General features: G+C 45.9%; 46 protein-coding genes. 34 read left to right on the plus strand and 12 right to left on the minus strand.

Annotated features, from left to right (window positions below; translation table 11 throughout):
* Positions 1-696: 696 nt before the first annotated feature.
* Entirely contained in the window at positions 697-1824 is a 1128-nt protein-coding gene (gene queG / locus R7Q39_RS26620) for a tRNA epoxyqueuosine(34) reductase QueG (RefSeq protein ID WP_005381370.1), read from the minus strand.
* Positions 1825-2100: 276 nt separating this feature from the next.
* On the opposite strand from queG, the gene tsaE reads away from it, so the two are divergent.
* The 8 genes from tsaE to hflC all read left to right on the plus strand — a co-directional run bounded on the left by tsaE (position 2101) and on the right by hflC (position 11248).
* Positions 2101-2565, plus strand: coding sequence for a tRNA (adenosine(37)-N6)-threonylcarbamoyltransferase complex ATPase subunit type 1 TsaE (gene tsaE, locus R7Q39_RS26625; protein WP_005381372.1), 465 nt, complete (start codon positions 2101-2103; stop codon positions 2563-2565).
* Positions 2559-4268: an N-acetylmuramoyl-L-alanine amidase gene (locus R7Q39_RS26630; protein ID WP_005381374.1), complete on the plus strand. Its 1710-nt coding sequence runs from the start codon at positions 2559-2561 to the stop codon at positions 4266-4268. The genes tsaE and R7Q39_RS26630 overlap by 7 nt, the downstream gene beginning before the upstream one ends.
* 18 nt (positions 4269-4286) lie before the next feature.
* Positions 4287-6299 (plus strand): DNA mismatch repair endonuclease MutL, encoded by a 2013-nt coding sequence (gene mutL / locus R7Q39_RS26635; RefSeq protein ID WP_318077067.1) that lies wholly within the window; start codon positions 4287-4289, stop codon positions 6297-6299.
* Positions 6296-7228 (plus strand): tRNA (adenosine(37)-N6)-dimethylallyltransferase MiaA, encoded by a 933-nt coding sequence (miaA, locus tag R7Q39_RS26640; RefSeq protein WP_053303035.1) that lies wholly within the window; start codon positions 6296-6298, stop codon positions 7226-7228. Before mutL ends, miaA begins: the two co-directional genes overlap by 4 nt.
* A 194-nt stretch (positions 7229-7422) precedes the next feature.
* Positions 7423-7686 (plus strand): RNA chaperone Hfq, encoded by a 264-nt coding sequence (gene hfq / locus R7Q39_RS26645; protein ID WP_005381379.1) that lies wholly within the window; start codon positions 7423-7425, stop codon positions 7684-7686.
* Between the two features lie 38 nt (positions 7687-7724).
* Entirely contained in the window at positions 7725-9014 is a 1290-nt protein-coding gene (hflX, locus tag R7Q39_RS26650; RefSeq protein ID WP_005381380.1) for a ribosome rescue GTPase HflX, read from the plus strand.
* A 45-nt stretch (positions 9015-9059) separates the two neighbouring features.
* Positions 9060-10265 carry an FtsH protease activity modulator HflK gene (gene hflK, locus R7Q39_RS26655; RefSeq protein WP_005381381.1) on the plus strand — a complete coding sequence of 402 codons (1206 nt, stop codon included), beginning with the start codon at positions 9060-9062 and terminating at the stop codon, positions 10263-10265.
* 2 nt (positions 10266-10267) lie between these two features.
* The gene (gene hflC / locus R7Q39_RS26660) at positions 10268-11248 is read left to right on the plus strand and encodes a protease modulator HflC (RefSeq protein WP_005381382.1); all 981 of its coding nucleotides are present in this window, start codon (positions 10268-10270) and stop codon (positions 11246-11248) included.
* Positions 11249-11311: 63 nt separating this feature from the next.
* On the opposite strand, the gene R7Q39_RS26665 is transcribed toward hflC, so the two are convergent.
* Positions 11312-11497: a DUF2065 domain-containing protein gene (locus R7Q39_RS26665; protein ID WP_005381383.1), complete on the minus strand. Its 186-nt coding sequence runs from the start codon at positions 11495-11497 to the stop codon at positions 11312-11314.
* 172 nt (positions 11498-11669) lie between these two features.
* Between R7Q39_RS26665 and R7Q39_RS26670 the strand changes: the two genes are divergently transcribed.
* Together R7Q39_RS26670 and motX are read left to right on the plus strand one after the other, a co-directional pair.
* Complete coding sequence (locus tag R7Q39_RS26670; RefSeq protein WP_005381385.1) at positions 11670-12986, plus strand: adenylosuccinate synthase; 1317 nt, start codon at positions 11670-11672, stop codon at positions 12984-12986.
* 216 nt (positions 12987-13202) lie between these two features.
* Positions 13203-13838 carry a flagellar protein MotX gene (motX, locus tag R7Q39_RS26675; RefSeq protein ID WP_005381388.1) on the plus strand — a complete coding sequence of 212 codons (636 nt, stop codon included), beginning with the start codon at positions 13203-13205 and terminating at the stop codon, positions 13836-13838.
* Between the two features lie 80 nt (positions 13839-13918).
* On the opposite strand, the gene hmpA is transcribed toward motX, so the two are convergent.
* Positions 13919-15103, minus strand: coding sequence for an NO-inducible flavohemoprotein (gene hmpA, locus R7Q39_RS26680; protein ID WP_262636186.1), 1185 nt, complete (start codon positions 15101-15103; stop codon positions 13919-13921).
* 157 nt (positions 15104-15260) lie between these two features.
* Here hmpA and nsrR point away from each other — a divergent pair, with 157 nt between their 5' ends.
* The 5 genes from nsrR to trpS all read left to right on the plus strand — a co-directional run bounded on the left by nsrR (position 15261) and on the right by trpS (position 21050).
* Positions 15261-15686 carry a nitric oxide-sensing transcriptional repressor NsrR gene (nsrR, locus tag R7Q39_RS26685; RefSeq protein WP_005381392.1) on the plus strand — a complete coding sequence of 142 codons (426 nt, stop codon included), beginning with the start codon at positions 15261-15263 and terminating at the stop codon, positions 15684-15686.
* 115 nt (positions 15687-15801) lie between these two features.
* Positions 15802-18309 (plus strand): ribonuclease R, encoded by a 2508-nt coding sequence (rnr, locus tag R7Q39_RS26690; protein WP_064368822.1) that lies wholly within the window; start codon positions 15802-15804, stop codon positions 18307-18309.
* A gap of 67 nt (positions 18310-18376) precedes the next feature.
* Positions 18377-19120 (plus strand): 23S rRNA (guanosine(2251)-2'-O)-methyltransferase RlmB, encoded by a 744-nt coding sequence (gene rlmB, locus R7Q39_RS26695; protein WP_170897535.1) that lies wholly within the window; start codon positions 18377-18379, stop codon positions 19118-19120.
* 110 nt (positions 19121-19230) lie between these two features.
* Positions 19231-19917, plus strand: coding sequence for a phosphoglycolate phosphatase (locus R7Q39_RS26700; protein WP_005382834.1), 687 nt, complete (start codon positions 19231-19233; stop codon positions 19915-19917).
* Positions 19918-20033: 116 nt separating this feature from the next.
* A complete protein-coding gene (gene trpS, locus R7Q39_RS26705) occupies positions 20034-21050 on the plus strand; it encodes a tryptophan--tRNA ligase (protein WP_005381398.1) in 1017 nt (338 codons plus the stop codon).
* Between the two features lie 56 nt (positions 21051-21106).
* On the opposite strand, the gene R7Q39_RS26710 is transcribed toward trpS, so the two are convergent.
* The gene (locus R7Q39_RS26710; RefSeq protein ID WP_005381401.1) at positions 21107-21481 is read right to left on the minus strand and encodes a hypothetical protein; all 375 of its coding nucleotides are present in this window, start codon (positions 21479-21481) and stop codon (positions 21107-21109) included.
* Between the two features lie 543 nt (positions 21482-22024).
* Between R7Q39_RS26710 and R7Q39_RS26715 the strand changes: the two genes are divergently transcribed.
* The 6 genes from R7Q39_RS26715 (at position 22025) to R7Q39_RS26740 (ending at position 30984) form a co-directional block, all read left to right on the plus strand.
* Positions 22025-24979: an ExeM/NucH family extracellular endonuclease gene (locus R7Q39_RS26715; RefSeq protein WP_318077068.1), complete on the plus strand. Its 2955-nt coding sequence runs from the start codon at positions 22025-22027 to the stop codon at positions 24977-24979.
* 189 nt (positions 24980-25168) lie between these two features.
* Entirely contained in the window at positions 25169-25756 is a 588-nt protein-coding gene (locus R7Q39_RS26720) for an aminodeoxychorismate/anthranilate synthase component II (RefSeq protein WP_033907164.1), read from the plus strand.
* Positions 25757-26117: 361 nt separating this feature from the next.
* Positions 26118-27329 (plus strand): aspartate aminotransferase family protein, encoded by a 1212-nt coding sequence (locus R7Q39_RS26725; RefSeq protein ID WP_005381420.1) that lies wholly within the window; start codon positions 26118-26120, stop codon positions 27327-27329.
* A gap of 109 nt (positions 27330-27438) precedes the next feature.
* Complete coding sequence (gene astA, locus R7Q39_RS26730; protein WP_005381422.1) at positions 27439-28458, plus strand: arginine N-succinyltransferase; 1020 nt, start codon at positions 27439-27441, stop codon at positions 28456-28458.
* Between the two features lie 28 nt (positions 28459-28486).
* On the plus strand, positions 28487-29944 hold the full coding sequence (astD, locus tag R7Q39_RS26735) for a succinylglutamate-semialdehyde dehydrogenase (RefSeq protein ID WP_318077069.1): 1458 nt from the start codon (positions 28487-28489) through the stop codon (positions 29942-29944).
* 248 nt (positions 29945-30192) lie between these two features.
* Positions 30193-30984, plus strand: a complete 792-nt coding sequence (locus tag R7Q39_RS26740; RefSeq protein ID WP_318077070.1) for a DUF1338 domain-containing protein — start codon at positions 30193-30195, stop codon at positions 30982-30984.
* Positions 30985-31120: 136 nt separating this feature from the next.
* Here the strand turns inward: R7Q39_RS26740 and crp are convergent, their stop codons facing one another.
* The 6 genes from crp to R7Q39_RS26770 form a co-directional block, all read right to left on the minus strand.
* Positions 31121-31753 carry a cAMP-activated global transcriptional regulator CRP gene (crp, locus tag R7Q39_RS26745; protein ID WP_005381432.1) on the minus strand — a complete coding sequence of 211 codons (633 nt, stop codon included), beginning with the start codon at positions 31751-31753 and terminating at the stop codon, positions 31121-31123.
* Positions 31754-31993: 240 nt separating this feature from the next.
* Positions 31994-32863, minus strand: coding sequence for a phosphoribulokinase (locus R7Q39_RS26750; protein ID WP_005381434.1), 870 nt, complete (start codon positions 32861-32863; stop codon positions 31994-31996).
* A 125-nt stretch (positions 32864-32988) separates the two neighbouring features.
* Positions 32989-33201 (minus strand): YheU family protein, encoded by a 213-nt coding sequence (locus tag R7Q39_RS26755; RefSeq protein ID WP_005381436.1) that lies wholly within the window; start codon positions 33199-33201, stop codon positions 32989-32991.
* Positions 33202-33234: 33 nt separating this feature from the next.
* Positions 33235-34242, minus strand: coding sequence for a hydrolase (locus R7Q39_RS26760; RefSeq protein ID WP_005381438.1), 1008 nt, complete (start codon positions 34240-34242; stop codon positions 33235-33237).
* A gap of 87 nt (positions 34243-34329) precedes the next feature.
* Positions 34330-34818: a TIGR02444 family protein gene (locus tag R7Q39_RS26765; protein ID WP_005381440.1), complete on the minus strand. Its 489-nt coding sequence runs from the start codon at positions 34816-34818 to the stop codon at positions 34330-34332.
* Positions 34815-36725, minus strand: coding sequence for an ABC transporter ATP-binding protein (locus tag R7Q39_RS26770; RefSeq protein ID WP_318077071.1), 1911 nt, complete (start codon positions 36723-36725; stop codon positions 34815-34817). The genes R7Q39_RS26765 and R7Q39_RS26770 overlap by 4 nt, the downstream gene beginning before the upstream one ends.
* A gap of 209 nt (positions 36726-36934) precedes the next feature.
* On the opposite strand from R7Q39_RS26770, the gene kefG reads away from it, so the two are divergent.
* The 5 genes from kefG to R7Q39_RS26795 all read left to right on the plus strand — a co-directional run bounded on the left by kefG (position 36935) and on the right by R7Q39_RS26795 (position 41259).
* Positions 36935-37528 carry a glutathione-regulated potassium-efflux system ancillary protein KefG gene (gene kefG, locus R7Q39_RS26775; protein ID WP_017821749.1) on the plus strand — a complete coding sequence of 198 codons (594 nt, stop codon included), beginning with the start codon at positions 36935-36937 and terminating at the stop codon, positions 37526-37528.
* Positions 37512-39308, plus strand: a complete 1797-nt coding sequence (gene kefB, locus R7Q39_RS26780; RefSeq protein WP_017633740.1) for a glutathione-regulated potassium-efflux system protein KefB — start codon at positions 37512-37514, stop codon at positions 39306-39308. Before kefG ends, kefB begins: the two co-directional genes overlap by 17 nt.
* Positions 39309-39341: 33 nt before the next feature.
* Positions 39342-39542, plus strand: coding sequence for a YheV family putative zinc ribbon protein (locus R7Q39_RS26785; protein ID WP_005381449.1), 201 nt, complete (start codon positions 39342-39344; stop codon positions 39540-39542).
* A 92-nt stretch (positions 39543-39634) separates the two neighbouring features.
* Positions 39635-40186, plus strand: a complete 552-nt coding sequence (gene slyD / locus R7Q39_RS26790) for a peptidylprolyl isomerase (RefSeq protein WP_005381451.1) — start codon at positions 39635-39637, stop codon at positions 40184-40186.
* 131 nt (positions 40187-40317) lie between these two features.
* A complete protein-coding gene (locus tag R7Q39_RS26795; protein ID WP_031777285.1) occupies positions 40318-41259 on the plus strand; it encodes an isoaspartyl peptidase/L-asparaginase family protein in 942 nt (313 codons plus the stop codon).
* A gap of 83 nt (positions 41260-41342) precedes the next feature.
* Here the strand turns inward: R7Q39_RS26795 and R7Q39_RS26800 are convergent, their stop codons facing one another.
* Positions 41343-41570, minus strand: coding sequence for a SlyX family protein (locus R7Q39_RS26800; RefSeq protein WP_005381455.1), 228 nt, complete (start codon positions 41568-41570; stop codon positions 41343-41345).
* Positions 41567-42553 (minus strand): WD40 repeat domain-containing protein, encoded by a 987-nt coding sequence (locus tag R7Q39_RS26805; RefSeq protein ID WP_017633742.1) that lies wholly within the window; start codon positions 42551-42553, stop codon positions 41567-41569. The genes R7Q39_RS26800 and R7Q39_RS26805 overlap by 4 nt, the downstream gene beginning before the upstream one ends.
* 128 nt (positions 42554-42681) lie before the next feature.
* Here R7Q39_RS26805 and fkpA point away from each other — a divergent pair, with 128 nt between their 5' ends.
* The 8 genes from fkpA to fusA all read left to right on the plus strand — a co-directional run bounded on the left by fkpA (position 42682) and on the right by fusA (position 48656).
* Entirely contained in the window at positions 42682-43464 is a 783-nt protein-coding gene (fkpA, locus tag R7Q39_RS26810; RefSeq protein WP_017821751.1) for an FKBP-type peptidyl-prolyl cis-trans isomerase, read from the plus strand.
* A gap of 143 nt (positions 43465-43607) precedes the next feature.
* Entirely contained in the window at positions 43608-44330 is a 723-nt protein-coding gene (locus R7Q39_RS26815; RefSeq protein WP_005382804.1) for a transcriptional regulator, read from the plus strand.
* Complete coding sequence (tusD, locus tag R7Q39_RS26820) at positions 44327-44722, plus strand: sulfurtransferase complex subunit TusD (RefSeq protein WP_053350707.1); 396 nt, start codon at positions 44327-44329, stop codon at positions 44720-44722. Before R7Q39_RS26815 ends, tusD begins: the two co-directional genes overlap by 4 nt.
* Positions 44719-45075, plus strand: coding sequence for a sulfurtransferase complex subunit TusC (gene tusC / locus R7Q39_RS26825; protein ID WP_053350706.1), 357 nt, complete (start codon positions 44719-44721; stop codon positions 45073-45075). The genes tusD and tusC overlap by 4 nt, the downstream gene beginning before the upstream one ends.
* 7 nt (positions 45076-45082) lie before the next feature.
* The gene (gene tusB, locus R7Q39_RS26830) at positions 45083-45358 is read left to right on the plus strand and encodes a sulfurtransferase complex subunit TusB (RefSeq protein ID WP_053350705.1); all 276 of its coding nucleotides are present in this window, start codon (positions 45083-45085) and stop codon (positions 45356-45358) included.
* 177 nt (positions 45359-45535) lie between these two features.
* Positions 45536-45910: a 30S ribosomal protein S12 gene (rpsL, locus tag R7Q39_RS26835; protein ID WP_004399892.1), complete on the plus strand. Its 375-nt coding sequence runs from the start codon at positions 45536-45538 to the stop codon at positions 45908-45910.
* A 101-nt stretch (positions 45911-46011) separates the two neighbouring features.
* Entirely contained in the window at positions 46012-46482 is a 471-nt protein-coding gene (rpsG, locus tag R7Q39_RS26840) for a 30S ribosomal protein S7 (protein WP_005382796.1), read from the plus strand.
* A 74-nt stretch (positions 46483-46556) separates the two neighbouring features.
* Positions 46557-48656, plus strand: a complete 2100-nt coding sequence (fusA, locus tag R7Q39_RS26845) for an elongation factor G (RefSeq protein ID WP_005382794.1) — start codon at positions 46557-46559, stop codon at positions 48654-48656.
* The last annotated feature ends 231 nt before the right edge of the window (positions 48657-48887 follow it).

Consider the following 48887-nt stretch of genomic DNA (forward strand, 5'->3'; position numbering starts at 1 on the left):
GCGGGGTGGAGCAGCTTGGTAGCTCGTCGGGCTCATAACCCGAAGGTCGTCGGTTCAAATCCGGCCCCCGCAACCAAATACAAGACGATAGATTGAGTACTTATTTAGTATACAATTGTTAAGTCGTCTACGGATGCGCCGCTTGATTCAACGCCTGCTTCTCGCAACCAATCACATCGCTCTTTTCATAATGCTGCGAAGCATGAATCCCCAAAAGCTAAACTTTTATCCGCATCATATGATGTCGGACGATTTCGTTTGTGTTTAAAACACGATATGAATCGGCTGACGTACAAGTATGATGAGGCTTCGCGTGTTTTATCTACTTTAATTAACAGAGTTATCCACACACGTCGTTCTGTGGATAAGTTGGTTGATAAAGTGTTTTTAGCTTGACTTTTTATGATGGGGAAGAAAGATCTTTTCTCTAAAGTGAAGTGGAAACAACAAAGAAATATCAATTAAATCTTTGTTATATAAAGAAAAAATAAGTTTTTTGTCGGATCGGGTACGTTAAAATACGATCATTAACTGGTATTTTTTTGATCCTAGTCATTTCTCCGAGCTGTGTTTAACTTTTTTCTGCTAGCTTGTTTTTCTTGAATCTCAAATTTTTTTCCACATTACAAAATTGAGAACAAGGTCATGAATTGAACATGCAAAAGTACTTTCAATCTCTTGCATATAGACTACGCTCTATGCGTCTCTCGGCAGTCCCTTCTCGACTATCCTTATTAAGCGTTGCTTTTTCGTCTCTATAGATGAATTACTCTCAGTGGGGAGTTGATTCAGTTGCTCTGTCAAAGCCCATTTAATGTGCTCATCAAGTAATTTATTTTCACCTTGCCGACTTTCCAGCGCATCTATGATTCGCTGACTATATTCCGCATTACCAAGTGCGACAGCGATGTTACGTAGCCACTGTATATGACCAATACGACGGATAGCGGAGCCTTCCATATTTTTTAGAAAAGTCGCTTCATCCCAGTTAAACATGTCGACGAGGTCAGGGTTTTTGAAACTGTCACGACGGTGGAAATCATCTTGCTCCGTTATGTCGGCGTAGCGGTTCCATGGGCAAACCAATTGACAGTCGTCACAACCATAAATGCGGTTACCCATTGGCTTTCGAAACTCTTCAGGAATCACGCCATCGAACTCGATGGTGAGATAAGAGATACAACGCCTGGCATCGACAACTTTGTCTTCAACGATGGCTTGTGTTGGGCATGATGTAATGCATGCTTTGCATTTACCGCACTGATCAACGCTTGGCTCATCTACGGGTAGTGGTAAGTCGATAAGTAGTTCACCTAAAAAGAACCACGATCCACAGTCTTGATCTAAAATCAGGGAATGTTTCCCGGTCCAACCTAAGCCCGCTTTTTGGGCGAGAGGTCGCTCTAATATTGGTGCGGAATCAACGAAAGGTCGGTAACCATATTGACCAACCTCTTGTTCAATAAGTTTGCCGAGCTTATTTAGCTGCTTTCTGACGAGCTTGTGATAATCGCGCCCTAGTGCGTAGCGGCTAATATAGGCATGACTTTTATTCGCGAGGTTCGAAGCGAATTGAGCCTCTGGTGGCAGATAGTCCATCCGGACGCTGATAACACGAACGGTTCCCGGGAGTAGCTCATGGGGTCTAGCACGCATCATACCGTGACGAGCCATCCAATCCATTGAGCCGTGATAGCCTGCATCAAGCCATTTTTGTAGTGCTGCTTCATGTTCACTCAGATCAACGTCGCAGATCCCAACTTTTTGGAAGCCGAGTTCTTTTCCCCAAACTTTGATTTGTTGTGCGAGTTGTTCGTAGTTCATGTTAACCACCGGAATAAAGGGGGGCGGATCTTAACGGATCTCTGGCTTTGGTGCTACCCAGTTAGGTACGTTTTTGATGTTGTGAATACTGCTTATTGAAGTCATTTGCATATATTCTAAATCTAGGTCGATACTAAGATGATTAAGATACCGTTTATTGGATACTTTTTTCGCACATATGACATTTGAAAGCTTGTCTCTCAAAACCAACACGGTTTACTATTCCTGTTCTTTTGATTTTTATATAGTCAACGATCATTAGTTAGAGAAGCATCAATGAGCACGAAACAATTCAATTTAAAAGATGAGCATGAAACGGTTGCACTAGGCACCGCTTTGGCTCAGCTTTGTTCCCAGCAAACCACAATTTATCTGCATGGTGATTTGGGTGCAGGTAAAACAACCTTTAGTCGTGGTTTTGTCCGTGCTCTTGGTCATCAAGGTAACGTGAAAAGTCCAACTTATACTCTAGTCGAACCGTACCAGTTGGATCAGTGGCAAGTATATCACTTCGACCTTTATCGTCTTGCGGATCCTGAAGAGCTTGAGTTTATGGGGATTCGAGACTATTTCACAGACGATGCGATTTGCTTGGTTGAATGGCCTGAAAAAGGGCATGGCTTACTGCCACAACCGGATCTTGATGTAAACATTCGCTACCAAGGTGAGCAACGTGTAGCCGAACTAACAGCTAATAATGATTATGGTGTGCAGTTACTCAGTCGATTGGAACTATGTTGAGTTTTTCAAATTTTAGAGTAGTGGCGACGTTTGTCGCCACTTTTCTCCTTCTCATCCCCAATTTAGCATTTGCTAACGTCGTTAAGAGTTTTCGAGTTTGGCCTTCACCTGATGAAACGCGTGTTGTCATCGATTTAGGCTCGGAAGCTGACTATTCCTATTTCTCTTTATCAGGGCCGGATCGCCTTGTCGTGGATTTAAAAAGCACGACGATGCAGGCCAAACTGCCTGTTACTGTTACGGATAGCCCTGTTTTAAAACTGGTACGAAAAAGCTCGCCTCCAGAGAAGGGCACTTATCGTTTGGTGTTTGAACTAAAGAAGAGCGTTCAAGCGGAATTATTTAAATTAAGCCCAACACCAGGTGGGCAGTATGGTCACCGCTTGGTGATTGATTTACCGCACGGTAAGAAGGCATCGACCTCTAAACCGAGTAAGCCAGCGGCGGCCAGCAAAGACATGAGTTCAGTTCAACGAGCTCAAGAAGTATTAATTGTTATCGACCCTGGTCACGGTGGGGAAGACCCTGGCTCTATTGGCCCTTCACGTCGTAAGTACGAGAAAGATGCGGTATTGAGTATTTCAAGAAAAATTGCTGCTCAGCTCGATGCGACTCCTGGTATTAAAACGCGCATGACTCGTACGGGAGATTATTTTGTAAACTTAAACCGTCGTGTCGCGATTGCTCGTGAAAATGATGCGCACTTGCTGATTTCCATTCACGCAGATGCGTTTACTTCACCGAAGCCTCGCGGTGGATCGGTCTTCGTACTAAATACTCGTCGTGCAAATACCGAAATTGCTCGTTGGGTCGAGAACCATGAGAAACAGTCTGAGTTATTGGGCGGCTCGGGTAATGCGTTCTTCACGAAGACAAAAGATCGTAACGTGAACCAAACTTTGTTGGACTTGCAGTTTAGTCATTCACAAAAAGAAGGCTATAAGCTGGCAACAGAAATCCTAGGTGAGATGGGACGTGTTGCGCACCTGCATAACACCAAACCGATCAACACCAGCCTTGCGGTTTTACGCTCTCCACAGATTCCGTCTGTGCTAGTGGAAACGGGCTTTATTTCTAACCCAACAGAAGAGCGTTTACTGTTTCAACGAGCGCACCAAGATAAGTTAGCTCAGGCTATCACTAAGGCGGTCGTCAAGTACTTAAAAGATAACCCACCAGAGGGTACGGTGTTCTCGCCTTCAGCGAAGCCAATGGTACATATTGTAAAGCGTGGCGAGTCATTATCGGTGATCGCGAACAAATATGGGCTTAGCTCTAAAGCGCTGATGTCGGCAAACAACTTGAAGTCGACAGGCTTGGCAATTGGTCAGAAGCTCAACATTCCTTCTGCTGGTACGATTAAAGTGCCAAGTAAACCGATTACTGTTGAGACAGAAACCATTACGCACAAGGTTAAGTCTGGTGAGTTCTTAGGTAAGATTGCGAATCACTATAAAGTGAAGGTTTCAGATATCCGCCGAGAGAATAACTTGAAGTCAGATACCTTGTGGGTAGGGCAAAAGTTGAAGATAACGGTCGCGGTAAAAGATAAACCAATTCGTAAGCACAAGGTTTCTCGGGGTGAGTTCCTTGGCAAAATAGCGTCCAAATACGGCGTTAGCGTATCGAGCATTCGTAAAGCGAATAACTTACGCTCTGATCAGCTAGCGGTTGGGCAAGTCCTGATCATTCCAAACAAGTAGGTGAGCTTCTAACTCATTATGACGATTAAAATTTTGCCAGCCAGACTTGCAAACCAAATCGCCGCAGGGGAAGTGGTCGAAAGACCTGCTTCTGTGATTAAAGAGCTGGTTGAAAATAGTCTTGATTCTGGCGCAACTCGAATCGATATCGATATCGAGAAAGGAGGCGCAAAGCTGATTCGTGTTCGTGATAACGGAAAAGGTATCGCGAAAGATGAACTCGGCTTAGCGCTCAGTCGTCATGCGACATCTAAGATACATACCTTAGATGATCTCGAAGCCATTATGAGTCTAGGTTTTCGCGGTGAAGCGTTAGCCAGTATTAGCTCAGTTTCGCGTTTGACGCTCACGTCGCGTCCAGCGGCACAAGAAGAAGCCTGGAGTGCCTACTCCGAAGGGCGTGATATGCAGGTGAAGCTTAAGCCAGCAGCGCACCCGATTGGCACTACCGTTGAGGTGTTGGACTTATTTTTTAATACTCCAGCGCGTCGCAAGTTTCTTCGTACGGAGAAAACCGAATTTGCTCATATTGATGAGTTATTGAAACGCATTGCGTTAAGCCGCTTTGATGTCACCATCAATGTGCGTCATAACGGCAAGATCATCCGTCAATATCGCGCGGCGAAAAATCAGCTTCAAACCGAAAAGCGTATTGCTGCTGTCTGCGGTAATGCGTTTGTGCAGCATATGCTCAGAATCGAGCTTGAGCATCAAGGGTTTAAGCTACATGGGTGGATTACCACGCCAGAGGGAGCAAGGCAGCAAAGCGATTTACAATATTGCTATGTGAATGGCCGAATGATGCGTGACAAATTAATCAATCACGCGATTCGTCAAAGCTATGAAATGAGCTTAAAGCCAGATCAGTTTGCTGCGTATGTGCTCTTTATTGAGCTAGATCCGCACCAAGTAGATGTGAATGTTCACCCTGCTAAGCATGAAGTGCGTTTCCACCAAGCTCGTTTGGTGCATGATTTCATCTATCAAGCTTTGACGGATGCACTTTCACAAAGCGCCGTGATTGATAAACCACAGGTGAATGAATCGGCATTTCATCGCGTGGAACCGACTGAGTCTGAAGAGATTGAGCATTCGCCAGAGCCTGAAAAAGTACAAGAGCCAGCATCTTCACCAGTACCAGAACGGGTTTATCAAGCGATAGAGAGTACACCGGCTTATCCTGGACGCAGTGATTATGAAGTGAAGCCTCGTAATAGCGGTCCTAGTGAAACCTCCGTGCGAGAGGCGCGCGTAGTGGAGTCATTCAAACGTAATGATTGGGTGGAATCCAAACCCGCACCAAAGCCAAGTCACAGTAAAGAGCGCCACGTAGAACCAGCGCCAACTAAACAAGAAGTACGCGCTTATCACGAGCTGTTGAAAACGCCAGAGTTTGAGGCTCAGGCAGTCACTCCAATAGCGCCCCAAACGATAACTTCGCACACATCAATGCCATCGATTACTGCATTAGGCAAAGCGCTGATGGTGGTCGATGAACAATTTGTTTTGATGGACAGTGACAGTGGGGCGGCGTTAGTCTCGTTACCTAGAGCAGAATTTTATCGTGTAAAAGGCCAGCTCACTCCAAGCGATGGTGCACTTAAGGCACAACCTCTGCTTGTTCCTCTATCTATTAAGTTAGAGGCCGAATTAGTGAGACTGGCCCAAGATTATCAACAAGATTTGGCATTGCTTGGTATTCAATTGAAAGCGAGAAACGAGCACGCCTTAATGGTGATGGGCGTTCCAGCTCCGCTGCGTCAACAAAACTTACAAAATTTAGTACCAGATCTGTTATCTTACGCGCAATCTTGTGTGAACGAAGGTATAGCAGCGGCTCAGATGCTGTCTGAGTTGATAGATTGGCTCGCATTACAGGTCACGACAGTGAAGAGTCACTATACTTTTTCTGAAGCCATTCAAATTATTGCGGAACTTGAACAGCTAAGACATGGTCAATTGCCATTAGAAGATACAAAATTCGTATCCGCTGTTGATTTCTCTGCCACGATAGCCAAATTAAAACCATGACAGATAAACTACCTTTGGCGCTATTTTTAATGGGGCCAACTGCATCAGGCAAAACTGAGCTGGCGATTAGTCTTCGTCAAAAATTTCCGATTGAGATCATCAGTGTTGATTCTGCTTTGATCTACAAAGGGATGGATATCGGTACGGCGAAACCGGATGAAAAAGAGTTAAGTTTGGCGCCTCATCGCTTGATAGATATTTTGGATCCAAGTGAATCTTACTCTGTCGCCGACTTTCGTCGAGATGCATTGAAAGCGATGGATGATATTGTTGCAGAAGGAAAAATTCCACTTCTTGTGGGTGGAACAATGCTGTATTACAAGGCGTTACTTGAAGGTTTATCACCACTTCCTGCTGCAAATCCTGAAATTCGTCAGCAAATTGAACAAGAGGCATTGACTAAAGGTTGGTCAGTGTTGCACGATGAACTCAAAGAGGTTGATCCTGTGTCAGCCGCGAGAATCCATCCCAATGATCCCCAACGTTTATCTCGGGCATTGGAAGTTTTTCGCATTTCAGGTAAAACTTTGACTGAATTGACTCAAACGAAAGGTGAAAGCCTACCATACCGAGTCAAGCAGTTTGCAATAGCTCCCAAGGATAGGGCAGAACTTCACCGTCGGATTGAACTCCGTTTCGAGAAGATGATGGAAGCGGGCTTTGAAGAAGAAATGAAAGCGTTACATTCGCGAAAAGATCTTCACCCCGATCTTCCTTCCATACGATGCGTCGGTTACCGACAGATGTGGGAGTATTTAGATGGGGAGTGTACACGTGACGAAGCGGTATTTCGTGGCGTATGCGCGACTCGTCAATTGGCCAAGCGTCAAATCACCTGGTTACGCAGCTGGGATGATTTAACTTGGTTGGATAGCGAGAACATTGAACAGGCATTAGAAACGATGTCGGAAGCAATAGCATCTGATTGACATAGCTGTGTATAATGTGATCGTTTTTGCGTGAACGCACTCTCAAAGGATCTGTTGTTGGCGGTTTTTATACTATGCTGCTAATTACTTAGAGTGCATTTTTGATTCGTTTAGCTCAGATGCAAAAGCCGTATCTTTTGCATTGCACCACTAGCTAAATAATTACAACTACAAATTAAATAAGGAAAATAAAAATGGCTAAGGGGCAATCTCTACAAGACCCATTTCTAAACGCGCTACGTCGTGAGCGTATCCCGGTATCTATCTACCTTGTGAATGGTATTAAACTACAAGGTCAGATCGAATCATTCGATCAATTTGTGATCCTGCTGAAGAATACTGTTAACCAAATGGTGTACAAGCACGCGATCTCAACAGTTGTGCCGGCTCGTCCAGTGAGCCATCACAGCGGTGAACGTCCACAAGGTGAGCGTCCACAAGAGAAATCAGAAGATTAATTCTTCATCGAGTATTTTTAAAATAAGGAGTTGATTGCTTGTTTGACCGTTATGAATCCGGTGAGCGAGCCGTACTTGTTCATATCAACTTCACGCAAGAAGGTGAATGGGAAGATCTGGCTGAGTTCGAAATGCTGGTTTCTTCTGCTGGGGTAGAGGCGCTACAAGTGGTAACTGGTAGTCGTCAATCCCCACACCCGAAATACTATGTCGGAGAGGGTAAGGCCCAAGAGATTGCTACAGCGGTACAATCAACGGGTGCCGAAATTGTGATTTTTAATCACGCCCTCTCTCCTGCCCAAGAACGTAACCTCGAAGCACTGTGCCAATGTCGAGTTCTCGACCGCACTGGTCTTATTCTCGATATCTTTGCTCAACGAGCTCGAACACACGAAGGTAAGCTACAGGTAGAGCTGGCTCAACTTCGTCATATCTCTACTCGTTTGATTCGTGGTTGGACGCACCTTGAAAGGCAGAAAGGTGGTATCGGTTTACGTGGCCCGGGTGAAACCCAGCTGGAAACCGACCGTCGCTTATTGCGTGACAGAATCAAAGCCATCCTGCGACGCTTAGACAAAGTAGCGAAGCAGCGTGAACAAGGGCGCCGCGCCCGAAATCGAGCTGAAATCCCAACGGTTTCACTTGTGGGTTACACCAACGCGGGTAAGTCGACACTCTTCAACCGTATTACAGAAGCTGGCGTGTACGCGGCTGATCAATTATTTGCTACTTTGGACCCGACTTTACGTAAGATAGAGTTAGCAGATGTTGGCCCTGCCATCTTGGCAGACACGGTTGGTTTTATTCGACATTTGCCACACGACTTGGTTGCGGCCTTCAAGGCAACCTTGCAGGAAACGCAAGAAGCTGACATTTTGTTACATGTTGTTGATGCCAGTGATGAGCGTTTTCGTGAGAATATTCAAGCTGTTCATGAAGTACTAGAAGAGATCGACGCGCATGAAGTGCCGACTCTGGTTGTCATGAACAAAATCGACAATCTAGATTCGCAGAAACCACGTATAGAACGAGACGAGGAAGGCGTACCTCGCGCAGTTTGGGTTTCAGCAATGGATGGGTTGGGCATTGATGTCCTGTTTGAGGCTCTGACGGAACGTCTGGCGTCACAAATGGTCGAGCATCAGTTGCGAATTCCTCCACAGTATCAAGGACGATTCCGTAGTACCTTCTTCCAAATGAAGTGTATTCAACGTGAGGAATATGACCAGGATGGTAACTTGTTGATCGATATTCGAATGCAGCAAGTAGATTGGTCTAGACTTGAAAAAAGAGAAGGGGCAGTTTTGACTGGCTTTATAGTCACTTAAAGGACTGCTACAGTATAACGTCATATCAAATGATGGAGCTTTCTAATGGCGTGGAATGAGCCTGGAAATAACAACGGCAACAATGGCCGCGATAATGACCCTTGGGGTAATAATAATCGTGGTGGCCAGCGTCCTGGTGGCCGAGATCAAGGTCCGCCAGATTTAGATGAAGTGTTCAACAAACTGAGTCAAAAGCTGGGCGGCAAGTTTGGTAAAAAAGGCGGCGGTGGTTCTCCAATCGGCGGCGGTGGTGGTAGTGCAATTGGCTTTGGCGTGATTGCTCTGATTGCTGTTGCAGTTTGGTTCTTCGCTGGTTTTTACACCATCGGCGAAGCAGAGCGTGGTGTTGTACTGCGTTTAGGTAAATACGATCGTATCGTAGACCCAGGTCTTAACTGGCGTCCTCGCTTTATTGATGAGTACGAAGCGGTAAACGTACAAGCGATTCGTTCACTACGTGCATCTGGTCTAATGCTGACTAAAGATGAAAACGTTGTAACAGTTGCGATGGATGTTCAGTACCGAGTGACTGACCCATACAAATACTTGTACCGTGTAACCAATGCAGACGACAGCTTGCGTCAAGCAACGGATTCTGCACTACGTGCAGTAATTGGTGACTCATTGATGGATAGCATTCTAACCAGTGGTCGTCAGCAAATTCGTCAAACTACGCAAGAAACACTGAACCAAATCATTGATAGCTATGATATGGGTCTGGTACTTGTTGATGTGAACTTCCAGTCTGCTCGTCCACCAGAGCAAGTGAAAGATGCGTTTGATGATGCAATCGCAGCACGTGAGGATGAAGAGCGTTTCATTCGTGAAGCTGAAGCATACAAGAACGAAATCTTGCCTAAGGCAACGGGTCGTGCAGAGCGTTTGAAGAAAGAAGCACAAGGTTACAATGAGCGTGTCACTAACGAGGCTCTTGGTCAGGTAGCACAGTTCGAAAAACTATTACCAGAATACCAAGCAGCGCCTGGTGTAACGCGTGATCGTCTGTACATTGACGCAATGGAAGAGGTGTACTCAAGTACTTCGAAAGTGTTGATTGACTCGGAATCAAGCGGCAATCTTCTTTACCTTCCAATCGATAAGTTGGCGGGACAAGAGGGCAAAGCAGATACCAAACGTAAATCGAAGTCATCTTCAACCTATGATCAAATTCAACTTGAGTCTGATCGTACACAAGAAGACACTTCGAACTCGCAGTCTCGTTCAACAGGTTCACGTCAAGGGAGATACTAAGAATGCGTAAGTTAATGATCCCTGTACTGGTAATCGCACTGGCATTAATGTTGATGTCTTTGTTTGTGATTCCTGAAGGTGAGCGCGGTATCGTGGTTCGATTTGGTCGTGTCTTGAAAGACAATAACGACATCACTCGAATTTACGAGCCTGGTCTGCATTTCAAGATGCCTTTGTTTGACCGTGTGAAACAACTTGATGCACGTATCCAAACAATGGATGGTCGTGCAGACCGTTTCGTAACGTCTGAGAAAAAAGACGTTATCATTGATACCTACGTGAAGTGGCGTATTGAAGATTTTGGTCGCTACTACCTCGCGACAGGCGGTGGTAACTCGCTAACAGCAGAGGCACTACTTGAGCGTAAAGTGACGGACGTGCTTCGTTCTGAAATCGGTGCTCGTGAAATCAAACAGATCGTATCTGGTCCACGTAACGATGATGTGCTACCAGAAGACGCAAGTGCCGATGTTGTCGCAACTGAAGCGGCTCGTGAGGCGCTTGAGATTGATGGTGAACGCGACCTAATCATGTCTGAAGTATTGAAAGACACGCGTGAAAGCGCAATGAAAGACTTGGGTGTTCGTGTCGTTGATTTCCGAATGAAGAAAATCAACCTGCCTGATGAAATCAGTGAGTCTATCTACCGTCGTATGCGTGCGGAGCGTGAGTCAGTTGCTCGTAAGCACCGTTCTCAAGGTCGTGAAAAAGCGGAAGTTATTCGTGCTCAAGCAGAACTAGAAGTAGCAACTATTCTAGCTGAAGCTGATAAAACTGCGCGTGTGACACGAGGTGAGGCGGATGCTGAAGCTGCGAAGATTTATGCTGAAGCATACAACAAAGACCCTGAGTTCTTTAGCTTCCTACGTTCGCTACGTGCGTATGAGAAGTCCTTCAGCTCTAAGAGCGATATTCTGGTGCTTGATCCGAAGAGTGAGTTCTTCCAATACATGAACCAGTCGAAGGGCAGCATGGAGAAATAATCTCCGCGTCTCATTGAAATAAAAGGCTCCTTAGGGAGCCTTTTTTGTATCTGATGCTAAGTGCTAGCTCATCATGATGGCGATGACGGCTCCAGCAACTACTAGGCAGCCACCGATGCGTCGTAGCTGATTGTTGGGTTGTTCACTTAATTGAGCCACCATATTCCGCCAACCGTTAGGAGCAATCAGTGGCCCAATGCCTTCCACGATCAACACGAGCCCAATCGCCAACCATATGGATTCAGACATAGCGCTTTCCAGTCGAATAGAGAAAGCTAAATACTATCAGTGATATGCTGATTTCAAAATGAACAAAGCGGCAAGATGACATTCTGGTAGCAACTCTGTGAACAAAAAATGACTGCAAGAAGCGTGATTCGGTGCTAGAATCCATTTTTAACTAGCAATCAGACTTGGAAAGATGGGAAATAACGTAGTCGTTCTAGGCACCCAATGGGGTGACGAAGGTAAAGGTAAAATCGTAGACCTTTTAACTGAAGATGCAAAATACGTGGTACGCTACCAAGGCGGTCACAACGCAGGTCACACTCTCGTAATTGACGGTGAAAAAACCGTTCTTCACTTAATTCCATCAGGTATCCTTCGCGATAACGTAAAATGTGTTATCGGTAACGGTGTTGTACTATCACCTGAAGCTCTACTTAAAGAAATGAAGCCTCTTGAAGAGCGCGGTATTCCAGTACGCGAGCGTCTTTTCATTTCTGAAGCATGTCCGCTAATTCTTCCTTACCACGTTGCAATGGACCAAGCTCGCGAAATCGCTCGCGGTAAAAAAGCTATCGGTACTACTGGTCGTGGTATCGGTCCAGCATACGAAGATAAAGTTGCTCGTCGCGGTCTACGCGTTGGCGACCTATTCGATATGGCGACTTTCGCAGAGAAGCTAAAAGAAGTCATGGAGTTCCATAACTTCCAACTAGTTAACTTCTACAAAGCGGAGCCAGTAAGCTACGAAGAAGTACTTGAGCAAGCGAAAGGCTACGCTGAGCTACTAACTTCAATGGTTATCGACGTAACTGACGAACTAGACGCAGCACGTAAGCGCGGCGACAAGATCATGTTCGAAGGTGCACAAGGTACACTACTTGATATCGACCACGGTACTTACCCGTACGTAACGTCTTCTAACACGACTGCTGGTGGTGTTGCTGCAGGTTCTGGTTTTGGTCCTCGTCACATCGGTTACATCTTGGGTATCGCAAAAGCGTACTGTACTCGCGTTGGTGCTGGTCCATTCCCGACTGAACTATACGACGGTTTAGATAAGCAAGATCCAATTGGTAAGCACTTAGGTGAAGTTGGCCACGAGTTCGGTGCGACAACTGGTCGTCTACGTCGTACAGGTTGGTTCGATGCTGTTGCTATGCGTCGTGCAATCCAAATCAACTCTGTATCTGGTTTCTGTCTAACTAAACTAGACGTACTAGATGGTCTAGAAGAGCTAAAAATCTGTACTGGTTACAAGATGGAAGATGGCTCTGTGCTAGAAGTTTCTCCGATGGCTGCTGAAGCATTCGAAAAAGCAACGCCAATCTACGAAACAATGCCTGGTTGGTCTGAGAATACATTTGGTGCTAAGTCACTAGATGCTCTACCACAAGCAGCTCTTGACTACATCAAGCGTATTGAAGAGCTAACTGGCGTTCCAGTAGACATCATCTCTACAGGTCCTGACCGTAACGAAACTATCATCAAAGTTCACCCATTCGAAGCTTAATTGATAGCCGTTAAAGATTGCAAAAGCCGACCTTATGGTCGGCTTTTTTGTATCTGAACAAAAACAGCGTGACTCTCATATGGCAAGCTTTTGCCGCTGAGCCTAAATCAGAGGCAAAAATTGTCTAAAGCTTAGCTGTTTTTTGCCGATAAGGTTATCAAGCAGAGGAGATCCTTCACCGATCTTTGGTTTCTTAGATACCTTAAGGGTACGTTTATGAAGTTACGAACAGTGGCTGCTTCACTGTTGTTGACCTTGGTTGCTACCACAGTGAAAGCCAATGTTGCTGATGTGGGGGCACCAGTTCCGATCTATACCGAAGCAGAGCTGATAAAGCTTATTGAGCAAAATAAGCACTTACAACGTGTGCGCGCTGATAACTGCCAGCTGGTGGAGGATATCGTAGCTCGTGCGACTCGAATTAACTTACCCGCTTATGAGTTTCTATACGGAGATATGTTAGCTTGGGGTGTGTGTGTCGAGCAAGATGTCGAACTGGGTCTTTACTACATCGAAAATGCAGCGCATCAGGGGTTACCTGCTGCACTAGAGCAGATTGGCCGATACTATTCGCGTGGCACTTTAGTACAGCAAGATAAAGAACGTGCAATTCCATATTTGCGAGAAGCTGCGTCAATGGGAAACCTAAACGCGCGTATTCATCTGGCCGAGTTGCTTTTACGTGATTATGGCAGTCCACTCGATTACGAAGATGCGTATCGTTGGTTATATAACTCTGTCACAGCAGATAAGCGGCAGCATAAGCGCATAACTGTATTGAGAAACGGCCTTGAACAGCGCATGCCACAAAACGTTATTGCTCGAGCTAAACGGCGAGACACCTTTTGGTAACACTTCAATATTGCAAACAACTTCATACAACAAAGCCCACGTCACGTGGGCTTTGTTGTTTTCCCGATAGCTGATAGCGCTTAAACCACTTTGTGTGGACCGAAGCATTCGTAATGGAATTGCTCTTCTGGTACGCCAAGTTCTAATAGCTGTTTCGCTACGTGCTGCATAAATCCTACAGGACCACAGAAGTACACCTGCACGTTATCTTGCTTTAATGCAGCTTCAATTTCATACAGATTGACAAAGCCCGTGAAGTGGAAGTCTTCACCTAGCTTGTCTTCTGCCGTTGGTTGGTTATACCAAACGAGCGCGTTCATATTTTCTTTTTCTGCAACGAGTTGGTTTACGTGTTGCTTGAAAGCATGCTGTTGGCCATTTTCTGTTGCATGAACCCAAGTTACAGGTGCTTGATGTTCTGAGAGACTTTCTAGCATTGACAGCGTTGGAGTAAGTCCCACACCAGCAGAAATTAGAACAACGGGTGTTTGTGGTTCGGCATCCATAAAGAAGTCACCGGCAGGGGCCGCAAGCTGCACTTTTTCGCCAATGTTCAGGCTATCGTGCAGGTAGTTCGACACTTTTCCGCCTTCTTCACGTTTTACCGAGATACGGTAAGTGTTCTCTTGGACCGCAGAAGACAGACTATATTGGCGAATTTCTTGGTTTTCTAACTGGTCACTGTTGATGTAGATGCCAAGGTATTGTCCCGGTTTATACGGCGCCACTTTTTGACCATCGGTTGGCTTGAATACAAAGCTGCAAATGTGTTCGCTCTCAATCTTTTTATCGACTAATTCAAATTCGCGTAGACCGCGCCAGCCGCCTTCCAAAGCTTCATTTTGTTGGTAAATTTGTTCTTCGCGCTGAATAAATACATTCGCAAGTACGCCGTAAGCCTCAGCCCAAGCATCCAACACTTCTTGACCTGGATTAAAAAGCTCATCGATTGTCGCAAGTAAATGCTTACCAACGATTTGGTACTGATCTTCTGTGATCAAAAAGCTCGTGTGCTTATGCGCAATTTTCTCTACTGCGCCAAGCAGAGCTGGCAAATTTTCAATATTGGCAGCATAGGCACAGATAGCGTTGAATAATGCTTCACGCTGATCGCCGTTACGCTGGTTACTCATGTTAAAAATATCTTTCAACTCAGGGTTATGAGTAAACATACGCTCGTAAAAGTGCGCGGTCAGTTTTGGTCCTGTTTCGGCGATGAGTGGTGCGGTCGCTTTGACGATCTCGATAGTTTGATTGCTGAGCATAAGGGCTTCCTACTTTAAGTTGTATTTATAATGCATGTTTAAAGTTGTATCTCAAATGTATCTTTCGATCAAGAAAAGATTTACACTTTTATCGATAGCTCAAGTTTGGGGTTTTAGCACCACCAGCGGGTTATTGAGTCGCACTTTGGGAGAGAATATGCAGTTAACTAGTTTCACTGATTATGCGTTGAGAACCTTAATTTTCTTGGCTTCGTTGCCGGAAGATGAGTTAACCAGCATTACCGAAGTGACGGATTTATTTGGTGTGTCACGTAACCATATGGTTAAAGTTATCAATCGGTTAGGGCAGTTGGGTTATGTCCATACCGTGCGCGGAAAAAACGGTGGTATCCGGCTGATGAAGCCAGCGTCTGAAATCACAGTCGGTGGTGTTGTGCGCGATTTAGAGCCGTTAGATTTAGTCAACTGTGGTGTGGATTTTTGCCATATTACCCCTGCTTGCCGCCTCAAAGATAAATTGGCGAAAGCAAAAAGTGCCTTCCTGGCGGAGTTGGATGATTGCACGATTGAATCCTTGCTCAGTGACAATTCTGAACTTTTGATCTTGCTGGCTCGTCCTTAACTCATTTGCATGCCTAGAGTCGATCTCGATCATTCTTTTTTCAAAGCAATTCTGTAGCTTATCGAGAGACTCAGATATACTAGCCATATACCTTCCTTGCTAGATAGGCGTGCCTATGTCAGACAATATTCCAAACGATCCTTTTGCAGATCGTGAATCCAAAAATTACGAAAATCCAATTCCAAGCCGAGAGTTTATCATCGAGTTTCTAGAGCAAGCGGGCGTTCCAATGAATCGTAACGACTTGTTTGAGGCACTAAAGCTTGAGGGCGAAGAGCAATACGAAGGGTTGCGTCGTCGGCTACGTGCGATGGAGCGAGATGGCCAACTGGTGTTTACCCGCCGTCAGTGCTATGCATTGCCTGAAAAACTTGAAATGGTGAAAGGTTACGTGATTGGTCATCGTGATGGCCATGGTTGGGTACGTCCAGAAGGCAGCGTCGGCAAGGATGATGATATTCTGTTACCGCACCATCAGATGAAGAACATCATCCACGGTGATTTTGTCTTAGTGCAACCGACAGACAACAGCAAGCGCGGCCGCCGTGAAGGACGTTTGGTGCGTGTGCTAGAGGAGCGCAATGATCAAATCGTTGGTCGTTTCTTCCTTGAATATGGATACTCCTATGTTGTCCCAGATGACTCGCGTATCAGCCAAGATATCCTGATCCCAAATGAGCACAAAGCGGGTGCACGCATGGGTAACGTAGTCGTAATTGAAATTACTGATCGTGGCTCACGCTCACGCGGCATGATGGGTAAAGTGGTTGAAGTCCTTGGTGAAAACATGGCACCAGGTATGGAAACACAAATTGCGATTCGTACACACCAAATCCCTCACGAATGGCCAGAAGCCGTCGATAAACAAATCGAAAACTTAGGCGAAGAAGTACCAGAAGAAGCGAAAGTTGGTCGTGTGGATCTACGTGATTTGCCACTAGTGACCATTGACGGCGAAGACGCACGAGACTTTGATGATGCCGTTTACTGTGAAAAGAACAAAGAAGGTGGTTGGCGTTTATGGGTAGCGATTGCTGACGTCAGTTACTACGTTCGTCCTGACTCTGCGTTGGACAAAGAAGCGATCAATCGTGGTAACTCAGTATATTTCCCTTCGCAAGTTGTGCCAATGTTGCCAGAAGTACTGTCGAACGGTCTATGTTCGCTTAACCCGCAAGTAGATCGCTTGTGTATGGTGTGCGAAATGACCATTTCCGATACAGGTAAGCTGTCTGGTTACAAGCATTACGAGGCGGTGATGAACTCGCACGCTCGTCTCACATATAGCAAAGTGAGCGCGATTCTAGAAGGGGATGAAGAACTACGTGAGCGCTACCAGCCGCTTGTTTCTCATCTAGAAGAGTTGCACAAGATGTACAAAGTGCTGAAAGAAGCACGAGATCAACGCGGTGCAATCGAATTTGAAACCGTTGAAACCAAATTTATTTTCAATGCGGAACGTAAAATCGAAAGCATTGAGCCAGTAATTCGTAATGACGCGCATAAGATCATCGAAGAATGTATGATTTTAGCCAACATTGCTTCGGCATCGCTGGTAGAAAAAGCGAAAGAGCCCGCGCTTTATCGTATCCACGAATCTCCAGGTGAATTACGCCTGCAAGGTTTCCGTGACTTCTTAAGTGAACTTGGTCTTGAGCTAAAAGGTGGTTTAGAGCCTTCACCAACGGACTATGCTGATCTCGCACGTCAAATCTCCGGGCGTCAAGATCAAGAGTTGATTCAGACCATGCTGCTACGCTCAATGAAGCAAGCGGTATACAACGCAGATAACGCGGGGCACTTTGGGTTGGCATTGAAACGCTATGCGCACTTTACGTCGCCAATTCGTCGTTACCCTGACTTGTTACTTCACCGTGCAATCAAGTATCTGATTGCTAAAGAAGAAGGTCGTAATCAAGATCGCTGGACACCAACAGGTGGCTATCATTACTCGTTTGACGACATGGATTTTTACGGCGAACAATGTTCGATGACAGAGCGCCGTGCTGATGATGCAACACGTGATGTTGCGGATTGGCTGAAGTGTGAATATATGCAAGACCACGTCGGTGACGAACTAGACGGTGTTATCGCTAATGTCACTAGCTTTGGCTTCTTTGTACGTTTAACGGATTTGCACATCGATGGTTTGGTACATATTTCTACCCTTGCGAACGACTACTATCAATTTGACCCGATTGGTCAACGACTTATTGGTGAAAGTTTCGGTAACATCTACCGCTTAGGTGATGCAGTAAAAGTAAAAGTACTGGCTGTTAACCTCGATGACAAGCAAATTGACTTTGAATTGGTCGAAACAAGTCGTAAGCTACGCGGCGAAGGTAAGACTGCGAAGAAACGCGCAGCGGAAGCAAAACGCAAAGCGAAAGATAAAAAACGCGCTGCGACTCGCTCTTCATCGAAAGAAGGTGGCGCGGCTCGTGCAATTCCTGCGATAGAGCCAACTAAACGCCCAGAAGAAACGGGCGCAACGAGTAAGCGTAATGGCCCAAAACGTGGTGACGCCGAAGGCAACGAGAAGCCTAAAGTGAAAAAAGCACGTAAAAAGAAGCCGCACAGTAAGCCGAAGAAAACCAAGCGCACTAAAAAAGAAGCGCAGTAGGTTGAAGCGCCAACTTAGTTCAAACTCGGTTGGCGCAGGCAATACGACCAGAACAACAGGTTAAACAATGAGTAACGAATTTATCTACGGCATTCACGCAGTGAAGGCGGTATTGGAGCGCGAACCAGAGCGTTTTATCGAGGCGTACGTTTTAAAAGGTCGTCAAGATGATCGCCTAATGCCAATCCTAAATGATCTTCAGGTTTGTGGTATTTCTATTCAGCAGATGACACGTAAAACCTTGGATGACAAAGCACGCGGTGCAAATCACCAAGGCATCATCGCTCGTGTGAAACCAGCGAAGCAGCTGAATGAGAACGATATTGATGACATCCTTGCAAAGCACGAATCACCACTGCTCTTAGTGTTAGACGGCGTGACCGATCCACACAATCTTGGTGCGTGTTTACGTAACGCAGATGCGGCAGGTGCTGCGGCGATCATCGTACCGAAAGATCGTTCTGCGCCAATGAGTGCGACGGTAAGTAAAGTCGCTTGTGGTGCAGCTGAAGTTGTACCATTGATCCGAGTGACTAACTTGGCTCGTACTATGCGTACATTGCAAGAGAAAGGCATCTGGTTTGTTGGTACTGCGGGTGAAGCAACGCACGACATCTACCAAGCCAAACTGACTGGACCTCTTGCTATCGTAATGGGGGCTGAAGGTGACGGTATGCGTCGTCTGACTCGTGAAACCTGCGACGATTTGATTAAGATCCCAATGGCTGGTAGCGTTTCAAGCTTGAACGTATCTGTGGCATCCGGCATCTGTTTGTTTGAGGCAGTTCGTCAGCGTATTGCTGCAAAGTAACGACGAAACAAACAGTTACTGTAGAATCAGACATAATGATAAAAACAAAGGATGGGGTGCCATCCTTTGTCGTTTTCACCGATTTATAAATAAAAATCCTCAGGGAAGTTATGACTCAACAAGACATTAAATTCATCGCCTTCGATCTAGATGGTACTTTGCTTGATAGCGTGCCAGATCTAGCTGTCGCGGCAGACCAAGCAGTACAGGCGCTTGGCTTTCCATCGGTTTCAGAAGAACAAGTTCGTGATTATGTGGGTAACGGCGCAGACGTGCTTATTGGTCGCTCATTAAGCCAAAGCCTGACCATCAACCCAGAGCTGAGTGAAGAGCTTCGTGCTAAAGCGCGTGTATTGTTTGATGACTACTACGAGCAAAGCGGTCACAAGCTAAGTCATCTTTACCCAACGGTAAAAGAGACACTAGCAGAGCTGCACAAAGCGGGCTTTGTTATGGCGTTGGTGACTAACAAACCTTCAAAGTTTGTGCCTGACGTTTTGGAAAAGCACGACATCGCAAAATACTTCGTTGATGTCCTTGGCGGTGATGCATTCCCAGAGAAAAAACCAAACCCAGTAGCATTGAACTGGTTGATGGAAAAGCACCAAATCCAACCAAGTGAAATGCTGATGGTTGGCGACTCGAAAAACGACATTCTCGCAGCAAAGAATGCAGGCTGTGCCTCATTTGGTCTGACATATGGTTACAACCACGGTGAACCTATTTCAGCATCAAATCCAGATTTCGTCGCTGACAGTTTGGCAGAATTATTGGACGTTGTAGCGGTTTCTGCATAACGGCTACAAAAGAGCTTCCAAAATACTCGTTAATGAGTACACTGAGTAAACCGTGCACCTATTACTGCACGGTTTTTTTCATTTAATTAGATTAAGAAGTCAAAGGAATCATTCTAATGAGCAAACCCATTGTATTGAGTGGTGTTCAACCTTCAGGTGAACTAAGTATCGGTAACTACTTGGGTGCTCTACGTCAATGGCAGCAGATGCAAGACGATTATGATTGCCAATATTGTGTGGTAGACCTTCACGCGATTACGGTTCGTCAGGACCCTAAAGCGCTGCATGAAGCAACTCTAGACGCACTGGCAATTTGTCTGGCAGTTGGTGTTGACCCGAAGAAGAGCACGCTATTTGTTCAGTCACATGTACCAGAGCATGCTCAATTAGGTTGGCTTCTTAACTGTTACACTCAAATGGGTGAGCTGAGCCGTATGACTCAGTTTAAAGACAAATCGGCACGTTACGCGAATGACGTAAACGTCGGTCTATTTGACTACCCGGTGTTGATGGCTGCTGACATTTTGCTTTACGGTGCGCACCAAGTACCTGTAGGCAGTGACCAGAAGCAACATCTAGAATTAGCGCGTGATATCGCAACGCGTTTCAACAATATTTACTCGCCAGAGCAGCCAATCTTCCAAGTTCCAGAGCCTTACATTCCGACAGTAAATGCGCGTGTAATGAGCCTTCAAGACGCAACGAAGAAGATGTCTAAATCTGATGACAACCGTAAGAACGTTATCACGCTGCTGGAAGAGCCTAAGTCGATCCTTAAGAAGATCAACAAAGCGCAAACCGATACCGAAACGCCACCAAGTATCCGTCATGATATCGAGAACAAGGCGGGCATTGCTAACCTAATGGGTCTGTACTCTGCGGCGACAGGCATGAGCTTCGAAGAGATTGAAGCGAAGTACCAAGGCGTAGAAATGTATGGCCCATTTAAGAAAGATGTTGGTGAGGCAGTTGTAGCAATGCTTGAGCCAATTCAAGCAGAATATCACCGTATTCGCGCTGATCGTGCTTACATGGACGAGGTAATGCAGCAAGGCGCTGAGAAAGCCTCGGCACGAGCGGCTGAAACGCTTAAGAAAGCATACGAAGCAGTAGGTTTTGTAGCTCGCCCATAGTCGCTAAGAACGAATACGAAAAAGCTCCACTTTGGTGGAGCTTTTTTATGCCTGTATTACTGAAATGGCGTGTCTTTCATACAGCGTTCCATGTCGTAATATTCAACACGTCCTCGAGCCCCTAGAAAGGCAGACTTCACAACCATGCCTCTATCAATGAAGTAACTAAGCTGTACGCATGATATATCGTAGCTGAGTTCTTTAATTCTCGCTGGAATCCAGTAGGTTCCTGGCGTTCTTAGACGCTGAGTAAAGGTAATAACACCCTCGTCACTGACTTCTAGCTCTTCAATACCATCCAGTTCATTTTTGGCTGATTCGATGATGTCTTGATTCGCCGTAGGTTGAAGTGGCTCACTGGCGGTCAACTGACACCCCGCTATCAAGCCAAGTAGGGAGAGAGCTAGCACACTGCGTTGAATTTTTTTCATTTGTCGTTCCTGGGTTTACAGCTAATGAGATCTTATTGTCTCGCGCAGGTGTTATATCTTTTGTGTATGTTTTTGGCTAGTGAGTAATGAAAAGTTATTGAATAAATCATGAAAACTTTGAAGTATGAGGGGCCTGTATAAGAGAGAACGAAGCGAGTAATAGATTCTTGGGCTTGAACAGTGATGCAAGTGAAAATTAAAGCATTCTAAATTAGTGACTAATTATATTTTTTATTTGTAACGGAACGGTTGGGTTAATAAGCAACTCAACAAGTGATGTATTTTCTACTCCTTAACATGAAGTGAAAAAGTAAACTGAGTAATCAATCTAAATTCTGACTTGTTTATCAATAGCGCTCTGTATTTATTACAAAAAATGTTTGAATGGGATGCTCTGGCATATTTTCTTATATTCACATGTGATTCATTTCACGGCTTTAATTACTCATTCTTATTTATTTCATAAATAAACCTGATAGTAGACGCAAATGGCAGGCTCTAACCAGAGCTAAGTTTGCATTTACATAAATATCAGGTATGACAATGGACACGTTAATCAAACCCTCAATACTCGCATTAACCATCGCCAGTGCACTTAGTGCAAACGCGAACGCAGAGATTATTATTTCCCAATACGTAGAAGGCGGCGCTTATAATAAAGCGGTAGAGATCGCTAATACGGGTGATACTGCGGTGACACTCACTGGCTACGAGTTGGCGAAATCATCAAACGGTGGTGGTACTTGGGGCAGCACATTCGACCTTAGCCAAGTGACGATACAAGCTAACCAAGTGTATGTACTGGCGCATGGTGACGCGAGCGATGCCATCAAAGCTGTCGCCGATATCACAGATAAAAGCGTTGCGAACTTTAACGGTGACGACCCGATCGCACTGCTTAAAGATGGTGAAGTGCACGACATCATCGGTATGATGGGTGACGTAGATTTTGGTAAAGACACCACATTAGTTCGTAACAGTGATGCACTAACCCCTTCTGCTACTTATGATGCATCTCAGTGGACGGCATTTGAGAAAGACAACATTGACGGCCTTGGTGAGCTAAATGCGACTGAGCCACCAGCACCATTCGCTTGTGAAGCCGACGGTCAGCAACCTAACTTCACTGCCATCCAAGATATTCAAGGTGAAGGCGATACGTCTCCATTCATTGATGGTTACCCATACATTACTGACGAAGATTATTTCGTAACTGGTGTCGTGACTGCTGTTACCACTGGCCTAACCAAAGGTTTCTACCTACAAGCATTAGAAAGCGACAACAACGACAAGACCTCAGAAGGCTTGTTCATTCATACCGACGCGGCGGACACGGCGCTGAAAGCTGGTGATGTTGTTTGTGTGAAAGGTAAAGTTCAAGAGTATTACAGCAATACTCAGCTTGCTTCTGATGCTAACAGCTATGTGAAAACAGGCACCTCTGAAACCCCTCGAGTTACCGATCTTGTTATCAAAGAAGGTGAGACACTACGTGATGCGCTTGAGCGTCATGAAGGGATGCAAGTTGAGTTAACCTCGGCAAGTGACTTGTTTGTAACTCGAAACTTCTCTTACGACTACGATTCACGTCGTAACAATATGATGCTCTCTCATGAAGCGCCATTGTTAAAGCCGACTCAATTACACGCGGCAGAGAGCGATGCAGCCGTTGAGCTAGCAAAAGACAACGCAGCGAACCGCGTATACTTAGAATCAGATGGCAAAGCACCAAACGGACAAATCCCATACTACCCAGATTTTGCTAAAGATGCAGACCAAGATGGCTCTTCAGAGCAGCACATTCGCCTTGGTTCTCGAGTAGAAGGTCTTCAGGGTGTCGTGGCTTACAGCTACAACGAATACCGCCTGATTGCGACCAATGAAGTCGATAACACCAACTTTGTGACTTCAGGTGAAGGCTTCGATGTGGCTCGTAAAGATGCCCCAGCGATTGCGGACTCAGATTTGCGTATTGCAAGCTTCAACGTACTGAACTACTTCAACTCCGTGGCTGACAGTGGTCATGAAAACCCAACCGGACAAAACCGCGGTGCGACTAATCTAGACGAATTCCTGATCCAGCAAGCGAAAATCGTTGCGGCGATGAACAAGATGGACGCAGACGTTATTGGTTTGATGGAAGTGGAAAACAACGGCTTTGGTGATGGCAGTGCTATCCAAAACTTAGTTGATGCCCTAAATGCTGAGATTGATGACGCTGAAGATCATTACACGTATGTCGAAATCGAAGAGCAAGACAAATACCAAGACGAATACTTTGGCAGTGATGCGATCATGGTGGCGATTTTATATCGTGCTAACGCAGTAACGCCAAAAGACGCTGCAAAAGTGATCATCACGCCAGAGCAGCACATTGCAGAAAACACAATTACTCGTAAAGAGGGCACAGAAAGTAACCCTGCTTACGATAAGTACCAACGCCACAGTCTACTTCAGACCTTCACGGTGAAAGAGACGGGTGAAGATTTGTCTATTGTCGTAAACCACTTTAAGTCGAAAGGCTCTGAGTGTATTGAAGAGTGGATTGCCGGTGTAGAAGATTCTGAGCCAGCGGATCTGCAAGGCAACTGTAACAACTTCCGCGTTTCTGCTGCGCACGCAGTGGGTGAAGCGTTGAAAGAGGTGAAAGGCGATGTATTGCTCATGGGCGACCTCAATGCTTATGGCATGGAAGACCCACTTCTGACACTGACTGATTACTCGAAAGAGAAATACGGCCGTGACATTTATACTGCTGCTTACACAACCATTGGTGATGGTGAACTTCAAGTAGAGAAGACCAAAATTGAAAAAGGTTACGGTCTGCACAATTTAAACACGTTGCTGCACGGCACTGATACGTTTTCTTACACCTATTCGGGCGAGCTGGGTAATTTGGACCACGCATTGGCAAGCAGCAGCCTAGCGCAAAAAGTGGTAGCAATTGAAGATTGGCACATCAACTCACTAGAGAGTAACTTGTTCGAATACAGCAGCAAGTACACCGGTGATATGCCGAAGTACAAAGATGCGTTCTCTGCCTCTGATCACGATCCAGTGATCATCGCGATTGATTTACCAGATGATGACATCGATTTACCGAAAGCAGGTGACAACTTAGCCGTCGATGTCCGTTTACCACCAACGGCGGTTGTGGGCGATATTGTTACGGTGAACTTAACGCCATCCACACAAGCGGCTGCGGCAAGCAGCGATACGAAAGCTTACTCGGCTAGCCAAACCTTAGTTCAAGCTGATATTGATGCGCGTAGCGTGAATATTGAGTTTGAACAAACGCCAGATCAAGGTAATTATCAGCTAGAAGAGAAAGTGACTGACTCGACAGGTAATATCGTAAAGTTTAGCTCTGTTCGTGATGTTTCAATGACGCAAACTGAAACTGGAACAAAAGGGGCGAAGGATTCAGATGGTGGTTCGTTTGGCTTTGGCGCGCTATTTGCGCTGCTAGGTCTTGGCTTATTCCGTCGTCGCCGCTAAGCGAATTTACTTCCTGACAAACAGTTCCTAAATAGCTGTAAAGACCAAAGGCCAGCCTATGCTGGCCTTTTTATTCAGCAAAAACTTGCCTTTCTTGCTTGGTATAGCAAAATACCGCCCTTGATTGTCATGAACGTGGCGATTCACTACGTAAGCATTGCCAAAACGGATTGGAGCAACCGACCCTTTATGTTGTTGATCATCGATAACTACGACTCTTTTACCTACAACCTTTACCAATACTTCTGCGAGCTTGGTGCAGACGTAAAGGTGGTGCGTAACGATGAAATCGATATCCAAGGCATTGAGGCGATCAACCCAACTCATTTGGTGATCTCGCCAGGGCCATGTACGCCGAACGAAGCAGGTATTTCACTGAAAGCGATAGAACACTTCGCTGGTAAGCTTCCAATATTGGGTGTTTGCCTTGGCCATCAAGCGATAGCGCAAGTGTTTGGGGGCGAAGTGGTACGTGCACGACAAGTGATGCACGGTAAGACCTCACCGATTCGTCATAACGGTCGTAGTGTGTTTAAAAATCTGAATAACCCACTCACGGTAACTCGTTATCACTCTCTTGTGGTGAAAAACGGTACTTTACCCGACGTGTTTGAACTGACTGCATGGACAGAACTGCCTGACGGAAGCATGGATGAAATAATGGGTTACCAACATAAAACCTTGCCAATTGATGCGGTGCAGTTCCACCCAGAATCAATCAAAACTGAGCAAGGTCACGAGTTGCTTGCGAACTTTTTAGCGCGCAAAGCGATCTGATCGCGATCACTTTTTTTAACAAATCATTCATCTTTTTGCTGAGGTGAGCGGATTGCAAAACTATGCGGTTCTCTCGAGTCTCTTTGTCTATTCATGTCTTTTTAAACCTTCTATCCCCTGTATTACATAACATTTATAAAAAATCACTTCTCTATTTTACTTTCTTGATGCATAAATAGTCATAAGCAGTGATTAATGGAAGTTGCTTTCGAGAACGAAAAGAATAAATCACTATTGAAATGGTTAATTAAATGTAAATACAATGCCGCAATAGCTTAAATGCAAAACATTATTTGCTGGCAAAGAGAGCCGGTTAAATTCGCTTATCTGCTACGCATGCGGTATCAAGAAGGAATGTGCAATGACAACGGAAATTAAAGTAGAGCGCGGTTTATTCGATGAGGTAATGGTACCTTGCTATAACCCGATGGAAATGATCCCTGTTAAAGGTGAAGGTTCACGTGTTTGGGATCAGGAAGGTAATGAATACATCGACTTTGCTGGTGGTATTGCAGTGAGCTGTCTTGGCCATTGTCATCCAGTAATGGTAAACGCACTAACAGAGCAAGCTAACAAGCTTTGGCACTTAAGTAACGTTATGACGAACGAACCAGCCCTTCGTCTGGCGAAAAAGCTAACAGAAGTGAGTTTTGCTGAGCGAGTGTTCTTTGCTAACTCTGGCGCAGAAGCAAACGAAGCCGCTTTGAAGCTGGCACGTCGTTATGCAGCAGACGTTCATGGCACTGAGAAATCTGAAATCATTGCATTCAAACAAGGTTTCCACGGTCGTACATTCTTTACCGTAACGGTTGGTGGCCAAGCGGCATACTCTGACGGCTTCGGTCCTAAGCCAGGCGACGTGACACACCTTCCTTACAACGATATCGAAGCTTTACAAGCACACATGTCTGATCGTACTTGTGCGGTCATGATGGAGCCACTACAAGGTGAAGGCGGCATCGTGCCACCAACGCCTGAGTTCGCTCAAGCGGTTCGCGAGCTGTGTGACAAACACAACGCCTTACTGATCTTCGATGAAGTGCAAACTGGTAATGGCCGTACAGGTAACTTCTACGCTTACCAAGGTTTAGGTATCACGCCAGATATTCTAAGTACTGCGAAATCACTTGGTGGCGGTTTCCCGATCGGTGCAATGCTAACGACAGCAAAATTGGCAGAGCACATGAAAGTGGGCACTCACGGTTCTACATATGGCGGTAACCCACTAGCGTGTGCGGTTGCAGAAGCGGTTGTAAATGAAGTTACTAAGCCAGAGGTGTTGGCTGGTGTGCTAGAACGCGAAGCAATGTTCCGTGAAGGTCTAGAGAAGATCAACGCGAAGTACAACATCTTCTCAGAAGTGCGCGGTCAAGGCCTATTACTTGGCGCTGCACTAAATGAAGAATGGCAAGGCCGTGCGCGTGACGTGCTGGTTGCTGCAGGTAAACAAGGTCTCATGGTATTGGTTGCGGGTGCCAATGTCGTACGTTTCACACCATCACTCGTTATCACACAACAAGAAATTGAAGAAGGCTTGGCGAAACTGGATAAAGCGATCGCGACTTTAGTTTAAGCGCGATATCAGTTTAAACGTCAACGCAGACACCCCCGTCAAGGATCTCTGATGGGGGAATTGTTCCTACAATATAGTTAGGATCTTCTTGCATCTGGAGGGAGTATTGATGCTAGTAGTTCGCCCTATCGCGATGTCGGATTACGACGCACTGCACACTTGTGCGGTGGAGTCTGGTCACGGATTTACATCTCTACCGGTTAACGAAGAACTGTTAACCAATCGAATCAAACATTCAGAGTACAGCTTTGGTAAGCCAGATGTGGCAGAACCAGGCGATGAAGGCTACCTGATGGTTGGCTTTGACTCTGAAACGGGTGAGGTTGCGGGTACCACCGGAATCGAAGCATCTATCGGCTGGGATGTCCCATTTTACTCATATCACATTAGTAAAGTCGTGCACTCGTCGCCAAAGCTTGGCGTTAACAACGTCGTTAAACTGCTTACTTTTGGTAATAACTACACGGGTAACAGCGAAATTTGTACCTTGTTCTTGCGTGAGAAATTCCGCCAAGGTCTGAATGGTCGTCTAATGTCGAAGTGTCGTTTCCTAATGATGGCAGAGCACCCAGAGCGCTTCTCTGAAACGATCTTTGCGGAGATGCGTGGCGTTTCAGACGACGAGGGTAATTCACCATTCTGGCAATGGCTTCAAGAGCATTTCTTCTCTATCGATTTCACGCTTGCAGATTACCTGACAGGTATCGGCAAGAAAGGCTTTATCGCCGACTTGATGCCGAAACTGCCTATTTACATCAACCTGCTCAGCCCAGAAGCGCAAGCCGTGATTGGTCAAGTACATGACAACACGCGTCCAGCGCTGAAGCTGCTTGAGCGTGAAGGTTTTACCAACCGAGGCTACGTCGACATCTTCGATGGTGGCCCAACGGTTGAGTGTGATCTGCGTAATATTGAGTCGGTACGTCATTCATTCCGTGCGCAAGTCAAAATCTCTGAACATTCCAGCACACAAGACTTCTTGATGTGTAATTCATCTTTCGAGAACTTCCGTGCGACAGTCACTAAAGCGGCGTATGACGCAGAAACACAGAGCGTAATGATCGCACCAGACGTTGCGGATGCACTTTCGGTTGAAGAAGGGGATTTCGTTCGCCTTCTTCCGCAGTAACAGACGACAGAATTTAAGGATAGAAACAATGACACATTGGATTGCAGGTGAATGGGTACAAGGTCAGGGTGAAGCATTTACGTCTCTGTCGCCGTACAACCAAGAAGTGATCTGGCAAGGCAAAGGTGCAACGGCAGAGCAGGTGAACCAGGCGGTATCTGCAGCGCGTGAAGCGTTTATTGACTGGAAAAAGCGCCCATTTTCAGAGCGTGAGGCAATCGTGTTGGCTTTTGCGGAGAAAGTAAAAGAGAACAGCGAAAAAATCGCCGAAGTCATTGCCAAAGAAACTGGTAAGCCAATTTGGGAAACGCGCACTGAAGCAGCGGCAATGGCAGGTAAAATTGCCATTTCGATTCGCGCTTATCATGACCGCACTGGTGAGGCGAGCCGTGAAGCAGGAGGCAACCAAATCGTATTGCGCCACCGCCCATTGGGCGTGATGGCGGTGTTTGGTCCTTACAACTTCCCAGGCCACCTACCAAATGGTCACATTGTGCCTGCGCTACTGGCTGGTAACACGGTAGTCTTCAAACCGTCTGAGCAAACGCCATGGACGGGTGAATTGGCAATGAAGCTATGGGAAGAAGCCGGTCTGCCGAAAGGCGTGATTAACCTTGTTCAGGGCGCGAAAGAAACTGGTATCGCGCTCGCTGACGCAAAAGGCATCGATGGCGTACTGTTTACGGGTAGCGCAAATACGGGGCATGTATTACACCGTCAATTTGCGGGTCAACCGGGCAAGATGCTCGCACTAGAAATGGGTGGTAATAACCCGATGGTGATCTCTGATAAATATGGTGATTTGGATGCCACGGTTTACACCATCATCCAGTCAGCGTTTATCAGTGCTGGGCAGCGTTGTACGTGTGCTCGTCGTTTGTATGTGCCATTGGGTGAAAAAGGCGATGCGCTTATCACCAAACTCGTTGAAGCGACACGCAATATTCGCGTAGACCAACCATTTGCAGAACCTGCGCCATTTATGGGACCGCAAATTTCGGTCGCGGCAGCCAAGTTTATTCTTAATGCACAAGCTAATCTACAGTCTCTTGGCGGTGAAAGCTTGATTGAAGCGAAAGCAGGAGAGGCGGCGTTTGTTTCTCCTGGCATCATTGATGTAACGAACATTGCTGAGTTACCAGATGAAGAATACTTCGGCCCACTTCTGCAAGTGGTGCGTTACGAAGGGTTAGACAAAGCCGTGGCGCTAGCAAACGATACGCGCTTTGGCTTATCTGCTGGTTTGGTCTCAACCGACGACCAAGAATGGGAATACTTCGTTGACCACATTCGTGCAGGTATCGTGAACCGTAACCGCCAGCTCACTGGTGCAAGCGGTGATGCGCCATTTGGTGGTCCGGGGGCGTCGGGTAACTTGCGCCCAAGCGCTTACTACGCAGCAGATTACTGTGCGTACCCAATGGCATCAATGGAAGGTCAAGAGACTGTCTTGCCTGCAACATTGAGTCCAGGTGTAGCGCTATAAGTTTTAATAATAGAGTCGCAACTATGCATTGCGGCTCACCTTGCCGGCGCATCATTTAGGTATGGGTTGTAGTGATCGTTGGCAGAACACGAAAAGTGAGCAAAGACTCGGAAAAGCGTGTTGACTGACTGGCATTTACCGTCACAGGTTGATGGTTGCTCGTTCATTATTCTGGACAACTTTTGTTGTGAACGAGCAGCCAACTTCCGCTTACCTTTAAACTCTACATCTCGTAACAAGGAGTCGTTATGACGCCCGATATGTTATTTGAATCGCTATGGCAAGATTACATTCAACGTCTTTGCCCTTCGGCTGCTAAAGTGCATCAGCTGCTTCAAGAAGATGAGCCTCTGATTAATGATCATATAGCTTTACGTACCTTCAATATCGCGCCTCTTGGTATTGAAACTCTAGCTAAGCCATTTGTAGCTATTGGTTACAAGGCGTGTGGTGATTACGTTTTCGAAAGCAAAAAGCTGGTTGCTAAGCACTATGAGCACCCAGATCCGAAGCAACCTAAAGTATTTATTAGTGAGCTAAAAGTTGAAGAGTGCTCGTCTGAGCTACAAGAGATTGTGAAAAATTTGGTGGCACAAGTCGATGCTGACAAGCTGAACGATAGCGCATTCTTACATGGTGGACGCTTGTGGGATTTAAGCTTTGCTGATTACCAAACGTTGGCTAAAGAAAGTGAGTACGCATCTTGGCTTGCGGCGCATGGTTACGGAGCAAACCACTTCACGGTGAGCGTTAACCAGCTCAATGAATATGAAGAAGTGAAGCAGGTAAACGATCATCTGCGTACCGCTGGGTTTACCATTAATGAAAATGGTGGTGAAGTGAAGGGCACTCCTGAGGTGTTGCTAGAGCAGTCATCGACCATGGCAGATAAAGTAGCGGTTCGTTTTAGCGAAGGCACTGAAATTATCCCTGGCGGGTTTTATGAATTTGCTAAGCGCTATCCGATGGAAAATGGTGATTTGTACCCAGGTTTCGTGGCCGCTTCAGCTGACAAAATCTTTGAAAGTACGAATGGCTAAGTTTTAGGGTTAACCTGTTAAGCTTACTCATTAGTGTTCGCTGCACCCTATCTCATTTGGTCATGAGTAAATAAAAAGCCACCAATGTTGCCATTGGTGGCTTTTATAATTTTGTTCGTGTCACTCTAGTTCGAGATTAACGAGTACCGTAAACCACGATGGTTTTACCGTGAGCAGAGATTAGGTTCTGCTCTTCTAGCATCTTCAAGATACGACCTACTGTCTCACGAGAACAGCCAACAATTTGACCGATTTCTTGACGAGTGATCTTGATTTGCATGCCGTCTGGGTGAGTCATTGCGTCTGGTTGTTTTGCAAGGTTCAGAAGCGTCTGAGCGATACGACCAGTTACGTCTAGGAACGCCAGGTCACCCACTTTTTGGCTAGTTACTTGAAGACGACGAGCCATCTGCGCAGAAAGACGCATTAGGATGTCTGGGTTTACTTGGATAAGCTGACGGAACTTCTTGAAAGAAATTTCAGCAACTTCACAAGGAGATTTAGCACGAACCCAAGCTGTGCGCTCTTGGTCTTCCTCGAATAGACCAAGTTCACCAATAAAGTCTCCTTGGTTTAGGTAAGAAAGGATCATCTCCTTACCTTCTTCGTCTTTGATAAGAACCGCAACAGAACCTTTAACGATGTAGTACAAAGTTTCTGCCTTTTCGCCCGCGTGAATTAGCGTGCTCTTTGAAGGGTACTTATGAATATGACAGTGTGAAAGAAACCACTCTAATGTTGGGTCGGTTTGAGGTTTACCTAGAACCATAATATCTCACTTCCTCTGCAGGGTACGCTTGCGCTATCCATATTTTAGCTAAGCCTGAATTAGGCCTACTAGAATAAGAGCACTTTTTATATGCTGCAAGCTCTCTTGTGTTTCGGTAAGAAATAGTATCCTTTTTCGAAAACGATTTCTTGATTTTAATCGTGCCATGATTGAGATTTTGTAAGCAAAACTGTGCACATGATCACGGTATGAAAAGTAAACATCTTCGCAGGCAGGTTTTTAGCCAATTTTCCCTGTTTCGATGAGCTGTTGTAGGATAGGCCGAACTATGAGCTCCATTGCAAAGCTCATCTTACCGCCGGGTACGACAATCGTGTTGTGGCGTGACATGAATGAGCCATCAATCATGGCCAGCAGATATGGGAAGTCGACATTCTTGATACCGCGTAGGCGAATCACCACAAAACTCTCATCCAAACTAGGGATGCCTTTTGCATTAAGTGGGTTGGAAGTATCAACGGTCGGTACGCGCTGGAAGTTGATGTGAGTACGAGAAAACTGCGGAGTGATATAGTTGAGGTAATCGTCCATGGATCGCACGATTGAGTCCATTACCGCTTCACGCGAATGGCCGCGATCGCGAGTGTCACGTACGAATTTTTGTATCCACTCTAAGTTCACAATCGGCACCATGCCGATTAAGAAATCCACATGTTGAGCAACATTAACATCGCCATCGACCACGCCACCATGTAACCCTTCATAAAACAGCACGTCGCTGTTTTCGGGTAAGTCTTGCCACGGTGTAAACGTGCCTGGCATTTGATTGTAGGGAACCGCTTCGTCAAACGTGTGCAGATAACGGCGCACGCTGCCAGTGCCGTCATGCCCGAACTTACGGAAAAACTCTTCTAATCCCGGGAAGTCATTAGCTTGTGGGCCAAAGTAGCTAATGTGTCGACCTTGCTCGCGGGCTTTGCGAATTTCGATGTCCATTTCTGGGCGAGTAAAGCGATGGAAGCTATCGCCTTCAACCCATGCGGGTTTAACGTTCATCATATTGAACATTTTACGGAAGGCTTCAGATGTAGTGGTCGTGCCGGCACCGGACGAACCAGTAACCGCAATAATTGGGTGTTTAGCTGACATGACAAACCTTGTCGAAAATTACTTACCTGTAATGTGCAGTAGAGTTACTACTGCACGGTCGATATCCCACTATAGCACGTAACAATACCTTGTCATCGAGTGGGATACGGTAAAATGTGAAGGGTCTAAAATTTTGTTTTATGCTGAATATCGACGGTTTCGTGTAGCTCAGAGAACACGATAACCGCTTCACCTTTTTCCAATTGAGCTTTAACTTGATCAATTTTGTCATGCAAAGAAACCTCGACGGTTCCGTAATCCGTTCCTTCGCGTAAGACGAATTCACGAATTAAGTTTTCCAATGTTTCCGGCGCAATGTCTTGCCATGGAATGATCATAAATACCTCTAACTTTTATGATGAGCGGCTAGTTTACTGCGTTCGTTGCTTGGATACAGCAGAAAGGTAATCTGCGGCGATACTTTCGTAATACGCGGGCAGCGCTTCCTCCAACCAAAACTTAGGTTTTAACGCCGTTCCTGTTAGGAAGCCAACATGGCCACCGTGTTCAAAGAGACGGTAATCAATGTTATCTGGCAAAACAAACTTCGGTATCACATCATCGGTCATGAACGGATCGTCTTTGGCATGGATGATCAGTGTGGGTAGCGTGATTTGCTGTAGTTTACTTAAGCCAGAACATTGATCGTAATAATCTTGTGCGTCTTTAAAGCCGTGCAGTGGTGCCGTGATCAAATCATCGAATTCATACAATCGTGTGACACGTTTTATTGAGTTGTATGACAAAGCGAGCTCGCCATGCAATAGATGATGCTTTTGTAACGCGTTACGTTTCAGTGAAGAAAGCAGATAACGGCGATACACTTTCGAAAAGCCTTGTTCAATACGGTTTGCACACGCCGCTAGGTCTAAAGGCGCTGAGATAATAGTCGCTGCATTCAAAAAAGGGTGGTCTTTATATTGGGCTAAATAATTCGCCAACATGTTACCGCCAAGAGAAATACCAACCGCAACTTTGGGGTTATCAGGAAAACGTTGTTCAAGGTGCTCTAGGAAGTAACGAGCATCCGTCACTTCACCCGAGTGGTAAGCTCGTGCTTTTTTGTTTGGTTTACCGCTGCAGCCACGAAAATGCATCATCACCGACAGCCATCCAGATTGAGCAAATGCATTCATTAACCCATTGGCATAAGGGCTATAGAAGCACCCCTCTAACCCATGAAATAAAACAAAAATCGGCTTTTTTTGTGCAGGCTCTTGGGTTGGGTCCTCGCTCCACGCGAGATCGAGAAAGTCGCCATCGGATGTATCGAGGGTTTGCCAAATCGGCGTAAATAACGCTTTTTTGCGAATAAAACGCGGCAAAAGCGTTTGGAGATGCGGGTTTTTGATCCCGGCGGCTGCGAAAAATTGTGTCATACCTAACTGCTCTTATGCGGTCCTTCGGTGTCCGTTGAAGAACTTATTAATATAATCCTTTATAAAGATTATAGGTATTCTACAGATTTATGGGCGTTTTGGTGGTTGAATGTTTGGCACCGGAATAGCAAAGGCTTGCTGCAAATGCTCCCCACCGAGTTGACGACAGTATCTCAACGTCAGTGGGTCACCATCATTTTTGAGTAGTGTAAGTGAGTTAATGCAGTCCACCAAATCCGCTTGTTGCTGCTTTTCTAGTTGCAGCTCAAACTGCAAGGTCTCACGATACAAAGCGTCATTGACTTGAGACTTAAGGTGGCGACGAAGGTCGCGAAAGGAGTGAAGTAAAGTTTCGCTCCTACCTAGACAGTCTTGCACCAAGGGCCAGTCTTTTTCTTGGAAAATGAGTTGCTGCTCATCGAGCCATCTGAGCAGCAGGAGTAGGTTCACGTTACCGTGGTAGTTGTTCTGTAATGATAAACACGCCTCTTTCACTTCTCGCACACCATAAAATTGCAGACTAAACTGCCAAAGGTGTTCTAGGGTGAGTGTGTATTCAGCGTGTTGATTACTCATTGATTAAACTCTAGCTCCATCTGCTCCAACGTTTCTTGAGCAGACATCCATTCCATTTCAATTTCTTCGAGCTCAGCTTTACTGGAAGCTTGAAGTGCCAGCACTTGGTTAAGTTTAGCTTTATTTTCGGCCGCATACAGTGAGTTGTCCGCCAATTGTTCTTCAGCTTCGGCCAGTGCAGCACCTAACTTATCCATTTTATTTTCTAGTTGTGTCAGCGTTTTGCGAATTGGCGCTGTCTGTTTTCGAAACTCTGCATCGCGACGTTTTTGCTCTTTCTTCGCAGCTGCGCTGTTGGCCGTATCTTTGCTTGGCTGCGCTTCTTTGCGTTCCGCTCTTTGTTGTTCGGTTAACCATTTATAATAGTCATTTAAATCACCGTCGAACGGAGCAACTTGTCGATCATGCACTAAATACAAGTCATCGGTCGTAGCGCGCAGTAAATAGCGGTCGTGCGAAACAATCACCATCGCACCTTCGAATGTTTGCAGTGCCATTGTAAGTGCTTGGCGCATGTCCAAGTCTAAGTGGTTGGTCGGTTCATCAAGTAGCAACAGGTTTGGCTTTTGCCACACAATTAAAGCCAATACCAAACGGGCTTTTTCGCCACCAGAAAACGGCGCAACTTTTTCTAGTGCTTTGTCACCTTGGAAGCCAAAGCTACCTAGGTAATCACGTAGCTGCTGTTCGGTTTGATCGGGTGCGATTTGCATCATGTGTTGCAGCGGCGTTTCTTCAGGGTGAAGCGTTTCTAACTGGTGCTGAGCGAAGTAACCAATTTTCACGCCTTGTGAGTAAGTTAGGTCACCACCTTGCGCGTTAAGTTCACCAGAGAGCAGCTTGATTAATGTCGATTTACCCGCACCATTACGGCCGAGTAGACCAATACGACTGCCAGGAACCAAGTTCAAGCGGATCTTCTCTAAGATGAGGTTGTCACCGTAACCTGCAGATACTTCATCCATCATCATGATTGGGTTTGGCAGCGCAGCTGGCTCACGGAATTGGAAGCTAAATGGGTTATCGAATTGAGCTGGTAACACTTTCTCCATGCGCTCCAAAGCTTTAATACGGCTTTGAGCCTGGCGTGCTTTAGAGGCTTTGTAACGGAAGCGGTCGATGTAGCTTTGCATGTGAGACATCTGCTTCTGTTGCTTTTCAAACATCGCTTGTTGTAACACCATCTTTTGTGCGCGTTGGTTTTCGAATGACGAGTAGTTACCCGTGTATTCGTTCAGCTGCTGATTCTCGATGTGAATGATGCGACCAACGATCGGATCCAAGAAGTCACGGTCGTGCGAGATCAGAATCAGCGTGCCAGGGTAGTTTTGTAGCCAACGCTCTAACCACATTACCGCGTCCAAATCCAAGTGGTTGGTTGGTTCGTCGAGTAGCAGTAGATCAGAACGACACAATAGCGCTTGAGCCAAGTTAAGACGCATACGCCAACCACCCGAGAATTGGGTCAAACTCCAACTCATTTGCTCTTGGCTGAACCCTAAACCATCGAGCAGTTCTGCCGCGCGAGCGCGAATGCTGTAACCACCAATGGTTTCAATTTTACCGTGTATCTCGGCAACTAGGGTTCCGTTGTCTTGTGTTTCTGCTTCAGCTAACTGCTTTTCGAGAGAGCGGTACTCGCGATCACCATCAATGACGTATTCCAGTGCAGTGCGCTCTAGCGCAGGCGTTTCCTGTGCGACCCAGGCCAACTCCCAGTGTTGAGGTTGGCTAAATGAGCCAGCATCAATTGACAGTTCATCTTTCAGTAGGGCAAACAGCGTTGATTTACCGCAGCCGTTTTTGCCCACAAGACCGACTTTATCGCCAGGGTGAATAGTCGCAGAAGCTTGGTCTAAAAGAGGTTTACCGCCACGCAGTAACTGAATATCAGAGAAGGTAATCATAAAGTTTTCATTCACTTTGCGCAGTGCGCGTTGCTTGGTTACATAGCGAAGTGGTTTCAATCGTTTTTAAAGCCACTTGGGTATATATCTAGCGGTGAATAGTAGGGGTATTGGCCGGAAAAGTCGATTGATTCGCTTTAATTGCATTATGCTGTACAAAAAAGTATAACAATTTGATAACGGATAAAAATAACCACAAGGACGACCATTTGGCTGTTGCACCGTCTATTCTCCCAAAAGTTCTGGTCATTTATGCTCATCCAGAGCCACATAACTCGATTGCCAATCAAGTGATGATAAAAAAAGCTCAGTCGCTTGATCACGTCACTGTGCACGATCTTTACGGTGTTTACCCCGATTTCTTTATTGATGTGAATTACGAACATGAGTTGTTGCTCGCTCACGATGTGATTGTATTTCACCACCCACTTTATATGTATTCATGTCCAGCCCTATTAAAAGAGTGGCTAGACCGAGTGTTAGGTAAAGGCTTTGCGTTTGGCGGAGGTGCGGCGCTAGAAGGAAAATACTGGCGCAGTGTCATTACAACAGGTGGTAAAGAAGAAGCCTTCAGCGCGAAGGGGTACAACAAATACCCACTTGAGCAAATCTTGCAACCGTTTGAACTGACGGCAGCCCTATGTCAAATGCACTGGATTGAACCACTGGTGTTGTATTGGTCAAGAAATGTTTCAGATATTGAACGCTACGAACATGCCGAGTTATACCGTGGATGGCTGAGTAACCCACTTGAAAACTGGCAAGCGGCAGAGCGAGGAGGTCAGTATGGCGATCACCAGTGAGTTTCTTCAAAGCAGTGTGGTCTTTCTTTCGGCTGCGGTTATTGCGGTGCCGATTGCTCAGCGCCTTGGGCTTGGCTCGGTTTTAGGTTATTTACTCGCTGGTGTGTTGATTGGCCCATGGGGGCTTGGCTTAATTAGCGACGTTGATGCCATTTTGCATTTTGCCGAGCTTGGGGTTGTGTTGTTACTGTTTTTGATAGGGCTGGAATTAAACCCTAAAAAATTGTGGCAGATGCGAGGGCCGATTTTAGGTTTAGGCGGTGCGCAGGTTGTGGTCACGACCGCCGTGATTGGTAGTGTCGTCAGTATGTTTGGCGTAAGCATGCAAGTGAGTTTAGTGATCGGGATGGGGTTGGCGCTATCCTCGACGGCGATTGCGCTTAAAGTCATTGAAGAGCAAGGGCTTAATGGTACCGAAACGGGGCAATCTGGTTTTGCGGTGCTGCTCTTTCAAGATATTGCAGTGATCCCGATGCTGGCGATGTTGCCCTTGCTAGCAGGCGGGCATAGTGGTGGAAGTTGGTTGGATGTCTTCACTATTTTAGGCAGTGTGGTAGCACTGTTGATTGGTGGTCACTTTTTACTACGTCCGCTATTTCGTTTTGTCGTGATGAGCGGCGTTCGTGAACTCTTTACCGTTGCTGCACTTTTAGTCGTGCTTGGCATTTCGGTCGTGATGCAAAAGCTCGGCCTTTCGATGGCATTGGGGACTTTTTTAGCAGGCGTTTTGCTGGCAGAGAGTGAGTATCGCCATGAGTTGGAAATCGCTATCGAGCCATTTAAAGGTCTGTTGTTGGGGTTATTCTTTATTGCGGTGGGCATGGCGGTAAACTTGGGGTTATTGGCATTACATCCTTTAGAGATTCTCGGTGCGGTGGTGGCTTTGGTCGTGGTTAAGGGTTTGGTTTTGTATGCATTGGCGAGAGCTGCCCGTGTCGGAGCCAAAGCGAGAAGCCGTATGGCTGCAATTTTGAGCCAAGGCGGTGAGTTTGCCTTTGTCATATTTACCGCGGCGAGCCAAGAGGGCATTTTGTCCAAAGAGCAAGTGGCGTTTCTGTTGGTGGTGGTCAGTCTATCCATGGTGACGACTCCTCTTTTGCTGATGGGACAAAAGAAGTGGTTTGCTCATACCCTGAATCAAGAAGAAGAGGGCATGACCACGAAAGTCGTGGATCGCCGACCACGCGTTATCATTGCAGGCTTTGGACGTTTCGGTCAGATCGTCGGACGTTTAATGTATGCCAATAAAATCAAAGTGACAGTATTAGAAAGTGATGCCAGCCAAATCCACCTATTACGTAAGTATGGTTACAAAGTGTTTTATGGCGATGCTACACAAATTGACCTATTGAGGGCTGCTGGCGCTGATAAAGCGGAAGCATTGATTATTTGTACTGATTCACCTGATGAGGTGATGGCCATCGTGGACATTTGTCGCGTGCACTTCCCGAAACTTAAGTTGTTAGCCCGAGCAAGAAGCCGTGTCGAGGCTTACCAGTTAATGAGTCATGGTGTAGAGAATTACTCTCGTGAAACATTTTTAGGGGCGCTAGATCTCGGTCGCCAAGCGCTCGTAGAACTGGGTATGCATCCTTATCAAGCAAAGCGGGCAGAAGCACATTTTCGCAAGTTGGATAATGCTATGCTTAAGGACTTATTGCCTCAACACAATGAAGATAAGAAATTAGCTCAAAGGGCGAAAGAGGCACGCAAAGAGCTAGAAGAAATATTTGGTCGTGAAATGGAGAGCGACCATCAGTCACCTAATCATTGGAAGTAGTACTTGAGCCAAGACTCAAGCTAAGGAAATAGCGTGAAAATCAAGAAACGTTTTATTGCAGGCGCTAGCTGCCCAAATTGCAGCCAGCAAGATACCCTGCGCTGGTGGATTGAAAATAACATCGAGTTAGTTGAGTGTGTCGAGTGTGAGTTTACAGAGCAGCGCAAACCACAATCTGTAGAGAAAAATAAACACTCAGATCAGGAAATGATCGGAATTTTTAAGCCGGAATAATTGAACTTCGATAATTGATCCCCATAATACACCCAGATATCTCAGTACTTAACCCCATTCAGGTTAAGTCAATTAATCTCCCTGGAGTTAGTATGAAAATTGAAAAGAACGTTGTTGCAAGCCTTGCATACAAAGTAATGATGGAAGACGGTGTCGTTGTTGATCAATCAACAGCAGAAGCACCCCTAGATTACCTTCACGGTCACAACAACCTAATCACAGGTCTTGAAAAAGAACTTGAAGGTAAAGTGGCTGGCGACAAGTTCTCAGTAACGGTAGCTCCTGAAGAAGCTTACGGTGAGCACAACGATGCGCTAGTACAGCGCGTTCCTGCGGACGTATTCCAAGGCGTTGAGCAAATCGAAGTGGGCATGCGCTTCCTAGCTGACACTGACCAAGGTCCAATCCCTGTTGAAGTAACAGAAGTTGACGGCAACGAAGTGGTTGTTGACGGTAACCATATGTTAGCTGGTCAAACACTAACTTTCGAAGTAGAGGTTATGTCTACACGTGAAGCAACAGCAGAAGAGATCGAACACGGTCACATCCACCAAGGTGGTGGCTGTTGTGGTGGTCACGATCATGACCACGATCACGAAGAAGAAGGCGGCTGCTGTGGCGGCGGTAGCTGTGGTTCTCACTAATCATAAGCTCCTTCACTAGATAATCTTATCTAGCAAAGCTTTGAAAAGCGCAAGTTGAGTTTTCAACTTGCGCTTTTTGTTTATCTAAGGTGTAGTGCCAACCATACAAGGAATAACAGTTGGACAAAGTGATGACGAAACCTTTCTCGATTGCCATTCATGGTGGTGCGGGCACCATCTTGCGTGAACAGATGAGCGATGAGCTGCAACAATCCATCTTGGCGGATTTAGAAGCTGCGGTAAAAGCGGGACATCAAATTCTAGAAACGGGCGGTGAAGCCTTAGATGCCGTCGTAGCGGCAGTGAAAGTATTGGAAGACTCTCCTAACTTTAATGCGGGTAAAGGCTCAGTGCTGACCAACAACGAAATGGTTGAAATGGACGCTTCTGTGATGGATGGGCGAAACCTTGCAGCAGGTGCGGTCGCAGGTGTTCGTCATATTAGAAACCCAATTGAGCTCGCTCGTGACGTGATGCGAAACAGCAATCATGTGTTGTTGGTGGGTGAGGGCGCAGAGAAGTTTGCTTTTGAGCAAGGCCATGAGTATACCGAGCAAGATTACTTCTTTACTGATCGCCGTTATGAGCAGTTGCTGTCTATGCGTGAGAAAGGACTGTTTGCTTTGTCGGAATCTCGTTACCCAGATGACCGTAAGCACGGTACGGTTGGTGCGGTAGCGTTAGATCAACAAGGCAACTTAGCCGCTGCCACCAGTACGGGTGGCGTGACGAATAAGAAATACAACCGAGTCGGAGATTCGGCTCTGATTGGTTGTGGTACGGTGGCCGAAAATGGCGTTGTGGCAGTTTCCACTACGGGTGTCGGTGAGTTCTTTATTCGTAAACGTGTTGCGGAAGACGTTGCAGCACGTATGCGTTACTTACAAGAAGATATTCATACGGCTTGTGAACACATTATCCAAGGTGCTCTCAAACAGATGGGCGGAGAGGGCGGTTTGATTGCCATTGATGCTAAAGGTGAGATGCACTTTGCGATGAACAGTTCTGGCATGTACCGAGCAGGCATTAATACGCAAGGCGAGCTGAGCGTTAAAATCTACGCCGACGAATAGCTTCTTCTTGAGTACCTTCTTAAGTAATTAATACAACAAAGCCCAGAACATGTTCTGGGCTTTATGCTATTTGAGCCTGCATTTTAATAATGCGGTGGTGGGGTTTCTTCTGACGGATCGGCTAAATTCGACGAGTCCATATTTTTTACTTTACCTACCACATATTTCATCTGATCGAGCATCTTGGTAATTTGCAGTTGTTGCTGCGATAAAGCGCCGTTCAGATCTTCAATAGTCTGTTCTTGGAACGCAAGCTGACATTCTAAGTCATTAATGCGTGCTTCCAATTGCTGAATGATTTTTTCTGTCATGATCCGTTCTCTAACTGCCAAGCTTGGGCAATACCTGCTGAAGTAGCAGTAATTACGCGTTGTTTTGAATCAAAGGCTGCATCATACACGACCGCACGGGGAGGGCGAGTGTCTTTTTTGGGCTCCACTTCAAATCCACTCATTCGTTTTCCGGTTTGAGTATCCCATATCGACACACGGCCAGAAGGGCTTCCTGTGACTAGTTGAGTCCCGTCGTCAGAAAATCGTGCGGTAGAGAAAATTAATTGGCGTGACCAACTGCTCAACTGTGTGACTTCTTGTCCAGTTTTTAAATTCCAAACAATCGCTTGGTTTCCGCCATCAGATGTCATTGCTAATTTTCCATCTCTTTGCAGGGCCACGCGAACAATTCGTTGTTCATGTTCGAAGGTTCGTAGTACTTGTCCGGTTTCGGTATCCCACAGATACGCTTTATAGTCATTACCTCCGGTTAGGGCGAAGCGCCCATTAGGAGAAATGGCCACGGAATTGACTTTTTCACGATGCGCAAGGAACTCCATGCGACGCCCGGTGACTAAGTTGACATAAATTGCTTTACCGTTGGATAACCCAAGCAGAACTTGTTCACCATTACTGGTGATATCAACGTCGCGAATGAGCGCATCAGAGATAGACCAAAGGCCTTCGGATTGCGTCCAGCCTAGGTCCCAAACTGCGAAGTTCATTTGGCTTGCTGTAATTGCGTAGCGACCATTGTCAGATATGCGGATATGGGAAACCACATTGGCATCGGCATCGAGTTCACCCAGATTGGCTAGTTGTTCATTTTGCTCTAGGTCCCACAACATCAAATGACGTTGTTGAGAATAGAGCAGAGCAAACCGTCCATCTCTGCTAAGTGCGAAGCTCGTCGCACCTTGAGGTTCTATCGGCCAACGCTGCACTTCACGCTCGGCGAAAAAGCAACCATTTAACGTGGTGATGACAATTAAATATAGGAATAAATGAAAAATTCTTTGCATCACATCTAATAATCCGGTTTGTGTCTTAAGACATATAGCTAGTATATTGGTATAACGATTGTCTTCACTAGTCTCATAGAAGATTTGTGCACAACAACCAATGGCAGAGCCATTATTGGGAGAATTTAATGAAATCAGTTTTAAAAGTGTCGCTACTTGCTGCAACAGTTATGCTAGCGGTAGGTTGTCAGAAAGAAGAAACTAAAACAGAAACCGCACCTCAAGCAGAACAAGTTCAAGCAGAAACCGGCAAAGCGGTTCACTTTAAAACCGACGACGACAAAGCGGCATACGCAATCGGTGTTTCATTTGCTAACTACCTAAGCACAAGCATCGACAAGCCAAGCGAAATCGGCATTAATCTTAACAAAGATTTGGTACTAAAAGGTATCGAAGACGTCTTCAAAGGCAATGCTGAATTGAATGAAGAAGAAACACGTGCAGCACTAGAATCTCTAGACAAGCGTGTTGCAGAAAAGATGCAAGCACAAGCGGCTGAGAAAGCAGCTGAAGCGAAAAAAGCTGGCGATGACTTCCGTGCTGAGTTTGAGAAGCAAGAAGGCGTAGTGAAGACAGATACAGGTCTTCTATACCAAGTAATGACACCAGCTGAAGGTGAGAAGCCAAAAGACACTGATACGGTTCAAGTACACTACAAAGGTACTCTGATCGACGGTACTCAGTTCGACAGCTCATACGATCGTGGTGAACCTGCAACGTTCCCACTTAACCGTGTAATCCCAGGTTGGACAGAGGGTGTTCAGCTAATGCCTGTGGGTTCTAAATTCAAATTCGTTATCCCGCCAGAGCTAGCATACGGTGACCAAGACACACCAAGCATTCCTGCTAACTCAACGCTAGTATTTGAAGTTGAGCTGCTAAAAGTTGAGAACGACAACGCAGAGCAATAACAATAAGCTGCGATAAGTTATTGAAAAAGGTCCGTTTAACGGGCCTTTTTTGTTCTAGGTCACTAGTTGGTGAGTTTGCTAGGTTGCTTTTCAAATTTTCTGATAAACTTACACCAATTTGTTGATTTTTCGCTCGAAGGCTTATGACAACTACAGAAACAATAAACGCGGAGATGTTGCTCGAAATGGAATCCGTTAACGTGATGCCGTTTACCGAGCACGACAAAATCATTTTAAGATCTTATGAGGCGGTCGTGGATGGTATCGCCAGCCTGATAGGTCCATTTTGTGAAATCGTTCTTCACTCTCTAGAAGACTTAAATACCTCTGCAATTAAAATCGCTAACGGTGAAAACACGGGGCGCCAAGTCGGCTCACCAATCACTGATTTAGCGCTTAAGATGCTAAAAGACATCGAAGGCTCGGAGCGCAACTTCTCACGTTCGTACTTTACCCGTGCAAAAGGTGGCGTGTTGATGAAGTCGATTACTGTCGCCATTCGTAATGGCGAAAATCGCGTGATTGGTTTGTTGTGTATCAACGTCAACTTGGATGCGCCTTTCTCGCAAGTCCTTCAGTCTTTCATGCCGACGCAAGAAGCGAAAGAAGCGGCTTCCTCGGTCAACTTTGCTAGTGATGTAGAAGAGCTGGTGGACCAAACTGTTGAACGCACCATCGAAGAGATCAATGCGGATAAGTCCGTGTCTAACAACACCAAAAATCGCCAGATCGTGATGGAGTTGTACGACAAAGGTATCTTCGATATTAAAGATGCCATCAACCGTGTCGCGGATCGCCTTAATATTTCAAAACACACCGTTTACTTGTACATTCGTCAACGTAAAACCGAGGATGATGAAAGGTGAGCAAACTGACTTACACGTTAGTGGTGAATGGTCCCGTTTATGGCAGCCAGTCAGCGCGCAGTGCTTATCAGTTCGCCAAAGCGGTGATAGAGCAAGGCCATCAGCTAGTGAGCGTCTTCTTTTATCAAGATGGTGTGACTAATGGTACTGCTTTGAGTGTGCCAGCCAACGATGAGTTTGATCTCAATAAGGCGTGGCAGTCTTTGGCTAAAGAGCATAGTGTTCGCCTAGAAACTTGTGTCGCGGCCGCTTTGCGTCGCGGGATTGTAAGTGAAGAAGAAGCGAATCAACATGGTTTGGTTCAGAACAATCTAGCCGATGGTTTTGAACAAGCAGGCTTAGGTAGCCTAGCTGAAGCGATGTTAACCCAAGACAGAGTGGTACAGTTTTGAGTCAGTTAACTTATCTATTTCGTAGTGCGCCACATGGCAGTGCAGCTGGTCGTGAAGGTGTGGATGCACTGTTAGCCGCGTCGGCTTACTGTGAAGATATCAGCGTCATTTTCATGGGGGACGGGGTATACCAGCTTCTACTCGGACAAGACCCCAACAATATTTTGAGTAAAGATTACGCGCCGATGTTAAAGCTTTTCGATTTATACGACATCGAACAAGTCTTTGTGTGTTCAGAGTCGTTAACCCAGCGAGGTTTGGCGCAAGCGGATTTAGTCATTGAGGCCCAAGCGTTAAGCTCAGAACAGCTCAAAGATAAGTTACGACACGCTGGCAAGCTACTGTCTTTTTGAGGAAGTTATGTTACACATCATAAAAACAGTCTCTGCTCTAGAAGACGCCATGCCCTTATGCAGTGAACAGGATGACATCTTACTTATAGAAGATGCAGTGTACGCTGCTAACTCGCAACATAAAGCATTTTCCCACCTAAAAAACCGCAGCGTATTTGTGTTAGAGAGCGATACTCAAGCTCGCGGTATTGCAAATCGTATCAGTCCATCGCTGACGATTGTGAATTACTCAGGCTTCGTTGAGCTAACAGCAAATCAGGATAAATCCCTAACTTGGGATTGAACAAGATTTGCTGTCGACAAAGCTTTACGGATGAATTGTTCTAATTGAACAAAAAAGATCCGTATATTTCTTGACACACCTCTCACTGCTGCATAGAATTTTGCGTCCCTAACTGCATTGGCAGTTGGGGATAGATTTTTCACAAAGCTTACTTTCAAGTAAATCAGGAGCTAGTTAATGGCAACTATTAACCAGTTGGTACGTAAGCCACGTGCAAAGCAAGTTGTTAAAAGCAACGTGCCTGCACTAGAAGCGTGCCCACAAAAACGTGGTGTATGTACTCGTGTTTACACTACTACACCTAAAAAACCTAACTCAGCACTTCGTAAAGTTTGTCGTGTACGTCTGACAAACGGCTTCGAAGTTACATCGTACATCGGCGGTGAAGGTCACAACCTTCAAGAGCACTCAGTTGTTCTAATCCGTGGTGGTCGTGTTAAAGACCTTCCAGGTGTGCGTTACCACACTGTTCGCGGCGCACTAGACTGTGCTGGCGTAAATGACCGTAAACAAGGTCGTTCTAAGTACGGTGTGAAGCGTCCTAAGTCTTAATGGATTCCGTTAAGTAAGGCCAAACACTAAATTATTTTTAATTTTTTGAAAAAACTGAAAAGTTTTGGATAAAACCTGAAGAAGACAACGGAGATAAATCCATGCCACGTCGTCGCGTCATTGGTCAGCGTAAGATCCTTCCAGATCCAAAATTCAAATCTGAATTGCTGGCAAAATTCGTTAACATCCTAATGGTTGACGGTAAAAAATCTACTGCAGAGAAAATCGTTTACACTGCACTAGATGCTATGGCTGAAAAGTCTGGTAAAGACCACTTAGCTATTTTTGAAGAAGCTCTTGAAAACGTTCGCCCAGCGGTAGAGGTTAAATCTCGCCGTGTTGGTGGTTCAACTTACCAAGTACCTGTAGAAGTACGTCCGGTTCGCCGTAACGCACTTGCTATGCGTTGGTTGGTTGAAGCTGCGCGCAAGCGTGGTGAAAAATCTATGGCTCAACGCCTAGCTGCTGAAATGCTAGACGCGTCTGAGAACAAAGGTACTGCGGTTAAGAAACGTGAAGACGTGCACCGCATGGCTGACGCAAACAAAGCGTTCGCTCATTACCGTTGGTAATACCTTCTGTGCTGCGAGGTTCTCTCGCAGCACTTTTTATACTCTAAGGTACACCTTAGTAAGAGGATACAATCGTGGCTCGTAAAACTCCTATTGAGCTATACCGTAATATCGGTATCTGTGCTCACGTAGATGCAGGAAAAACAACCACAACTGAGCGTATTCTGTTCTACACTGGCCTTTCTCACAAAATCGGCGAAGTTCACGATGGTGCAGCAACCATGGACTGGATGGAGCAGGAGCAGGAGCGTGGTATCACTATCACATCCGCTGCGACTACTACATTCTGGCGTGGTATGGAAGCACAGTTCCCTGAGCATCGCGTAAACATCATTGATACCCCTGGACACGTTGACTTTACTATCGAAGTAGAGCGTTCTCTTCGTGTACTTGATGGTGCTGTGGTTGTGTTCTGTGGCTCATCTGGTGTTGAACCTCAGTCTGAAACTGTATGGCGTCAAGCAGACAAATACCACGTTCCACGTTTGGTATTTGTAAACAAGATGGACCGTGCGGGCGCAGACTTCCTACGCGTTGTGAACCAAATTAAGAATCGTCTTGGTGCGACTCCTGTTCCGATCCAGCTGAACGTTGGTGCGGAAGATGAGTTCAGAGGTGTCATCGACCTTATCAAGATGAAAATGATCAACTGGAATGATGCCGATCAAGGCACTTCGTTTACTTACGAAGACATCCCAGCTGACATGATTGAACTTGCTGAAGAGTGGCGCAACCACATGGTTGAATCCGCTGCTGAAGCTAGCGAAGAGCTGATGGACAAGTACCTTGAAGAAGGTGAATTGACTGAAGCTGAGCTCAAACAAGCTCTACGTACTCGCACACTAAATAACGAAATCGTACTGGCTACTTGTGGTAGTGCGTTTAAGAACAAAGGTGTTCAAGCGGTACTGGATGCAGTAGTTGAGTTCTTGCCATCGCCTGTTGACGTACCTGCAATTAAAGGTGTCGACGAAAGAGAAAATGAAGTTGAGCGTCATGCTGACGACAACGAACCTTTCTCAGCGCTAGCGTTTAAGATTGCGACTGACCCATTCGTGGGCACGCTAACTTTCATGCGTGTTTACTCCGGTGTTGTAAACTCGGGTGACGCTGTTTACAACTCAGTAAAAGAGAAGAAAGAGCGTTTCGGTCGTATCGTTCAGATGCATGCGAATAAGCGTGAAGAAGTGAAAGAAGTTCGCGCTGGTGATATTGCAGCTGCTATCGGTCTGAAAGACGTAACAACAGGTGACACACTGTGTGATCAGAACCACAAAGTGATTCTAGAACGCATGGAGTTCCCTGAACCAGTTATTCAGATTGCTGTAGAGCCTCGTTCTAAGGCAGACCAAGAGAAAATGGCTATCGCGCTAGGTAAACTAGCCGCGGAAGATCCATCATTCCGCGTGGAAACGGACGACGAATCAGGTCAGACTCTGATCTCAGGTATGGGTGAACTTCACCTAGACATTATCGTTGATCGTATGAAGCGTGAATTCAGCGTTGATTGTAACGTTGGTAAACCTCAGGTTGCTTACCGTGAAACCATTCGTGGTAAAGCGGAAGTTGAAGGTAAGTTTGTTCGTCAATCAGGTGGTCGTGGTCAATACGGTCATGTTTGGGTCAAACTTGAGCCTTCTGAGCCTGGTGAAGGTTTCGTATTCGTAGACGAAATCGTGGGCGGTGTGATTCCTAAGGAATACATCAGCTCGGTATCGAAAGGTATCGAAGAGCAAATGAATAGTGGTGTTCTAGCGGGTTACCCTGTACTAGATATTAAAGCTACACTATTTGATGGTTCTTACCACGATGTAGACTCAAGCGAGATGGCGTTTAAGATCGCTGGCTCGATGGCATTCAAGAAAGGTGCACTAGAAGCACAACCTGTGATTCTAGAACCTATGATGAATGTCGAAGTAACCACTCCGGAAGACTGGATGGGTGACGTTGTTGGTGACCTAAACCGTCGTCGCGGTATCATTGAAGGCATGGACGAAGGTGTGGCTGGTCTTAAGATCATCCGTGCTCAAGTACCACTATCCGAAATGTTCGGTTACGCAACTGATCTACGTTCTGCAACTCAAGGCCGTGCGTCTTACTCTATGGAGTTTCACGAGTACGCTGAAGTGCCGAAAAACTTCGCAGATAAAATTATTGCAGAGCGTGGTTACTAATTGACGATTGAACTGCAAAAAGTTTACGACTTTTTGCGAGATCAGGGCGTCCAAATATTGCGCTAACGGGCGTTGGCGCATAAAATAACAATTTCTGGCGCGTCGTCGATCAATAATGATCACGACGAATCATAACTAGGAAGGAACACGATCGTGTCTAAAGAAAAATTTGAACGTACGAAACCGCACGTTAACGTTGGTACTATCGGCCACGTTGACCACGGTAAAACA

The sequence above is a fragment of the Vibrio sp. 947 genome (assembly GCF_033339115.1).
Taxonomy (GTDB): domain Bacteria; phylum Pseudomonadota; class Gammaproteobacteria; order Enterobacterales; family Vibrionaceae; genus Vibrio; species Vibrio alginolyticus.

Bases quoted from the DNA above. Each gene is read 5' to 3' on its own strand.
- queG (WP_005381370.1), bottom strand. From the start codon at position 1,824: ATGAACTACGAACAACTCGCACAACAAATCAAAGTTTGGGGAAAAGAA.
- tsaE (WP_005381372.1), top strand. From the start codon at position 2,101: ATGAGCACGAAACAATTCAATTTAAAAGATGAGCATGAAACGGTTGCA.
- R7Q39_RS26630 (WP_005381374.1), top strand. From the start codon at position 2,559: ATGTTGAGTTTTTCAAATTTTAGAGTAGTGGCGACGTTTGTCGCCACT.
- mutL (WP_318077067.1), top strand. From the start codon at position 4,287: ATGACGATTAAAATTTTGCCAGCCAGACTTGCAAACCAAATCGCCGCA.
- miaA (WP_053303035.1), top strand. From the start codon at position 6,296: ATGACAGATAAACTACCTTTGGCGCTATTTTTAATGGGGCCAACTGCA.
- hfq (WP_005381379.1), top strand. From the start codon at position 7,423: ATGGCTAAGGGGCAATCTCTACAAGACCCATTTCTAAACGCGCTACGT.
- hflK (WP_005381381.1), top strand. From the start codon at position 9,060: ATGGCGTGGAATGAGCCTGGAAATAACAACGGCAACAATGGCCGCGAT.
- hflC (WP_005381382.1), top strand. From the start codon at position 10,268: ATGCGTAAGTTAATGATCCCTGTACTGGTAATCGCACTGGCATTAATG.
- R7Q39_RS26665 (WP_005381383.1), bottom strand. From the start codon at position 11,497: ATGTCTGAATCCATATGGTTGGCGATTGGGCTCGTGTTGATCGTGGAA.
- R7Q39_RS26670 (WP_005381385.1), top strand. From the start codon at position 11,670: ATGGGAAATAACGTAGTCGTTCTAGGCACCCAATGGGGTGACGAAGGT.
- motX (WP_005381388.1), top strand. From the start codon at position 13,203: ATGAAGTTACGAACAGTGGCTGCTTCACTGTTGTTGACCTTGGTTGCT.
- hmpA (WP_262636186.1), bottom strand. From the start codon at position 15,103: ATGCTCAGCAATCAAACTATCGAGATCGTCAAAGCGACCGCACCACTC.
- nsrR (WP_005381392.1), top strand. From the start codon at position 15,261: ATGCAGTTAACTAGTTTCACTGATTATGCGTTGAGAACCTTAATTTTC.
- rnr (WP_064368822.1), top strand. From the start codon at position 15,802: ATGTCAGACAATATTCCAAACGATCCTTTTGCAGATCGTGAATCCAAA.
- rlmB (WP_170897535.1), top strand. From the start codon at position 18,377: ATGAGTAACGAATTTATCTACGGCATTCACGCAGTGAAGGCGGTATTG.
- R7Q39_RS26700 (WP_005382834.1), top strand. From the start codon at position 19,231: ATGACTCAACAAGACATTAAATTCATCGCCTTCGATCTAGATGGTACT.
- trpS (WP_005381398.1), top strand. From the start codon at position 20,034: ATGAGCAAACCCATTGTATTGAGTGGTGTTCAACCTTCAGGTGAACTA.
- R7Q39_RS26710 (WP_005381401.1), bottom strand. From the start codon at position 21,481: ATGAAAAAAATTCAACGCAGTGTGCTAGCTCTCTCCCTACTTGGCTTG.
- R7Q39_RS26715 (WP_318077068.1), top strand. From the start codon at position 22,025: ATGGACACGTTAATCAAACCCTCAATACTCGCATTAACCATCGCCAGT.
- R7Q39_RS26720 (WP_033907164.1), top strand. From the start codon at position 25,169: ATGTTGTTGATCATCGATAACTACGACTCTTTTACCTACAACCTTTAC.
- R7Q39_RS26725 (WP_005381420.1), top strand. From the start codon at position 26,118: ATGACAACGGAAATTAAAGTAGAGCGCGGTTTATTCGATGAGGTAATG.
- astA (WP_005381422.1), top strand. From the start codon at position 27,439: ATGCTAGTAGTTCGCCCTATCGCGATGTCGGATTACGACGCACTGCAC.
- astD (WP_318077069.1), top strand. From the start codon at position 28,487: ATGACACATTGGATTGCAGGTGAATGGGTACAAGGTCAGGGTGAAGCA.
- R7Q39_RS26740 (WP_318077070.1), top strand. From the start codon at position 30,193: ATGACGCCCGATATGTTATTTGAATCGCTATGGCAAGATTACATTCAA.
- crp (WP_005381432.1), bottom strand. From the start codon at position 31,753: ATGGTTCTAGGTAAACCTCAAACCGACCCAACATTAGAGTGGTTTCTT.
- R7Q39_RS26750 (WP_005381434.1), bottom strand. From the start codon at position 32,863: ATGTCAGCTAAACACCCAATTATTGCGGTTACTGGTTCGTCCGGTGCC.
- R7Q39_RS26755 (WP_005381436.1), bottom strand. From the start codon at position 33,201: ATGATCATTCCATGGCAAGACATTGCGCCGGAAACATTGGAAAACTTA.
- R7Q39_RS26760 (WP_005381438.1), bottom strand. From the start codon at position 34,242: ATGACACAATTTTTCGCAGCCGCCGGGATCAAAAACCCGCATCTCCAA.
- R7Q39_RS26765 (WP_005381440.1), bottom strand. From the start codon at position 34,818: ATGAGTAATCAACACGCTGAATACACACTCACCCTAGAACACCTTTGG.
- R7Q39_RS26770 (WP_318077071.1), bottom strand. From the start codon at position 36,725: ATGATTACCTTCTCTGATATTCAGTTACTGCGTGGCGGTAAACCTCTT.
- kefB (WP_017633740.1), top strand. From the start codon at position 37,512: ATGGCGATCACCAGTGAGTTTCTTCAAAGCAGTGTGGTCTTTCTTTCG.
- slyD (WP_005381451.1), top strand. From the start codon at position 39,635: ATGAAAATTGAAAAGAACGTTGTTGCAAGCCTTGCATACAAAGTAATG.
- R7Q39_RS26795 (WP_031777285.1), top strand. From the start codon at position 40,318: ATGACGAAACCTTTCTCGATTGCCATTCATGGTGGTGCGGGCACCATC.
- R7Q39_RS26800 (WP_005381455.1), bottom strand. From the start codon at position 41,570: ATGACAGAAAAAATCATTCAGCAATTGGAAGCACGCATTAATGACTTA.
- R7Q39_RS26805 (WP_017633742.1), bottom strand. From the start codon at position 42,553: ATGCAAAGAATTTTTCATTTATTCCTATATTTAATTGTCATCACCACG.
- fkpA (WP_017821751.1), top strand. From the start codon at position 42,682: ATGAAATCAGTTTTAAAAGTGTCGCTACTTGCTGCAACAGTTATGCTA.
- R7Q39_RS26815 (WP_005382804.1), top strand. From the start codon at position 43,608: ATGACAACTACAGAAACAATAAACGCGGAGATGTTGCTCGAAATGGAA.
- tusB (WP_053350705.1), top strand. From the start codon at position 45,083: ATGTTACACATCATAAAAACAGTCTCTGCTCTAGAAGACGCCATGCCC.
- rpsL (WP_004399892.1), top strand. From the start codon at position 45,536: ATGGCAACTATTAACCAGTTGGTACGTAAGCCACGTGCAAAGCAAGTT.
- rpsG (WP_005382796.1), top strand. From the start codon at position 46,012: ATGCCACGTCGTCGCGTCATTGGTCAGCGTAAGATCCTTCCAGATCCA.